The 54,939-nt window shown below is 71.8% G+C and carries 60 protein-coding genes (1 of these 60 only partly in view); 40 read left to right on the forward strand and 20 right to left on the reverse strand.

Features of this window, described 5'->3' with window-relative positions; all coding sequences use genetic code 11:
• Nucleotides 1-674, reverse strand: partial view of a transglutaminase family protein gene (locus ABD143_RS07360; protein ID WP_343973078.1) — the 5' portion only. The gene continues 103 nt to the left of window position 1, outside the view; the window shows 674 of its 777 coding nt (coding positions 1-674); the start codon lies at nt 672-674; the stop codon falls past the left edge of the window.
• A 106-nt stretch (nt 675-780) separates the two neighbouring features.
• Here ABD143_RS07360 and ABD143_RS07365 point away from each other — a divergent pair, with 106 nt between their 5' ends.
• The 6 genes from ABD143_RS07365 (at nt 781) to ABD143_RS07390 (ending at nt 5,535) form a co-directional block, all read left to right on the forward strand.
• On the forward strand, nt 781-1,233 hold the full coding sequence (locus ABD143_RS07365; protein WP_343973081.1) for a MaoC family dehydratase: 453 nt from the start codon (nt 781-783) through the stop codon (nt 1,231-1,233).
• Nucleotides 1,234-1,258: 25 nt separating this feature from the next.
• On the forward strand, nt 1,259-2,473 hold the full coding sequence (locus tag ABD143_RS07370; protein ID WP_343973084.1) for an acetyl-CoA C-acetyltransferase: 1,215 nt from the start codon (nt 1,259-1,261) through the stop codon (nt 2,471-2,473).
• 153 nt (nt 2,474-2,626) lie between these two features.
• Nucleotides 2,627-2,833, forward strand: coding sequence for a hypothetical protein (locus ABD143_RS07375; RefSeq protein ID WP_343973087.1), 207 nt, complete (start codon nt 2,627-2,629; stop codon nt 2,831-2,833).
• Between the two features lie 127 nt (nt 2,834-2,960).
• Nucleotides 2,961-3,440, forward strand: coding sequence for a MarR family winged helix-turn-helix transcriptional regulator (locus ABD143_RS07380; RefSeq protein WP_343973090.1), 480 nt, complete (start codon nt 2,961-2,963; stop codon nt 3,438-3,440).
• Nucleotides 3,441-3,452: 12 nt separating this feature from the next.
• The gene (locus ABD143_RS07385) at nt 3,453-5,198 is read left to right on the forward strand and encodes an MDR family MFS transporter (protein WP_343973093.1); all 1,746 of its coding nucleotides are present in this window, start codon (nt 3,453-3,455) and stop codon (nt 5,196-5,198) included.
• Nucleotides 5,170-5,535 (forward strand): hypothetical protein, encoded by a 366-nt coding sequence (locus ABD143_RS07390; protein WP_343973096.1) that lies wholly within the window; start codon nt 5,170-5,172, stop codon nt 5,533-5,535. Before ABD143_RS07385 ends, ABD143_RS07390 begins: the two co-directional genes overlap by 29 nt.
• A gap of 20 nt (nt 5,536-5,555) precedes the next feature.
• Here ABD143_RS07390 and ABD143_RS07395 read toward each other — a convergent pair whose 3' ends face one another.
• Complete coding sequence (locus ABD143_RS07395) at nt 5,556-6,047, reverse strand: inorganic diphosphatase (protein WP_343973098.1); 492 nt, start codon at nt 6,045-6,047, stop codon at nt 5,556-5,558.
• 255 nt (nt 6,048-6,302) lie between these two features.
• Here ABD143_RS07395 and dacB point away from each other — a divergent pair, with 255 nt between their 5' ends.
• From dacB to hpt, 4 genes are all read left to right on the forward strand, one after another.
• Entirely contained in the window at nt 6,303-7,643 is a 1,341-nt protein-coding gene (dacB, locus tag ABD143_RS07400) for a D-alanyl-D-alanine carboxypeptidase/D-alanyl-D-alanine endopeptidase (protein WP_343973100.1), read from the forward strand.
• A gap of 257 nt (nt 7,644-7,900) precedes the next feature.
• Entirely contained in the window at nt 7,901-8,980 is a 1,080-nt protein-coding gene (locus ABD143_RS07405) for a zinc-dependent metalloprotease (RefSeq protein WP_343973103.1), read from the forward strand.
• 26 nt (nt 8,981-9,006) lie between these two features.
• Entirely contained in the window at nt 9,007-10,047 is a 1,041-nt protein-coding gene (gene tilS / locus ABD143_RS07410; protein WP_379660118.1) for a tRNA lysidine(34) synthetase TilS, read from the forward strand.
• Nucleotides 10,040-10,600: a hypoxanthine phosphoribosyltransferase gene (hpt, locus tag ABD143_RS07415; RefSeq protein ID WP_343973109.1), complete on the forward strand. Its 561-nt coding sequence runs from the start codon at nt 10,040-10,042 to the stop codon at nt 10,598-10,600. Before tilS ends, hpt begins: the two co-directional genes overlap by 8 nt.
• 65 nt (nt 10,601-10,665) lie before the next feature.
• Here the strand turns inward: hpt and ABD143_RS07420 are convergent, their stop codons facing one another.
• A complete protein-coding gene (locus ABD143_RS07420) occupies nt 10,666-11,589 on the reverse strand; it encodes a serine protease (protein WP_343973112.1) in 924 nt (307 codons plus the stop codon).
• 295 nt (nt 11,590-11,884) lie between these two features.
• On the opposite strand from ABD143_RS07420, the gene ftsH reads away from it, so the two are divergent.
• The 11 genes from ftsH to ABD143_RS07475 all read left to right on the forward strand — a co-directional run bounded on the left by ftsH (nt 11,885) and on the right by ABD143_RS07475 (nt 21,860).
• The gene (gene ftsH / locus ABD143_RS07425; protein WP_343973115.1) at nt 11,885-14,299 is read left to right on the forward strand and encodes an ATP-dependent zinc metalloprotease FtsH; all 2,415 of its coding nucleotides are present in this window, start codon (nt 11,885-11,887) and stop codon (nt 14,297-14,299) included.
• Between the two features lie 59 nt (nt 14,300-14,358).
• Complete coding sequence (folE, locus tag ABD143_RS07430) at nt 14,359-14,922, forward strand: GTP cyclohydrolase I FolE (protein WP_343973118.1); 564 nt, start codon at nt 14,359-14,361, stop codon at nt 14,920-14,922.
• 44 nt (nt 14,923-14,966) lie between these two features.
• Nucleotides 14,967-15,800, forward strand: coding sequence for a dihydropteroate synthase (folP, locus tag ABD143_RS07435; RefSeq protein WP_343973121.1), 834 nt, complete (start codon nt 14,967-14,969; stop codon nt 15,798-15,800).
• The gene (gene folB / locus ABD143_RS07440) at nt 15,797-16,189 is read left to right on the forward strand and encodes a dihydroneopterin aldolase (protein WP_343973123.1); all 393 of its coding nucleotides are present in this window, start codon (nt 15,797-15,799) and stop codon (nt 16,187-16,189) included. The genes folP and folB overlap by 4 nt, the downstream gene beginning before the upstream one ends.
• Nucleotides 16,186-16,707 carry a 2-amino-4-hydroxy-6-hydroxymethyldihydropteridine diphosphokinase gene (gene folK, locus ABD143_RS07445; protein ID WP_343973126.1) on the forward strand — a complete coding sequence of 174 codons (522 nt, stop codon included), beginning with the start codon at nt 16,186-16,188 and terminating at the stop codon, nt 16,705-16,707. The genes folB and folK overlap by 4 nt, the downstream gene beginning before the upstream one ends.
• Nucleotides 16,704-17,174 (forward strand): DUF3180 domain-containing protein, encoded by a 471-nt coding sequence (locus tag ABD143_RS07450; RefSeq protein WP_343973129.1) that lies wholly within the window; start codon nt 16,704-16,706, stop codon nt 17,172-17,174. Before folK ends, ABD143_RS07450 begins: the two co-directional genes overlap by 4 nt.
• Nucleotides 17,175-17,302: 128 nt before the next feature.
• Nucleotides 17,303-18,622 (forward strand): PrsW family intramembrane metalloprotease, encoded by a 1,320-nt coding sequence (locus ABD143_RS07455; RefSeq protein ID WP_343973132.1) that lies wholly within the window; start codon nt 17,303-17,305, stop codon nt 18,620-18,622.
• Nucleotides 18,623-18,764: 142 nt separating this feature from the next.
• Nucleotides 18,765-19,655, forward strand: a complete 891-nt coding sequence (locus ABD143_RS07460) for a Rossmann-like and DUF2520 domain-containing protein (RefSeq protein WP_343973135.1) — start codon at nt 18,765-18,767, stop codon at nt 19,653-19,655.
• Complete coding sequence (gene panC / locus ABD143_RS07465; protein ID WP_343973138.1) at nt 19,652-20,557, forward strand: pantoate--beta-alanine ligase; 906 nt, start codon at nt 19,652-19,654, stop codon at nt 20,555-20,557. Before ABD143_RS07460 ends, panC begins: the two co-directional genes overlap by 4 nt.
• A 10-nt stretch (nt 20,558-20,567) precedes the next feature.
• Nucleotides 20,568-20,999 (forward strand): aspartate 1-decarboxylase, encoded by a 432-nt coding sequence (gene panD / locus ABD143_RS07470; RefSeq protein ID WP_343973141.1) that lies wholly within the window; start codon nt 20,568-20,570, stop codon nt 20,997-20,999.
• Nucleotides 21,000-21,008: 9 nt separating this feature from the next.
• Entirely contained in the window at nt 21,009-21,860 is an 852-nt protein-coding gene (locus ABD143_RS07475; protein WP_343973144.1) for a type III pantothenate kinase, read from the forward strand.
• Here ABD143_RS07475 and ABD143_RS07480 read toward each other — a convergent pair.
• Nucleotides 21,776-22,522, reverse strand: coding sequence for a class I SAM-dependent methyltransferase (locus ABD143_RS07480; RefSeq protein ID WP_343973147.1), 747 nt, complete (start codon nt 22,520-22,522; stop codon nt 21,776-21,778). The two genes, ABD143_RS07475 and ABD143_RS07480, sit on opposite strands and share 85 nt — an antisense overlap.
• A 677-nt stretch (nt 22,523-23,199) precedes the next feature.
• On the opposite strand from ABD143_RS07480, the gene ABD143_RS07485 reads away from it, so the two are divergent.
• The 3 genes from ABD143_RS07485 (at nt 23,200) to ABD143_RS07495 (ending at nt 27,149) form a co-directional block, all read left to right on the forward strand.
• The gene (locus ABD143_RS07485) at nt 23,200-23,541 is read left to right on the forward strand and encodes a histone-like nucleoid-structuring protein Lsr2 (RefSeq protein WP_343973150.1); all 342 of its coding nucleotides are present in this window, start codon (nt 23,200-23,202) and stop codon (nt 23,539-23,541) included.
• A gap of 85 nt (nt 23,542-23,626) precedes the next feature.
• Entirely contained in the window at nt 23,627-24,433 is an 807-nt protein-coding gene (locus tag ABD143_RS07490) for a siderophore-interacting protein (protein WP_343973153.1), read from the forward strand.
• Nucleotides 24,434-24,602: 169 nt separating this feature from the next.
• Nucleotides 24,603-27,149, forward strand: a complete 2,547-nt coding sequence (locus tag ABD143_RS07495; RefSeq protein ID WP_343973156.1) for an ATP-dependent Clp protease ATP-binding subunit — start codon at nt 24,603-24,605, stop codon at nt 27,147-27,149.
• A 101-nt stretch (nt 27,150-27,250) separates the two neighbouring features.
• Here ABD143_RS07495 and ABD143_RS07500 read toward each other — a convergent pair whose 3' ends face one another.
• The gene (locus tag ABD143_RS07500) at nt 27,251-27,949 is read right to left on the reverse strand and encodes a helix-turn-helix transcriptional regulator (RefSeq protein ID WP_343973159.1); all 699 of its coding nucleotides are present in this window, start codon (nt 27,947-27,949) and stop codon (nt 27,251-27,253) included.
• A 65-nt stretch (nt 27,950-28,014) separates the two neighbouring features.
• Between ABD143_RS07500 and ABD143_RS07505 the strand changes: the two genes are divergently transcribed.
• Nucleotides 28,015-28,914, forward strand: coding sequence for an alpha/beta fold hydrolase (locus ABD143_RS07505; protein ID WP_343973162.1), 900 nt, complete (start codon nt 28,015-28,017; stop codon nt 28,912-28,914).
• 71 nt (nt 28,915-28,985) lie between these two features.
• On the opposite strand, the gene ABD143_RS07510 is transcribed toward ABD143_RS07505, so the two are convergent.
• On the reverse strand, nt 28,986-29,216 hold the full coding sequence (locus tag ABD143_RS07510; protein WP_343973165.1) for a hypothetical protein: 231 nt from the start codon (nt 29,214-29,216) through the stop codon (nt 28,986-28,988).
• Nucleotides 29,217-29,441: 225 nt separating this feature from the next.
• Here ABD143_RS07510 and ABD143_RS07515 point away from each other — a divergent pair, with 225 nt between their 5' ends.
• From ABD143_RS07515 to ABD143_RS07525, 3 genes are read left to right on the forward strand one after another with little or no spacing between them, the layout of a single operon-like run.
• Entirely contained in the window at nt 29,442-30,227 is a 786-nt protein-coding gene (locus ABD143_RS07515; protein ID WP_343973168.1) for a FadR/GntR family transcriptional regulator, read from the forward strand.
• A 58-nt stretch (nt 30,228-30,285) separates the two neighbouring features.
• Nucleotides 30,286-31,389, forward strand: a complete 1,104-nt coding sequence (locus ABD143_RS07520) for a hypothetical protein (protein ID WP_343973171.1) — start codon at nt 30,286-30,288, stop codon at nt 31,387-31,389.
• Complete coding sequence (locus ABD143_RS07525) at nt 31,373-32,506, forward strand: aKG-HExxH-type peptide beta-hydroxylase (protein WP_343973173.1); 1,134 nt, start codon at nt 31,373-31,375, stop codon at nt 32,504-32,506. Before ABD143_RS07520 ends, ABD143_RS07525 begins: the two co-directional genes overlap by 17 nt.
• Nucleotides 32,507-33,125: 619 nt before the next feature.
• On the opposite strand, the gene ABD143_RS07530 is transcribed toward ABD143_RS07525, so the two are convergent.
• Both ABD143_RS07530 and ABD143_RS07535 read right to left on the reverse strand, forming a co-directional pair.
• On the reverse strand, nt 33,126-33,881 hold the full coding sequence (locus tag ABD143_RS07530) for an SIR2 family NAD-dependent protein deacylase (RefSeq protein ID WP_343973176.1): 756 nt from the start codon (nt 33,879-33,881) through the stop codon (nt 33,126-33,128).
• Nucleotides 33,882-33,958: 77 nt separating this feature from the next.
• A complete protein-coding gene (locus ABD143_RS07535; RefSeq protein WP_343973179.1) occupies nt 33,959-34,270 on the reverse strand; it encodes an antibiotic biosynthesis monooxygenase family protein in 312 nt (103 codons plus the stop codon).
• A 267-nt stretch (nt 34,271-34,537) separates the two neighbouring features.
• Here ABD143_RS07535 and ABD143_RS07540 point away from each other — a divergent pair, with 267 nt between their 5' ends.
• From ABD143_RS07540 to ABD143_RS07555, 4 genes are read left to right on the forward strand one after another with little or no spacing between them, the layout of a single operon-like run.
• Nucleotides 34,538-35,326 carry an alpha/beta fold hydrolase gene (locus tag ABD143_RS07540; protein WP_343973182.1) on the forward strand — a complete coding sequence of 263 codons (789 nt, stop codon included), beginning with the start codon at nt 34,538-34,540 and terminating at the stop codon, nt 35,324-35,326.
• 13 nt (nt 35,327-35,339) lie between these two features.
• Nucleotides 35,340-35,903, forward strand: coding sequence for a PadR family transcriptional regulator (locus ABD143_RS07545; protein ID WP_343973187.1), 564 nt, complete (start codon nt 35,340-35,342; stop codon nt 35,901-35,903).
• On the forward strand, nt 35,900-36,403 hold the full coding sequence (locus tag ABD143_RS07550) for a peptide deformylase (protein WP_343973190.1): 504 nt from the start codon (nt 35,900-35,902) through the stop codon (nt 36,401-36,403). The genes ABD143_RS07545 and ABD143_RS07550 overlap by 4 nt, the downstream gene beginning before the upstream one ends.
• 25 nt (nt 36,404-36,428) lie before the next feature.
• Nucleotides 36,429-36,566 carry a hypothetical protein gene (locus ABD143_RS07555; protein ID WP_343973193.1) on the forward strand — a complete coding sequence of 46 codons (138 nt, stop codon included), beginning with the start codon at nt 36,429-36,431 and terminating at the stop codon, nt 36,564-36,566.
• Here ABD143_RS07555 and ABD143_RS07560 read toward each other — a convergent pair.
• Both ABD143_RS07560 and ABD143_RS07565 read right to left on the reverse strand, forming a co-directional pair.
• Entirely contained in the window at nt 36,550-37,011 is a 462-nt protein-coding gene (locus ABD143_RS07560) for a 2'-5' RNA ligase family protein (RefSeq protein WP_343973196.1), read from the reverse strand. The genes ABD143_RS07555 and ABD143_RS07560 overlap by 17 nt on opposite strands.
• A 12-nt stretch (nt 37,012-37,023) precedes the next feature.
• Nucleotides 37,024-37,890, reverse strand: coding sequence for an HhH-GPD family protein (locus tag ABD143_RS07565; RefSeq protein ID WP_343973199.1), 867 nt, complete (start codon nt 37,888-37,890; stop codon nt 37,024-37,026).
• Between the two features lie 162 nt (nt 37,891-38,052).
• Between ABD143_RS07565 and ABD143_RS07570 the strand changes: the two genes are divergently transcribed.
• Nucleotides 38,053-38,913, forward strand: a complete 861-nt coding sequence (locus tag ABD143_RS07570; RefSeq protein ID WP_343973202.1) for a hypothetical protein — start codon at nt 38,053-38,055, stop codon at nt 38,911-38,913.
• Nucleotides 38,914-38,931: 18 nt separating this feature from the next.
• On the opposite strand, the gene radA is transcribed toward ABD143_RS07570, so the two are convergent.
• On the reverse strand, nt 38,932-40,299 hold the full coding sequence (gene radA / locus ABD143_RS07575) for a DNA repair protein RadA (RefSeq protein WP_343973205.1): 1,368 nt from the start codon (nt 40,297-40,299) through the stop codon (nt 38,932-38,934).
• Nucleotides 40,300-40,304: 5 nt separating this feature from the next.
• Nucleotides 40,305-41,003 carry a copper chaperone PCu(A)C domain-containing protein gene (locus tag ABD143_RS07580; RefSeq protein WP_343973208.1) on the reverse strand — a complete coding sequence of 233 codons (699 nt, stop codon included), beginning with the start codon at nt 41,001-41,003 and terminating at the stop codon, nt 40,305-40,307.
• Between the two features lie 285 nt (nt 41,004-41,288).
• Here ABD143_RS07580 and ABD143_RS07585 point away from each other — a divergent pair, with 285 nt between their 5' ends.
• Genes ABD143_RS07585 through ispF form a run of 3 tightly spaced genes read left to right on the forward strand, consistent with a single transcriptional unit; the run spans nt 41,289 to nt 42,974 of the window.
• Complete coding sequence (locus tag ABD143_RS07585) at nt 41,289-41,780, forward strand: CarD family transcriptional regulator (RefSeq protein WP_075953662.1); 492 nt, start codon at nt 41,289-41,291, stop codon at nt 41,778-41,780.
• Nucleotides 41,781-41,821: 41 nt separating this feature from the next.
• Complete coding sequence (locus ABD143_RS07590; RefSeq protein WP_343973217.1) at nt 41,822-42,499, forward strand: 2-C-methyl-D-erythritol 4-phosphate cytidylyltransferase; 678 nt, start codon at nt 41,822-41,824, stop codon at nt 42,497-42,499.
• Between the two features lie 10 nt (nt 42,500-42,509).
• Entirely contained in the window at nt 42,510-42,974 is a 465-nt protein-coding gene (gene ispF / locus ABD143_RS07595; RefSeq protein ID WP_343973220.1) for a 2-C-methyl-D-erythritol 2,4-cyclodiphosphate synthase, read from the forward strand.
• Between the two features lie 73 nt (nt 42,975-43,047).
• Here ispF and ABD143_RS07600 read toward each other — a convergent pair whose 3' ends face one another.
• Nucleotides 43,048-43,431 carry a VOC family protein gene (locus ABD143_RS07600; protein ID WP_343973223.1) on the reverse strand — a complete coding sequence of 128 codons (384 nt, stop codon included), beginning with the start codon at nt 43,429-43,431 and terminating at the stop codon, nt 43,048-43,050.
• Between the two features lie 90 nt (nt 43,432-43,521).
• Between ABD143_RS07600 and cysS the strand changes: the two genes are divergently transcribed.
• Together cysS and rlmB are read left to right on the forward strand one after the other, a co-directional pair.
• The gene (cysS, locus tag ABD143_RS07605; RefSeq protein WP_343973226.1) at nt 43,522-44,913 is read left to right on the forward strand and encodes a cysteine--tRNA ligase; all 1,392 of its coding nucleotides are present in this window, start codon (nt 43,522-43,524) and stop codon (nt 44,911-44,913) included.
• Between the two features lie 4 nt (nt 44,914-44,917).
• Nucleotides 44,918-45,901, forward strand: a complete 984-nt coding sequence (gene rlmB, locus ABD143_RS07610; protein ID WP_343973229.1) for a 23S rRNA (guanosine(2251)-2'-O)-methyltransferase RlmB — start codon at nt 44,918-44,920, stop codon at nt 45,899-45,901.
• Nucleotides 45,902-45,917: 16 nt separating this feature from the next.
• On the opposite strand, the gene ABD143_RS07615 is transcribed toward rlmB, so the two are convergent.
• Genes ABD143_RS07615 through ABD143_RS07625 form a run of 3 tightly spaced genes read right to left on the reverse strand, consistent with a single transcriptional unit; the run spans nt 45,918 to nt 48,610 of the window.
• The gene (locus ABD143_RS07615) at nt 45,918-46,772 is read right to left on the reverse strand and encodes a metal ABC transporter permease (protein WP_343973232.1); all 855 of its coding nucleotides are present in this window, start codon (nt 46,770-46,772) and stop codon (nt 45,918-45,920) included.
• Nucleotides 46,772-47,620, reverse strand: a complete 849-nt coding sequence (locus tag ABD143_RS07620) for a metal ABC transporter ATP-binding protein (protein ID WP_343973235.1) — start codon at nt 47,618-47,620, stop codon at nt 46,772-46,774. The genes ABD143_RS07615 and ABD143_RS07620 overlap by 1 nt, the downstream gene beginning before the upstream one ends.
• Before the next feature lie 6 nt (nt 47,621-47,626).
• Complete coding sequence (locus ABD143_RS07625) at nt 47,627-48,610, reverse strand: metal ABC transporter solute-binding protein, Zn/Mn family (protein WP_343973238.1); 984 nt, start codon at nt 48,608-48,610, stop codon at nt 47,627-47,629.
• Between the two features lie 122 nt (nt 48,611-48,732).
• Here ABD143_RS07625 and ABD143_RS07630 point away from each other — a divergent pair, with 122 nt between their 5' ends.
• Complete coding sequence (locus tag ABD143_RS07630) at nt 48,733-49,836, forward strand: LacI family DNA-binding transcriptional regulator (RefSeq protein WP_343973241.1); 1,104 nt, start codon at nt 48,733-48,735, stop codon at nt 49,834-49,836.
• 77 nt (nt 49,837-49,913) lie between these two features.
• Here the strand turns inward: ABD143_RS07630 and ABD143_RS07635 are convergent, their stop codons facing one another.
• Nucleotides 49,914-50,540 (reverse strand): TetR/AcrR family transcriptional regulator, encoded by a 627-nt coding sequence (locus ABD143_RS07635; protein WP_379660116.1) that lies wholly within the window; start codon nt 50,538-50,540, stop codon nt 49,914-49,916.
• A gap of 40 nt (nt 50,541-50,580) precedes the next feature.
• Here ABD143_RS07635 and ABD143_RS07640 point away from each other — a divergent pair, with 40 nt between their 5' ends.
• Nucleotides 50,581-50,970 (forward strand): DUF3291 domain-containing protein, encoded by a 390-nt coding sequence (locus ABD143_RS07640; RefSeq protein ID WP_343973247.1) that lies wholly within the window; start codon nt 50,581-50,583, stop codon nt 50,968-50,970.
• Between the two features lie 3 nt (nt 50,971-50,973).
• Here the strand turns inward: ABD143_RS07640 and otsB are convergent, their stop codons facing one another.
• From otsB to ABD143_RS07655, 3 genes are all read right to left on the reverse strand, one after another.
• Nucleotides 50,974-51,723 (reverse strand): trehalose-phosphatase, encoded by a 750-nt coding sequence (gene otsB, locus ABD143_RS07645; RefSeq protein WP_343973250.1) that lies wholly within the window; start codon nt 51,721-51,723, stop codon nt 50,974-50,976.
• The gene (locus tag ABD143_RS07650; RefSeq protein ID WP_343973253.1) at nt 51,720-53,153 is read right to left on the reverse strand and encodes an alpha,alpha-trehalose-phosphate synthase (UDP-forming); all 1,434 of its coding nucleotides are present in this window, start codon (nt 53,151-53,153) and stop codon (nt 51,720-51,722) included. The genes otsB and ABD143_RS07650 overlap by 4 nt, the downstream gene beginning before the upstream one ends.
• A gap of 93 nt (nt 53,154-53,246) precedes the next feature.
• Complete coding sequence (locus ABD143_RS07655) at nt 53,247-54,659, reverse strand: threonine/serine exporter family protein (RefSeq protein WP_343973256.1); 1,413 nt, start codon at nt 54,657-54,659, stop codon at nt 53,247-53,249.
• Nucleotides 54,660-54,939 lie beyond the last annotated feature (280 nt).

Here is a 54,939-nt window from a genome sequence, read left to right on the forward strand (position 1 = left end):
AGCCAGCGGCCCTGCTCACCCAGCGCGTCCGCCAGCTCCAGCACTTCGGCGAGACCGGTGCCGGGCAGCGCGCGCCGCATCCGCAGCACCCACTCGAGGTCACCCGGCCTGCGCCGGGTCCGGTAGACCACACGCAGGTTCTCGAGCATTCGGGCGAGGATCGAGCGGGTGGACGCCGTGGTCAGCAGGTGCGGTCCGAACGGGACGCCCGGGCGGGCCCCGGATGTGGCGCGGAAGAGCGCCTCGCAGCCGGCCATGTCGAGCTCGGCCCCGCCGCGGAAGACGTCGAGGTGCTTGCGGGAGCCGACCGGGCGCACCAGGAAATGACCCGGCATGCCGACGCCCTCCAGCGCCACACCCGCCCGCCTGCCCACTTCGATCGCCACGACGGCGAGGGTGATCGGGATGCCCAGCTTCCTGGTCAGGACGTACGGGAGCAGGGAGTTGCGCGGGTCCTGGTAGTCGGCGGCGTTGCCCGCGAAGCCCTCGGTCTCGAACAGCCGCTGTACCAGCACCGGGAGCGTTCGGACGCCGGCCGCGAGCCGGTCCAGCTCGGCCAGCCAGCGGCCCTCGTCGAGGCCCGGGTCGGTGCCGGCGGCGATCGCGAGCGCCGCCCGGTCGAGCGGGGGTTCGGGGCCCTCGACCAGTGCCGCGAATTGCTCCACCGCATTCACCCGCACATCCTCGCCTCCGTCTCGTCCGGCGTCGACCTGTGCCGCGGCGTCGACGGCGTGGCAGGGTCTGGGCCAGGAGATCACGGCCGGGAGATCAGGAGTGACGATGCGCGTCTTCAACGGAGTCGACGACCTGCGGGCGGCGGCAGGGAGCCAGCTCGGGGTGAGCGACTGGGTGACCGTGGACCAGGGCCAGATCGACACGTTCGCCGAGGCGACTGGTGACCACCAGTGGATCCACGTCGACCAAGCGCGCGCCGCGGCCGGCCCCTTCGGCACCACCATCGCCCACGGGTTCCTCACTCTGTCGCTGCTGCCGCTGTTCGTCGGGCAGACCTACCGCGTCGAGGGCACGAAGATGGGTGTCAACTACGGGCTGAACAAAGTGAGGTTCACCTCGCCGGTGCCCGTGGGCAGCAAGGTCCGGGGCAACATCGAACTGCTGGACGTCGCCGACGTGACGGGTGGGGTCCAGATGACCACGAAGGTCACGGTGGAGATCGAGGGCTCAGAACGGCCCGCGCTCGTCGCCGAGTGGCTGACCAGGCAATACGTCTGACCTGAACGACGGTCGAGGAGGACCTGTGCGCGACGCGGTCATCTGCGAGCCCCTGCGTACCCCGGTGGGCGGCTTCGGCGGGTCGCTGCGCGACGTCCCGGCCCATGAGCTGGCCGCCACGGTGATCCGCGGGCTGTTGGACCGCACCGGCCTCGCCCCGGACGCGGTGGACGACGTCGTGCTCGGGCACTGCTACCCCACGATGGACGCCCCGGCGATCGGCCGCGTGGCCGCCCTGGACGCGGGGCTGCCGGTGACCGTCACCGGGCTGCAGATCGACAGGCGCTGCGGCTCGGGCCTGCAGGCGGTGCTCTACGCGGCGATGCAGGTGCAGGCAGGTGCGTCCGACGTGGTGCTGGCAGGCGGCGCCGAGTCGATGTCGAACGCGCCCTTCTACTCGACGGCGATGCGCTGGGGGTCGAAGGCCGGGCCGGGCGTGATGCTGCACGACGCGCTCGCCCGGGGCCGCGTGACGGCGGGCGGGATCAACTTCCCGGTGCCCGGCGGGATGCTCGAGACCGCCGAGAACCTGCGTCGGGAGTACTCGATCCCGCGCGAGGAGCAGGACGAGTTCTCGGTGCGCTCGCACCAGCGCGCCGCGGCGGCACGGGACTCCGGCCGGTTCGTCGAGGAGATCGTGCCGGTCACGGTGAAGGGCCGGAAGGGCGACACGGTCGTCGACACCGACGAGCACATCCGCGCCGACTCGACCGTCGAGAAGCTCGGCGGGCTGCGCCCGGTGCTGGGCCGGGACGACCCGGAGGCCACCGTCACCGCGGGCAACTCCAGCGGTCAGAACGACGGCGCGGCGATTTGCGTTGTCACCCACCCGGACCGTGCGGCGGAGCTGGGCCTGCGTCCCCTGGTCAGGCTGGTCTCGTGGGGCGTGGGCGGCGTCCCGCCCGCCACGATGGGCATCGGTCCGGTCCCCGCCGTCGCGAGGGCCCTCGACGCCGCACGGCTCACGCTGGCCGACGTCGACCTGATCGAGCTCAATGAGGCGTTCGCCGCGCAGGTCCTCGCCTGTGCACGTGAGTGGAAGCTCGCGCCGGAGGACTTCGACCGGGTCAACGTCAACGGCTCCGGGATCTCGCTCGGTCACCCGGTCGGCGCCACCGGCGGGCGCATCCTCGCCACGCTCACCCGTGAAATGGCGCGCCGCGACGCCCGCTACGGGCTGGAGACGATGTGCATCGGTGGCGGTCAGGGTTTGGCCGCGGTCTTCGAGCGGGTGAACTGACTCGTCCTCTCGTCATCGCATCCGGTGTCGTGAAGTGAAACGCTCCAGTTGCTGGGTACGACCCCTTCGGTAGATCTGCAGGAGCGCCTGCGAGGGGAGTCGAGGCCGATGCCGGTGGCAGGGTCGTCCACGTTGAGCGGTAGGGACCGCGCGGTGTTGCGCGCTGTTGCTGCCGGGCGGTGCCAGCTCGGAGCGGGTTGGCAGCCCGTGCTGATGGTCGACGGCCTGGTCATCGCCGACATCCTGGCCGGGCAGCGGCTGGTCGTGGCCGGCCTCGTGTACCCGCCGGACACGGCCACGCCGCTCGGGCCGGCCGTGCTCACCCCGGCGGGCCGGGCGGCGCTCGCGCCCCCGGTATGACGCCGAGCCGCTCGTCGCGGCACGCACCGGGCACGTCACACTGAGCGGAGTTGCCACCGTGCGTGCGGCGGGCACAAGCTTGCACAGGTCAAGTGCTTTCTCCTCGCACGCAATCCAGGAGTCCGCCGTGCCGACCGAAGCCGAACTCGCCATCGCCGACGAGGTCGGGAGCCAGCTCATCCGGCTCGTCCGTCTGATGGAGCGCAAACAGGCCCAATATCAGGCCGAGCATCCGGATGCGGTCGAGCGGGCCACCTACCACCTGCTCGTGCACCTCGTGAAGGACGGTCCCCGTCGGGCGGGGGCGCTCGCCGAGGCGGTGCACTCCGACCCGTCCACGATCAGCCGGCAGATCGGGCACCTCGTGCGCCTCGGGCTCGTCGAGCGCACCGCGGACCCCGAGGACGGCCGCGCGACGCTCCTGGCCGCGACCGCCGAGGGGAAGCGCGTGTTCGAGGAGAACCGCCGGGTGCGCAACGAGCGCATCGCCGGAATGCTCGAGCACTGGTCGGAGGAGGACCGGCGGGCGCTCGGCGACCTGCTGGCGCGTTTCACCACCGACTTCGAGAGCTACAAGGCCCGAGCCGTGCACCCCGAAAGCACCTGAACGAGGAGTGCCATGTCCGCGCCCGCACCAGGCGGTGCCCCCGCCGACCAGCAGGCGGGACAGCTGAGCCACCGGCAGATCCTGACGATCTTCGCCGGTCTGATGATCGGGTTGTTCCTCGCGGCGCTGGACCAGACCATCGTCGCCACCTCGATCCGGACGATCGCCGACGACCTGCAGGGGCTCAGCCTCCAAGCGTGGGCCACCACGGCCTACCTGATCACGGCCACGATCTCGACCCCGCTCTACGGCAAGCTGTCGGACCTCTACGGGCGCAAGCCGCTGTTCCTCACCGCGATCTCGATCTTCGTCGTGGGCTCGGTCGCGTGCAGCTTCGCCACCTCGATGTACGAGCTCGCGGCCTTCCGCGGCCTGCAGGGGCTCGGCGCCGGTGGCCTGTTCTCCCTGGCCCTGACGATCATCGGCGACATCGTGGCCCCGCGGGAACGGGCCAGGTACCAGGGCTACTTCGTCGCCGTCTTCGGCACGTCGAGCGTGCTCGGGCCGGTGGCGGGCGGGTTCTTCGCAGGTCAGCCCCAGATCCTCTTCTTCGACGGCTGGCGCTGGGTCTTCCTGATCAACGTGCCGCTCGGGATCATCGCCCTGGTAGTGGTCACGCGGGTGCTCAACGTCCCGCACGTCAGGCGCCCCCACCGCATCGACTGGCCGGGAGCGCTGGCGCTCGCCACGGGGCTGGTGCCGCTCCTGATCGTCGCGGAGCAGGGCCGGACATGGGGCTGGGACTCCACCCGCGCGATCGCCTGTTACGTGATCGGGCTCGTCGGGGTGGTGGCGTTCCTGCTGGCGGAGCGACGCATCGGCGACGACGCGCTGCTGCCGCTGCGGTTCTTCCGCAGCGGCGTGTTCAGCTGGGGCTCGCTCGCCGCGTTCGTCGCTGGCGCCGGCATGTTCGGCGCGCTAGCGCTGCTGCCGCTGTACCTGCAGATCGTCAAGGGATCGACGCCCACCGAGGCGGGCCTGCAGACGCTGCCGTTGGTGCTCGGGATCATGTCGATGTCTGTGCTGTCCGGCCAGCTGATCTCCCGCACCGGCCGCTACAAGGTGTGGCCGGTCATCGGTCTCACACTCATGATCGTCGGGATCGGTGCGCTGTCGCGGCTGGGCGTCGACACGCCGTACTGGCAGGTCGCGCTGTTTATGGTGGTGGTCGGCTGGGGTCTCGGCGCGAACATGCAGCCGCTCACCCTCGCCGTGCAGAACGCGATGCCCCCGCGGGACATGGGGGTGGCCACCGCATCGGCCACCTTCTTCCGGCAGATGGGTGGCACGCTCGGCACCGCCGTGTTCCTGTCGCTGCTCTTCGGCGCCCTGGGGTCCCGGATCGCCGACAACCTCCGCGCCGCGGCCGCGACCCCGCAGTTCCGCGCGGCAGTCGCCGACGCCGAGGCGGCTCCGAGCCCTGCCAATGCGCCGATCCTCGGCGCGGTCCGGGGCAACGGCGCGATCCCGCTCGACGACTCGTCGTTCCTGTCGAGGGCCGACCCGGTGCTGGCGCGCCCGGTCCTCGAGGGGTTCGCCGGCGCGATGAGCGTGGTGTTCCTCGCGGCGGCCGCTGTGCTCGTGCTCGGCCTCGTCGCCGTGTTGATGATGCGGGAGCTGCCGCTGCGCACCCAGTCGGGCGTCGACGCCCGGCGGGCGGAGGAGCTGGAACGGCGGCCTGCGGAGGACCCGATCGAGACGCTGCGGGCCGTCGGCGACGCCGGTGGTCGTGCCGGCAGAGGCGGACCCCGCTCCTGATCCCGCAGCCGATCCTGCCGACCGCCCGGCGGTGGGTGGGGCCGGGCGAACGGTGCTCCCGTGGGGCTCGCCCCGGCGGCTGCTCACGCCTGGGCGGCACGCGGCCGCGGCGCGGAACGGCGCAGTGGGAGCCGGTGTGGACGTCCGCGACGGTGCGGACGCCCGGGACCGGCTGCTCGCGATGTTGCTGCCCGACCCGGAGCGGGCGCTTGCGATGGTGGCGGATGCCGAGACCGGCCCGCGACGCCGTGCAGAGGCCGCCGGCTGGACGCGGCCGTGGAGGAGCTCGTGGCGCAGGGCCTCAGCCGGGAGCAGGTGCTGGCTGGACCTGCCCTGACGCCCGTGCACTGACGAGGGTCAGTGCTGGGGGTGTTCCTTCGCCCGCTGCCAGGACACCTTGATCTCGCGCTCGGCGTCGGCTCGGCCCACCCACGTGGCGCCCTCGACGCTCTTGCCCGGCTCCAGGGTCTTGTAGATCTCGAAGAAGTGCTGGATCTCGGCCCGGTCGAACTCCGGCAAGTGGTGGATGTCGCGCAGGTGCTCCTGGCGCGGGTCGTCGCTCGGGACGCAGAGGACCTTGTCGTCGCCGCCCTTCTCGTCCTTCATGCGGAACATGCCGATCGCGCGAGCGCGGATCAGGCAGCCCGGGAACGTCGGCTCCTGCACGAGCACCAGGGCGTCGAGCGGGTCGCCGTCCTCCCCGAGGGTGTCCTCGATGAACCCATAGTCGGCCGGGTACTGGGTGGCCGTGAAGAGGGTCCGGTCGAGCCGGATGCGCCCCGTCTTGTGGTCCACCTCATACTTGTTTCGGCCCCCCTTGGGGATCTCGATGGTTACGTCGAAGTCCACTGGCGCTCTCCTGCGATGCTCTCGATCGGGCATGTGGGTGCCGGTACCGGTCGGGCGACCGGCTCCGGCGCCAGCCACGACACTAGTGTGAGGACCGTTTCAGCCGACGCGGCCGTGACGGCCAGCCGATGCGCGCCCTGGCGCTGGATGAGTGGAGGGAGGCGCGGCGTGGGCTTCGGGCGACGGATCGGTGACAGCCTGCGTCTGTCCGGTCGCGGTACGCGACGGGGCCTGACGGTCCTGGTGGTTCTCGCAGTGGCCGGCGCGTCTGGCGGGGCCGTGGCGCTCACCGGTCCGACGCTCGTGCAGCAGCTCGGCCTGGCCCGGGCCGACGCCGCTGCAGTCGTCCCGCCGATCCCGCGCGCGGTGCTCGGGCCGCTCCCGGTCGACGCCCCGCTGCCCACCGCCACCGGGCTCAGCGACACCCTCGACGAGGCGGCGCTGGCGATGCCGGGCCGGTTCGCCGGGGTCGTCGTCGACCCGGCCACCGGCAAGGAGCTCTGGGGCCACACACCGGAACGGGCGCTCACCCCGGCGTCCACGGGAAAGCTGCTCACCGCGTCCGCCGCGCTGCTCACGTTCAACCCGACGGACACGTTCGTCACGCGGGTGGTTGCCGGGCCGGAGCCGGGCACGGTTGTCCTCGTGGGCGGTGGTGATCCGACCCTCACGGCCTTGCCGAACGGCGAGGAGGGTGTCTACCCCGATCCCGCGCGGATCTCCGACCTCGCAGGCGAAGTGCGGAAGGCGGTGCAGGAGCCGGTCCGGCGGGTGCTCGTCGACACCAGCAGGTACAAGGGCCCCTCGTTCGCCGACACGTGGAATCGGTTGGACATCGCAGCCGGCTTCATCGCACCGATCGAACCCCTGATGCTCGACGGCGGCCGGATCGACCCAAGCCTGCAGGACGGGCCGCGCGTCGAGGACCCTGCGCTCGCCGCGGGGCGGGCCCTGGCGAGGGCCTTGAACGCCGACCCCGGCCTCGTCGCGGAGGGCACGGCCGCCGCTGGGGCCAAGACCCTCGGTGCCGTCAGCTCGGCGCCGGTCGCTGAGCTCGTCGAGCACGTGATGCGCACCTCCGACAACGTCCTCGCTGAGACCCTCTCCCGCGAGGTCGCTCTCGCCCGCAACGGCGAGCCGTCGTTCGCGGGGGCCGCGCAGGAGACCGTTGCCGCGCTCGCCCAGGCCGGGTTCGACCCGACCGGCGCCGCGATGGTGGACGGCAGCGGCCTCTCCACGGCGAACAAGGTGCCTGCCCGGCTCCTCGGGTCGTTGCTCGCCGCGATCGCCGCGCCCGCCCAGAGCCCGCTCGACCAGCAGTTCCTGCGTCCCATCCTCAGCGGGATGCCCGTGGCAGGCGGCGACGGCACGCTGGACGAGCGGTTCGCTCGCGACGGGGACGCCGCCGCGGGCCGCGGTGTCGCCCGCGCCAAGACGGGCACGTTGACCGGCATCTCCAGCCTCGCCGGTGTGGTGACCGACGCCGACGGCAGGCTGCTGGCCTTCGCGCTGATGTCGAACGGCGCGGCCACGGCGAGCGTGCGGCCGCGCCAGGACGCGATCGTGGCGCGGCTGAGCCAGTGCGGCTGCCGCTGAGACGCGGCCACCGCATTAGGAGCGCGCTGAAAAGCTCGGGCCTACTGCGCGACGCCCAGGCAGCCACCTCGCCGCGTTGTCGTCGGGCCCGATACAACAGCGGTATCGGGCCTCTCCCATCAGGTGACCCGATGCGATGCGGCCACCTGGACGCCGCTCGCTACGGCCGGAGCTTTTCAGCACCCTCCTAGCGACCAAGGATCCCTAGCCCGCATCGACAGGGGCGTTCCCGCCGCCGGATGCGTAGCGTGGGCTGGGTGCCGAACGCCACCGACCACGTTCCGCCAGCAGACGCGCCCGCTACCGAGCGTGGCCTCCCTGTCGACTGGGAGCTGGCCCGCCGCACCGCTGCCCGGCTGATGCAGCCAGGGCCGGACGCGACGCCTCAGCAGGCCGCCGAGCTGGTGGCCCGCCTGCGAACCGACGCGGCCGTCGCCGAGGGGCATGTGCGGAACGTCACGGGGCTCGGTCACGGGCTCCCGCTGCTGCCCGCCGACGTCGTCGACCGGCCGGGCTGGGCGGCCGCGGCTGTCACGAGCATGGCCGCGCTCACGGCGGCGGCCCAGCTCCCCGCGGTGTCCCGGGTGGCGCGGGCGGTCACCGCGCGCACGGCCGGGCTGCAGGTCGGCGGGGTGGTCGCCTACCTCGGCGGGCGGGTGCTCGGCCAGTACGACCCGTTCGGCGGCCCCACCGGCGACGGGCGGCTGCTGCTCGTGGCGCCCAACGTGCATGCCGCGCAGCAGGCGCTCAACGTGCCCGCAGGTGACTTCGGGCTGTGGGTGTGCCTGCACGAAGCCACCCACCGACTCCAGTTCACGGCGGTGCCGTGGCTGCGTGGCTACTTCTCCGACGAGGTCGGCCGGTTCCTCTCCATCACCCAGGGCGCCGAACGAGGTGCTGTGCTGGACCGGCTCCCCGATGTGCTCCGCTCGGCGCGCTCGAGCGGTGGTGACTCCCTCGCGATCGTCGAGCTGCTGCAGGGGCCGGAACAGCGTGCCGTTCTCGACCGGCTGCTCGCCCTGACGACGCTGCTGGAGGGCCACGCCGACCACGTCATGGACGCTGCGGGCCCCGAGGTCGTACCGAGCGTCGCCACGATCCGCACTCGCTTCACCGCGCGGCGCCGTGGGGGCGGGCTCGTCGACCGGCTGCTGCGTGCGCTGCTGGGGGTGGAGGCGAAGGTGCGCCAGTACGCCGTCGGTTCCGCGTTCACCAAACACGTGGTGCTGGCCGCCGGGATGGACGGATTCAACCGCGTGTGGGACGGCCCCGAGACCTTGCCCACCCGCGCCGAGCTCGCCGACCCCGGAGCCTGGCTCCGGCGCGTCCAACCCTGACGATCGTGTCCGAGTCCGCAGCGGCCATCGGTCGTGCCACCCCCGAGGTCGCGCAGGTCCGGAGGGCGGTACGCACGGCCGTGGCGGCCTTGCCCGGGCCGTACCGCTCGGCCCCGCTGCTCGTCGCGTGCTCGGGCGGCGCCGACTCAGTGGCCCTGGCCGCCGCCGCGATGGCTCTGCGCGGCTCTGGTGAGGTGCACGCCGCCGTCGTCGACCACGGCCTGCAGAACGGCTCGGCCGAGCAGGCGGCGGCCGTCGTGGAGCTGCTCACCGACCTGGGCGCGGTGGCATCGGTGCACCGCGTCGAGGTGTCCGTCGGCAACGGCGGTGTGGAGGCCGCGGCCAGGCGGGCGCGGTACGGCGCTCTGCGGGCGGCCAGGCCGCACGAGCGGAGCCCCGTGCTGCTCGGGCACACCCTCGACGACCAGGCCGAGACGGTGCTGCTCGGCCTCGGCCGCGGCTCGGGTGGCCGCTCGATCGCCGGCATGCGCGCATGGGACGCCCCGTGGCTGCGCCCGCTGCTCGCGGTGCGCCGTTCCGCCACCCGCGCGGCGTGCGCCGCATCGGGCCTGCCCGTGTGGGACGACCCGCACAACACCGACCCGCGGTTCACCCGCGTCCGGCTGCGGCAGGAAGTGCTCCCGCTGCTGGAGGACGTCCTCTCCGGGGGTGTGGCCGAGGCGCTGGCGCGCACCGCGGCACAGCTCCGCGAGGACGTCGACGCGCTCGACGAGATGGCGGCTGGGCTGCTCGCGGCCGCCGTCGACCCGGCCGCGGACCCCGTCGGTCGTGCCCGCCCGCTCCGCCTGGACGCGCTCGCGCAGGTCACCCCGGCCCTGCGCAGGCGCGTGCTGCGAGCCTGGTTGGCGACCGCAGGCGTGACCGCTCTCACCGACACCCACCTCCGCGCGGCGGACGTCCTCGCAGCTCAGGGCGGAGATCGCGGAGGAGTAGCGGTGCCGGGCGGGTTGGAGCTGGTCCGCGAGCGTGGCACCCTCTTCGTGCGCCCGGTCCGCTGGCCGGCAGGCTCCCCCGAACCCCAGCAGGAGGATCTCCGCCGTGTATGACGGTGACATCGCATCGACGCTGGTCACCGAGCAGGCGATCCGCGAGAAGACCGCAGAGCTGGCCGAGCAGATCGGCGCCGACTACGCCGCGGACTGCAGCGGTTCGGGCAGGTCCGACCTGCTGCTCGTCGGCGTCCTCAAGGGGGCGGTCATGTTCATGACCGACCTCGCGCGGGCGCTGCCCCTCCCCGTGCAGCTCGAGTTCATGGCGGTGAGCTCGTACGGCTCCAGCACGTCGTCATCCGGTGTGGTGCGGATCCTCAAGGATCTCGACCGCGACATCGCGGGTCGCCACGTGCTGATCGTCGAGGACATCATCGACTCGGGCCTCACACTCTCCTGGCTGCTCAAGAACCTGGAGTCGCGCCAGCCGGCGTCGCTGCAGGTCTGCACCCTGCTGCGCAAGCCCGACGCGGTGAAGGTGGACGTGCCGGTGAAGTACGTCGGGTTCGACATCCCCAACGAGTTCGTCGTGGGTTACGGCCTGGACTACGCCGAGCGCTACCGCGACCTCCCGTTCATCGGCACGCTCGCCCCGTCCGTCTACGCCTGAACGGAAAGAACGGCCCTTCCGCCCGACAAGGGCGGAGGGCCGTTCTTTCGTGTGTCCGGGCGGGCTCAGCCCGCCGCCGGCGGGCCTGCCGGCACCGCGAGAGAGCTGGCCGGGACGCCGACGGGCGTGGGGTTGAACGGCTCCGTGCCGAGCACCAGCTCGATCTTGCCGAGGTCGCCGTTGGCGTTCGCGTAGTTCAGCGCCTTGGCGAGGTCGGCCACGCCGTTGCTGACGGGCAGCGGGGCGAGATTCAGCGTGGAGAGCACCCCGAACGCCTGCCCCCGGCCGTCGAGGAACGCGCTGCCGGAGTCACCGGGGACGCCCGGGGTGAGCGTGTAGGCCTCGTGGCTGCGCCCGCCGCCGACCTCGGCCGCGCTGATGCCCACCTTCGGGCTGAGGGCAGAGATGCCCAGGCGCAGCGGCGAGTTGCCGTAGCTGTAGACGAGCTCGCCGAGGTTGAGGCCGTTGGTGTCGATGCCCGTCGGCCCACCGAAAATCGGGACACTCGGGTTGACGTCGCCGACGTCGGCCGGGTCGATCTCCACCAGCGCGAAGTCGTTGTAGGCGCAGGTGTCGGGGTCGGACTCGCCGTTCTTCTGCATCGTCACCCATGAGCTGTAGGCGAGCTTGCCCTCGCGTGCGGTGCCGTCGGCCGCCCGGATCGTCACCGGGGTGCCGATGCCGCCGGTGCCCGAGTTGCAGCCGTTGGTCTCGGTGGCCTGACCGGTGCCTGCGCAGTGCGCTGCCTGGCCGATGAAGACGCTGTCGCCGCTGGAGAAGACGAAGTTGCTGGTGCAGGCCCCGCCGCCCTCGGTCTCGGTGATCACGCCCGGGCGGATCGGCGCGGAGGCCGCAGGCGCCCAGTCGGCAGCGTCGGACGTGGTCTGCGCCCCTTCGGGCGCGGCGATCGCCACAGGCGCGACGAAGGCGCCGATCGCGATCAGCCCGAGGGCACCCGCGATCGCCAGACCACGAACCCTGACCGTCATTTAGTACCCCCCACCGCCGACCCTGAGGTCGGCGTTGCCGCCGCTGATTCAGACGTCTAACGATCATGGGGAGTGTGAGATACCCCCACTTGCGGTGAGCTCGCGAGCGGGAACACGCGTTCCGGTTCGCCCGTTGTAGCCACGTGCACCGTCAAGGGGTGCGCACGTAGGCTCGACGACGCAGCACCGTCCCGGGACCGCTATCCTGGCAGACTCAGGGCCGGTCAGTCCGCTGTGCCGGGTCTCCGCAGGAGAATCTCGCCAGGGAGGGTGAAGGCCGCACGGCCGAAGCTGCATGGACCGCAAGCGCCTGCTCCGCAACCCGCTGATCTGGATCCTCGCCGCGATCCTGGTCTATTTCACGTTCAGCGTGCTCTTCGACGACACCCGCGGATACACCCAGGTGCCCACGTCCGTCGCGCTCGCCCAGATCAACAACGGCAACGTCAACGACGCGCTCATCGAGGACAGCGCGCAGCGCCTGCGGCTCACACTCGCGCAGCCCGTCGACGGCAGCACCCAGGTCATCACCCAGTACCCGGCTCAGACGGCGGGCACCATCGTCCAGTCGCTCCAGGCCGCGAGCAACCACCCCACGTTCAACACCGCGGTGCGCCAGGACTCGTTCCTGGTCACAATGCTGATCTACCTCATCCCACTAGGCCTGGTGCTGCTCATCCTGTTCTGGATGATGAACAACGCCCAGGGCGGTGGCAACCGCGTGATGTCCTTCGGCAAGTCGAAGGCCAAGCAGCTCAACAAGGACATGCCGAAGACCACCTTCGGCGACGTCGCGGGCGCCGACGAGGCGGTCGAGGAGCTGTACGAGATCAAGGACTTCCTGCAGAACCCGGCGCGCTACCAGGCGCTCGGGGCGAAGATCCCGAAGGGCGTGCTGCTCTACGGGCCGCCTGGCACCGGCAAGACGCTCCTCGCGCGCGCCGTCGCGGGCGAGGCGGGCGTGCCGTTCTACACGATCTCCGGTTCCGACTTCGTCGAGATGTTCGTCGGTGTCGGTGCCTCCCGCGTGCGCGACCTGTTCGAGCAGGCCAAGCAGAACTCGCCGTGCATCATCTTCGTCGACGAGATCGACGCGGTCGGCCGGCAGCGCGGTGCGGGCCTGGGCGGTGGCCACGACGAGCGGGAGCAGACGCTCAACCAGCTCCTCGTCGAGATGGACGGGTTCGACGCCCGCGGCGGCATCATCCTGATCGCCGCCACCAACCGGCCCGACATCCTCGACCCGGCGCTGCTGCGTCCCGGCCGATTCGACCGCCAGATCCCGGTCGGCGCCCCCGATATGGCCGGGCGCAAGGCGATCCTCGCTGTGCACTCGAAGGGCAAGCCGTTCGCGCACGACGTCGACTTCGACTCTCTGGCCAAGCGCACGGTAGGGATGTCCGGCGCTGACCTCGCCAACGTCATCAACGAGGCGGCGCTGCTCACCGCCCGCGAGAACGGCACGCTGATCAACTCGGCCGCGCTCGAGGAGTCGGTCGACCGCGTCGTCGGCGGCCCCCGCCGCAAGGGCAAGATCATCTCCGAGCACGAGCGGAAGATCACCGCCTACCACGAGGGCGGGCACGCGCTGGCGGCGTGGGCGATGCCCGACCTGGAGCCGGTCTACAAGCTCACGATCCTGCCGCGCGGTCGCACCGGCGGCCACGCGCTCGTCGTCCCCGAGGACGACAAGGGCCTCATGACGCGCTCGGAGATGATCGCGCGGCTGGTCTTCGCGATGGGCGGGCGCAGCGCCGAGGAGCTCGTGTTCCACGAGCCGACCACGGGGGCGTCCAGTGATATCGACCAGGCCACCAAGATCGCCAAGGCGATGGTCACCGAGTACGGCATGAGCGCTCGGCTCGGTGCCGTCCGCTACGGGCACGACCAGGGCGACCCCTTCCTCGGCCGGTCGATGGGCGCGCAGGCCGACTACTCGCTCGAGGTCGCCCACGAGATCGACGAGGAGGTGCGCGCGCTGATCGAGGCGGCGCACACCGAAGCGTGGGAGATCCTCAACACCTACCGCGACGTCCTCGACGACCTGGTGTTCGAGCTCCTGCAGAAGGAGACGCTCACCCGCAAGGACCTCGAGCGCATCTTCGACCGGGTGGAGAAGCGGCCGCGCATCACCGCGTTCAACGACTTCGGTGACCGCACGCCGTCCGACAAGCCACCGATCAAGACGCCTGCTGAGCGCGCCCGCGAGCGCGGCGAGCCGTGGCCGCCCCACACCGAGCCGGCACGCGAGCCTGCTCCCGTCGGGTCGTACCCCGGCGGCGGCAACGGCCTGCCGCAGCCCGGCCCCGGCCCCAACGGCGGCCCCGTGCCCTCCCCCGGCCCGCGCGGCGGTTACCCGGGTGCTCCGGGCCAGCCGGGTTACCCGGCGGCCGCCTACCCGCCAGGGCCCGGGCAGCAGGCGCCCGTCCCGCAGCAACAGCAGGGCTGGGGCCCTCCTGGGCAGCAGAGCGGCTCTGCGCCGCAGAACAACTACGGCGCCCCGCCGGACTGGCGCCCCGCCACCACGCCGAACGGGCAGACGTGGCCGCCCGCAGGCCACCGCCCCCAGCCCACGCCGCAGTGGATGCAGCCGCAGCCCGCCACGGGCAACGACAACGGCCACGGTGACGGCCCGCCGGCCACCCCGGACCCCGCGGACGGCGGGCCGAAGGAGAACGGGACGGCGTCGGACGAGGGCGGCTCCCGCTGAGCGCTGCAGCGCCCGGTCCCACCACGTCGTCGCCGGTGGCCGTGCCGGGGCCTCCGGCCATGGACCGCGCCCGCGCGGAGGCGGCTGTGCGGGAGCTGCTGATCGCGATAGGGGAGGACCCGGACCGGGAGGGTTTGCGTGATACGCCGGCCCGGGTCGCCCGCGCCTACGAGGAGATCTTCGCCGGGCTGTACACCGAGCCGGACGAGGTGCTCGAGAGGACGTTCGACGAGCACCACCAGGAGCTGATCCTGGTCAAGGACATCCCGATGTTCTCGACCTGCGAGCACCACTTGGTGCCCTTCCACGGGATGGCGCACGTCGGCTACATCCCCAACACCGACGGGCGTGTCACCGGCCTGTCCAAGATCGCGCGGCTGGTCGACCTGTACGCCCGCCGCCCCCAGGTGCAGGAGCGGCTCACGGCTCAGGTGGCCGACGCGGTGGTGCGCAAGCTCGATCCCCGCGGCGTCATCGTCGTGATCGACGCCGAGCACCTCTGCATGGGGATGCGTGGGGTCCGCAAGCCCGGCACACGTACCACCACCTCCGCGGTGCGGGGGATGTTCCAGACCTCATCGACCTCCCGCGCGGAGGCGTTGTCGCTGATCAGGAGCGGGTGAGGGACGTGGCTCCCGGGCTTCCGTGCCCTGGGCGGGCTGTTGTGATGGGGGTCCTCAACGTCACACCGGACTCGTTCTCCGACGGCGGCCGCTGGCTCGACCGCGACCACGCCGTCGCCCATGGCATCGGCATGCGCGACGCGGGCGCCGACCTCGTCGACGTCGGGGGCGAGTCCACCCGGCCGGGAGCGGGCCGCGTCGAGGCCGACGTGGAGAAGGCGCGGGTGCTGCCCGTCATCCGCGAGCTCGTGGCCGAGGGGGTACCGGTCAGCATCGACACCACCCGCGCGGCGGTGGCGGCGGCCGCAGTGGAGGCAGGTGCGGTGGTCGTCAACGACGTGTCCGGAGGGCTCGCCGACCCGGCCATGGCCAGCACCGTGGCATCGGCGAAGGTGCCGTGGGTCCTCATGCACTGGCGCGGCCACAGCGATCGGATGACCGCGCTGGCCGAGTACGACGACGTCGTCGCCGAGGTGCGTGCCGAACTCGTCGCCCGAGTCGACGCCGCGGTTCTCGCGGGTGTGGAACCGGCTGCGCTCGTGCTCGACCCCGGGCTCGGGTTCGCCAAGACGGGAGCGCACAACTGGGCCCTGCTGCGCAGGCTCGACGCCTTGATCGATCTGGGGTTCCCGGTGCTGGTCGGCGCGTCCCGCAAGCGCTTCCTGGGTGACCTGCTCGCCGACGCCGACGGCGTGCCGCGCTCGATGCCCGGCCGGGATGTCGCCACCGCGGCCGTGAGCGCGCTGGCCGCGTACGCCGGGGCATGGGGGGTGCGGGTGCACGACGTCCCCACCACGGTCGACGCGGTGCGCGTGGCTGCCGCGTGGCAGCAGAACGGCTCCCTCGCTCATACGCAAGGCCGGGGGCAACGACGATGACGGATCGCATCGAGCTGCGCGGGCTGAAGGTCCGCGGCAACCACGGTGTCTACGAGCACGAGCGTCGGGACGGGCAGGACTTCGTCGTCGACGTGACGGTATGGCTGGACCTGGCCCCGGCCGCCGCGTCCGACGACCTCGCCGACACCATCGACTACGGGGCGCTCGCCCAGCGGGTGGCAGGCATCGTCGGCGGTGAGCCGTACGACCTCATCGAAGCCGTCGCAGGCCGGGTCGCGGACGACGTGATGGGCGACGCGCGCGTGCAGGCCGTCGAGGTGGTGCTGCACAAGCCGCAGGCGCCGATCCCGCTCGAGTTCGCCGACGTCGCGGTCGTCGCCACGCGGTCCCGCAACACTCCGGGCCGGGGCCGGGTGATCCCGGCTTGAGTCGCGCGGTCCTCTCCCTCGGCTCGAACCTGGGCGACCGGTTCGCACACCTGCGCTCCGCCGTGGACGGGTTCGCCGGTGCGGTGGTGGCTGTGTCGCCGGTGTACGAGACGGCCCCGTGGGGCGGTGTGGAGCAGGACGACTTCCTCAACGCCGTGCTGGTCGTCGACGACCCCGCGGCGGGTCCGTGGGACTGGCTGCGCCGCGGTCAGGCGCTCGAGAACGCGTCGGGACGGGTCCGCGAGGTGCGCTGGGGCCCACGCACGCTGGACGTCGACGTGGTCACCGTCGACGGGCCGGACGGCCCGGTGACGAGCGCGGATCCCGAGTTGCTGCTCCCGCATCCCGGCACGCCCGAACGGGCCACGGTCCTGCGACCGTGGCTCGACGTCGACCCCGACGCCGTGCTGCCCGGCCGAGGCCCGGTGGCCGAGGTGCTTGCGGCGCTCGGCCCGGACGCGGAGGCCGGCATGCGGCGCCGCCGCGATCTCGTGCTGGTCAGGACACGGCAACCATGAAGCCAACCCGGCCCCGCGACCTGTTCGCCGTCGCGCTCGTGACGGCCGTGCTCGTCGCGCTGTTGATGCGGCTGGTCTACAGCTCGATGCCCGCGTTCCCGTTGCTCTCCGGGGCCACCCTGGGTGTGCTCGGAGCGGCGGAGGCCATCGCGGGCACCATGCTGCGCGCCCGCATCCGGCACCGCCCCGGCACCCGTCCGGTGCAACCACTCGTGGCCGCGCGGGCTGTGCTGGTGGCGAAGGCGTCCGCGCTTGCCGGCGCGATCATGGCCGGGGTGTGGGGCGGGCTGCTCGCGCACGTGCTGCCGCGGGCGAGCCAGGTGACGGCGGCCGCGAGCGACTCGCTCTCCGCCGGTGTCGGCCTGCTGTGCGCGCTCGCGCTTGTCGCCGGTGCGCTGTGGCTGGAGCACTGCTGCCGCGCTCCCGACGAACCCGGTGACGAACCGGACCGGCAGACCGGCGAATAACAGCCGCGCCAGGGGGCACCCGTCGGATGAGGTGTCCGGCGGACCTCGTCCGGCAGCGCGCCCAAGATCTACCTGCATCAGCGTCCGTTCGACCAAGATCCGCCCGGCACGCCTTAGGCTTCCGACCCATGAGCGGCCCCATGACGCAGGCGACCCGCATCGTGCCGCTGCCCACGCAGGGCAGACAGCGCCGCGGTGTGCTCGCCCCCGTCGTCGGGCTGATCGCGCTCGGTGTCTGCGGGCTCCTGGTGATCGGGATCGTCGGCAGCAGCGTCGGTGTCGGCGGCGCGCTCATCGGGGCGCTTTGCGCGCTCCTGCCGGTCGGTCCGGTCGTTGCGACGTTCCTGTGGATCGACCGCTGGGAGCCGGAGCCGCCACGCACGCTCCTCGTGGCGTTCCTGTGGGGTGCGTGCTTCGCGGCGCTCTCGGCACTGCTCATCAACTCCAGCGCGGCTCTGATGGCCGACCAGGTGCTGGGCCGCGGCAGCGGCGACGTCGTGGGCGCCATCGCGGTCGCGCCGGTGGTCGAGGAGGCCGTCAAGGGGCTGTTCCTGGTCGGCATGCTGGTGTTCCGGCGCCGCGAGTTCGACGGGGTGGTCGACGGGGTCGTCTATGCCGGGCTCGTCGCAGCGGGCTTCGCGTTCACGGAGAACATCCTGTACTTCGGGCGTGCGTTCGTGGAGGACGCCGTGGTCGGCCAGGCGGGCGGGGTGTTCGCGATCCTGGTGCTGCGTGGAGTGCTCTCCCCGTTCGCGCACCCGCTCTTCACCGCGATGATCGGGATCGGAGCCGGCATCGCGACCCGCAGCCGGTCGGTGGCGGGCCGGGTCGTGGCGGTGGCACTCGGCTACGCGCTCGCTGTCGTGCTCCACGCCCTGTGGAACACCTCGGCCACGGTGCTCGGCGGCGGCGGGTTCCTGCTGGTCTACGGCTTCGTCATGGTCCCGCTGTTCGTGGCGTTGATCGTGATTGTGGTGTGGCAGCGCCGGCGCGAGCAGCGCACGGTCATCGCGCAGCTCCCCGGGTTCGCGAGGGCGGGCTGGATCGCGCCGAGCGAGGTGCCGTTGCTCTCCAGCCTCGCGGGGCGGCGCGGATGGCGCGCGGCCGTGCGGCGACGCTCGGGCAAGCAGGTCGCCAAGGCAGTGGCCGACTACCAGTCCGCGATCACCGACCTCGCGTTCCTGCGCTCCCGGATGGCGCGCGGCGCCGTCGGGGACTCGGGCAAGCTCTGGCACGACCAGGCGCTCGACGCGGTCATCAAGGCGAGGGCCAGGGCGGTAGGCCACCCGGAGGCGCTCACTGTGGCCATCCGGCGGCACGGTCCACAGGGCTGGACGCCGCCCCCGCCCGGACCGCCGCCCGGTGGCCCCTACCCGGCCCGTGGCCACTACCCCGGCTACGAGCCGGGCGCCCCGCCCCAGAGCTGGCCTCCACGCCGCGTCCCGTAGGTGAAGCGCGCCCCGGTGAAGCGCGTCACGGGGCCTCGTTGCTCCCCCAGGCCGGATCTACCCTGTGCAGACGCCGCCAGTGCCGGCGGCTCATCGTCCGGTACCCGCACGCCAGGACTGGAACGAGCTAGGAGTAAAGGTCATGGGTGACAGACCGGCTCGGCTCGAGGTCGGGGTCGTCTCCGCCGGACGGGTCGGTGCCGTGGTCGGCGCGGCCTGGGCCGCGGCGGGCCACCATGTTGTGGCCATCTCCGGGGTGTCCCGGGACTCGGTGCGGCGCGCGGCCGCATTGCTGCCGGGCGTCCCCCTCGAACCCCCCGACGACGTCGTGGCGAAGGCCGACCTCGCACTCCTCGCGGTTCCCGACGACGTGCTGCCCGGCCTGGTGCGTGGGCTAGCCGCAGCGGGCAGTTTCCGGCCCGGCCAGATCGTGGTGCACACGTCCGGCGCGCACGGCGTCTCCGTGCTCGACCCTGCGAGCGCACACGGCGTGCTGCCGCTGGCCCTGCACCCGGTCATGACGTTCACCGGCCGCACCGAGGACGTGGCCCGGCTGGCGGGGTGCAGCGTCGGGGTGACGGCGGCAGCGGGCGACGAGGCCGCCTGGAGCGTCGGCGAGGCGCTCGTCGTCGAGATGACCGCCGAGCCGGTACGAGTGCCGGAAGAGGTGCGCCCGCTCTACCACGCGGCGCTCGCCCATGGGGCCAACCACCTCGTCACGCTGGTGCGCGACTGCGTCGAGACGCTGGAGGGGGCGGGGGTCGCGTCGGCCGAGCGGCTCGTCGCGCCGCTGCTGTCGGCGGCGCTGGACAACGCGCTGCGCCACGGCGACCGGGCGCTCACCGGACCCGTCGCGCGCGGCGACGTCGAGACCCTCCGCACGCACCTGCGCGAGCTGAGCGCCGTCGATCCCGATCTAGCCGACACCTACCGGGCGCTCGCCACCCGCACCGCGCACCGCGCGTCCGCCGCGGGCCTGCTCCCCGGGCACGCGGCCGACGAGGTGCTCACGACCCTGCAGGAGAAGCCATGACCCGCTCGACAGCCACGTCCCTCCGCGGAGGTGCGCGGACCGACGGCGGGTACGCCGCCGGGTCCCTCACGGTGCACCGCTCCCCGGCCGAGATCGCACCGGTGACGCGGGCGCTGCGCAGCGCCGGGCGCAAGATCGCGCTCGTCCCGACGATGGGCGCGCTGCACGAGGGCCATCGCGAGCTGATCCGGCACGCCCGGCGTGCGCCCGGCGCGGTCGTCCCGGTGGTGTCGATCTTCGTTAACCCGCTCCAGTTCGGTGCCGGTGAGGACCTCGCCCGCTACCCCCGCCCGCTGGAGGCCGACCTCGAGGCGTGTCGTGAGGAGCGCGTGGAGCTGGTGTTCCTGCCCGGGGTGGGCGACATGTACCCCGACGGGGCCGATACCACCGTCACACCCGGGGCGCTCGGCGACCGGCTGGAGGGTGCGGTCCGGCCCGGGCACTTCGCGGGCGTGCTCACCGTCGTCACGAAGCTCTTCCACATCGTCGCGCCGGACTTCGCGTTCTTCGGCGAGAAGGACTACCAGCAGCTGATCCTCGTCAAGAAGATGGTCAGGGACCTGGACTTCCCCGTCTCGGTCGTCGGCGTGCCGACCGTGCGGGAGCCCGACGGGCTGGCGCTCTCCAGCCGCAACGTCTACCTGTCCCCGGAGGACCGCCCGCGTGCGGCCACCCTGCAGCGCGCGCTGGCCGCAGGAGCGGCGGTGTCCGCGCGGGGCCCCCAGGCGGTGCTCGACGCGGCGCGGGAGGCGCTCGCCACGGAGCCGGCGCTGCAGGTCGAGTACCTGGAGCTCACCGACCCGGATCTCGGGCCCGAGCCGCAGCAAGGGCGTGCCCGGCTGCTCGTCGCGGCCCGCCTCGGAGGCACCCGGCTCATCGACAACGTCCCGGTCCAGCTGTGAGGGGGTCCCTGTGCTGCGCACGATGATGAAGTCGAAGATCCACCGGGCGACGGTGACGCAGGCAGACCTGCACTACGTCGGCTCTGTCACGGTCGACCGCGACCTCATGGAGGCCGCCGATCTGCTCGAGGGCGAGCAGGTGACGATCGTCGACGTCACCAACGGGGCGCGCCTGGAGACCTATGTGATCGCCGGCGAGCGGGGCAGCGGAGTGCTTGGCATCAACGGCGCCGCCGCGCACCTCGTGCACCCGGGCGACCTGGTCATCCTCATCTCCTACGCGCAGCTCGACGAGGCCGAGCTGGCGTCCTACGCCCCGCGTGTCGTTTTCGTCGACGCCGCGAACCGGATCGCGGAGCTGGGTGCAGATCCCACTCACGCCCCAGCGGGGTCCGGTCTGGTCTCGGGCACCGTCTCCGGCCCCGTCCACGGCGTGGCGTAGGGCCGTCCCGTGCTGCTCTGCGTCGACGTCGGGAACACCCAGATCGCGCTGGGGCTCTACGCCGACGCGCCCGACGACACCGAGGCCGACCCGCCGCTGGTGCGGGACTGGCGGATGCGCACCGACCCGCGCATGACGGCCGACGAGCTGGAGGTGGCCTTCGCAGCGATGCTGGGCCCCTACGCCCCCCGGATCACCGGTGTCGCGGCGCTCTCGACCGTGCCGACGCTGTTGCGGGAGCTGCGGCTGCTCATCGACCGCAGGGGCGACCCTGCAGTCGTCGTCGGCCCGGGGGTGCGCACGGGTGTGCCGTTGCTGGTGGACAACCCACGTGAAGTCGGCGCCGACCGGGTCATGAACACCCTCGCCGCTCACCGGCTGTTCGGCACGACGTGTGTGGTGGTGGACTTCGGCACGTCCACGAACATCGACGTGGTATCCGCGAAGGGTGAGTTCCTCGGTGGCGCGCTCGCGCCCGGCATCGAGATCTCGCTGGAGGCGCTCGCCACACGGGCCGCCGCATTGCGCACCGTCGAGCTGGTGGCCCCACGGTCGGTGATCGGCAAGAACACCGTGGAATGCCTGCAGTCCGGTGTGCTCTACGGCTTCGCTGGCCAGGTGGACGGCTTGGTGCGGCGGATCGTCGCCGAGTTGGGCCCGAAGGCGGGCCCCGTGACAGTGCTCGGCACCGGCGGGCTGGCGCCGCTGATGATGGGCGAGTCGGAGACGATCGCCGAGTTCGTGCCGGACCTGACGCTGCTCGGGCTGCGGCTGACCTACTTGCGCAACGCGCGGACGACGTCGGTGACGAGCGGCAGCTCGAACGTCCCCGCCGAGGTCTCCGGGCGTTCGGCCAGGTAGGCACGCAGCCGGTCGATCGCGGCTTCCCGATCGGCAGGGTCGGCCGTGAGCGCCCACGAGTGCGTGCGCAGGGTGGCAGCGAGGCCGTCGACAGTGGTGCGCACCGGGTTGCCGAACTCTGCGTACACGCTCGGGGTGGTGAACAGCGGGTGGGCCGGCAGCTCGGGGATCTCGTCCGGCGCTCGCACCACGGTCGCGTCCCACCGCCCGGCTTCGTGGTAGCCGCGCACCCAGTCGACCCGGGCGTCGTCGCCGTTCCACAGCGCCGCCAGCACCCCGCCCGGGCGCAGCACCCTGGCGATCTCGGGAAGTGCCCGGTCCGGGTCGAACCAGTGCCACGCCTGTCCGACCAGCACCGCGTCGACCGAGTTGTCGGGCAGCGGGATCTCCTCCGCGGTGCCCTCCGCTGCGGTGATGGCGGGGAAGTGCCTGCGCAACTCCGCCAGCATCGCCGGATCTGGTTCGACTGCGGTGACGGAACCGTGCGGCAGGAGAGAGCCGGTGAGCTTTCCGGTGCCGGCTGCGAGATCCAGCAGTTGCGGGTAAGGACGGTCGGACACCGGTTCGAGCGCCCACAGGACCGCCGCGTCGGGGTATCCGGGGCGGTGCCGGGCGTATGCGGCGGCCGCGGCGCCGAAGGAACGTGCTCTGGACTCGGTCATGATCCGATCACGCTCACGACAACCCACCGTACGGCACCCCGCCAACGGTTTGCGCCGTTCGGTCGTGTGGCCTCCTCCGCATCCGGCTTCGGCGACGCAGTGGTATCGGAAGCGCGACCCGGATCAAACGGAAGAAGCGGAACGCGACCGGCCCTCGGCCGGCTCTCAACAGTTCTCGATCGTTGCCCGGCGACGGTCCTCGGGGCCGTCGGTCGGGGCCGTGGAAGTGTCGTACGGGAGGCGATGCCCACACTCGGAACGCCGAACTGCCCACGCTTCCCCGCAGATCCGGACGATCGCTTGAGATGGTCCTGAGTTGGTGCTGTGTGCGTCGGTCTGCCGCCTGCCGTCCGATGCACAGAGGCCTGACGATCTGGCCTGGTTCGCTACTCGCGACCGCGGGCCGCCATCGTTGTTGCCTGTTCGGGCCCTGACCAGGCGCACGTCGGACCGCCCGCCGCCCCCGGGTCGGCGCTGACCGATCGGGCGTCGCGAATACAGGTGGCCGTGCGTCCGGTGCCCTGATTCGGCCGAGCCTTGGGTATGCGTCCGCCCGTTCTGGGTAACGGGAGTGGTAACCGGCGGGGTGACTCGACGACCGCCGGTAATAGCTCTATTGTTCCGCATGCGCGGCGCGGCCGCGGAAGAACTGGAACGAAGCGTGGAGGGTTGCGGCGGTGGCGCAGATCCGTGAGATCCGGCTGATCGACGACCTGGACGGAGACACCGCCGACGAGACGGTCGAGTTCGGTATCGACGGCAAGAACTATGAGATCGACCTCTCGAAGGGCAATGCGGGGAAGCTGCGCGACGTGCTTGCGTCCTATGTGGCTGCGGCCCGGCGTTCGGGTGGCAGGCGCCGTGGCGGTTCGGCCGGCAATGCCCCAGCTCGGCGCCCGTCGATCGACCGGGAGCAGAACCAGGCGATTCGCGACTGGGCCCGCAAGCGCGGCATGAAGGTCTCCGACCGCGGGCGGATTCCGGCCGAGGTCCTCGACGCGTACCACCAGGAGAACTGAGCGGCGGCCCGCTTCCTCGACCCCGATGGGGTGCGCGGGCCCCGTTCGCGCGGTTAGGGTGACCTCACCAACTCCAGGAGGTCGCGTGGCACGCAGAACGACCAGCCTCGAGGTCCGCCGCACCGAGCGGCTCACCCCGCACATGATCCGAGTCGTGGCGGGCGGCCCCGACATCGCGGCATTCCCCGACACTCCCCACTCGGACAGGTACGTCAAGATCGTCTTCCCGCGGCCAGGTGTCGTCTACCCCGAGCCATTCGACATGGACGCCATCCGAGCGCAGCTCCCGCGCGAGCAGTGGCCGTCGACGCGGACGTACACGGTGCGGGCGTACGACTCGGCGGCGGGCGAGCTGACGATCGACTTCGTGCACCACGGCGACGAGGGCATCGCAGGCCCGTGGGCCGCGGCGGCCCGCCCGGGTGACGTGCTGCGACTCCTCGGCCCAGGCGGGGCGTACGCGCCCGACCCTGAAGCCGACTGGCACCTGATGGTCGGCGACGAGAGCGCGCTGCCCGCGATCGGTGCCGCCTGCGAGCGCGTCCCGGCCGGTGTGCCCGTGGTCGCTGTGCTCGAGGTGGCGGGCGCGGCCGAGCAGCAGCACCTGACGACCCCCGGTGACCTGCACGTAACGTGGCTACACCGCGACCCTGCGGTACCTGACCAGCTCGTCGCCGCCGTGCGGGCGCTGGAGTTCCCGCCCGGGCGGGTCGGCGCGTTCGTCCACGGTGAGGCCGGCTTCGTGCGTGACGTGCGCAGACACCTCGTCAACGAGCGTGGGGTGGCCCGGGAGGATCTCTCGGTGTCGGGTTACTGGCGTCGCGGACGGGACGAGGACGGCTGGCGCGCGGACAAGGCAGCGGAGCGCACGGCGGCCGCGGCGGGGGACTGACCTGCGGATCCATCCTTTTGTCCGGCTCGCCGGGAATCCGGTCCAGGGTTGCCGCGTTGTTTCAACTACATGTAACCCCGGCGGCTGGTGTGTCCCAGCCGATACAGTGGTGAGGGGTGTACCCGGCGCGGCGCGTGCCGGTGCATGGCGCAGCAGGCTAGGAGAACGAATGTTCGAGAGGTTCACCGACCGAGCGAGAAGGGTTGTCGTTCTGGCGCAGGAAGAAGCCAGGATGCTCAACCACAACTACATCGGCACCGAGCACATCCTCCTTGGCCTCATCCACGAGGGCGAGGGAGTGGCCGCCAAGGCCCTGGAGTCCCTCGGAATCGCGCTGGAGGGCGTCCGCCAGCAGGTCGAGGAGATCATCGGCCAGGGCCAGCAGGCACCGAGCGGGCACATCCCGTTCACGCCGCGGGCCAAGAAGGTCCTGGAGCTGTCCCTTCGTGAGGCGCTCCAGCTCGGCCACAACTACATCGGCACCGAGCACATCCTGCTCGGCCTGATCCGTGAGGGCGAGGGCGTTGCCGCCCAGGTCCTGGTGAAGCTGGGTGCGGACCTCAACCGCGTCCGCCAGCAGGTCCTTCAGCTGCTCTCCGGCTACCAGGGCAAGGAGCCCGCAGAGGGCGCATCGGGCGGCCGTGGCGAGGGCACTCCGTCGTCGTCGCTCGTTCTCGACCAGTTCGGTCGCAACCTCACCCAGTCGGCCCGCGAGGGCAAGCTGGACCCGGTCATCGGCCGGGGCAAGGAGATCGAGCGGGTCATGCAGGTCCTCTCCCGGAGGACCAAGAACAACCCGGTCCTGATCGGCGAGCCCGGCGTCGGCAAGACCGCCGTCGTCGAGGGGCTGGCCCAGGGCATCGTCAAGGGCGAGGTGCCCGAGACGCTCAAGGACAAGCAGCTCTACACGCTCGACCTGGGCTCGCTGGTCGCCGGCTCCCGCTACCGCGGTGACTTCGAGGAGCGCCTCAAGAAGGTGCTCAAGGAGATCCGCACGCGCGGCGACATCATCCTGTTCATCGACGAGCTCCACACCCTCGTGGGTGCCGGTGCCGCCGAGGGCGCGATCGACGCCGCGAGCATCCTCAAGCCGATGCTGGCCCGCGGCGAGCTGCAGACGATCGGTGCCACCACGCTCGACGAGTACCGCAAGTACGTCGAGAAGGACCCCGCGCTGGAGCGCCGCTTCCAGCCGATCCAGGTGGGCGAACCGAGCGTCGGCCACACGATCGAGATCCTCAAGGGGCTGCGCGACCGGTACGAGGCGCACCACCGGGTCACGATCACCGACCCGGCGCTGGTCGCCGCGGCCACCCTGGCCGACCGGTACATCTCGGACCGTTTCCTTCCGGACAAGGCGATCGACCTGATCGACGAGGCCGGTGCCCGGATGCGTATCCGCCGGATGACCGCGCCGCCGGATCTGCGCGAGTTCGACGAGAAGATCGCGGCCGTCCGCCGCGACAAGGAGTCGGCGATCGACGCGCAGGACTTCGAGCGGGCCGCGCACCTGCGTGACTCCGAGAAGCAGCTGCTCGCGCAGAAGGGCGAGCGGGAGAAGCAGTGGAAGTCCGGTGACCTGGACGTCGTCGCAGAGGTCGACGACGAGCAGATCGCCGAGGTGCTCGCCAACTGGACCGGTATCCCGGTGTTCAAGCTCACCGAGGAGGAGACCACGCGTCTGCTCCGCATGGAGGAGGAGCTGCACAAGCGGATCATCGGCCAGGAAGAGGCCGTCAAGTCGGTGTCGCAGGCGATTCGCCGCACGCGGGCCGGCCTGAAGGACCCGAAGCGCCCGTCCGGCTCGTTCATCTTCGCCGGCCCCTCCGGTGTCGGTAAGACCGAGCTCTCCAAGGCGCTGGCGAACTTCCTGTTCGGCGAGGACGACGCCCTCATCCAGATCGACATGGGCGAGTTCCACGACCGCTACACCGCATCGCGGCTCTTCGGTGCCCCTCCGGGGTACGTGGGCTACGAGGAGGGCGGCCAGCTCACCGAGAAGGTGCGCCGCAAGCCGTTCTCGGTGGTTCTGTTCGACGAGATCGAGAAGGCGCACCAGGAGGTCTACAACACCCTCCTGCAGGTGCTGGAGGACGGCCGACTGACCGACGGTCAGGGCCGGACGGTGGACTTCAAGAACACCGTCATCATCTTCACCTCGAACCTCGGCACGCAGGACATCTCGAAGGCGGTCGGCCTCGGGTTCGCCCAGGGCAACGACGAGACGTCGAACTACGAGCGGATGAAGAACAAGGTCAACGACGAGCTGAAGAAGCACTTCAGGCCGGAGTTCCTCAACCGCATCGACGACATCATCGTCTTCCACCAGCTCACCGAGGAACAGATCATCACGATGGTCGACCTCATGATCACGCGGGTGGAGGCGCAGCTGGCCAACAAGGACATGGCCATCGAGCTCACGCCGGCCGCGAAGGGCCTGCTGGCCCGCCGCGGGTTCGACCCGGTGCTGGGGGCGCGGCCGCTGCGTCGCACCATCCAGCGCGAGATCGAGGACCAGCTGTCGGAGAAGATCCTCTTCGGCGAGGTGGAGGCCGGGCAGATCGTCGTCGTCGACGTCGAGGGTGTCGACCCGGACGCTCCCGAGGGCTCCCGGGCGGCCGACGACAAGGCCAAGTTCACCTTCCGCGGTGAGCCGAAGCCGGTCACGGTCCCTGACGCCCCGCCGGTCGACATGGCCAACTCCGGCGAGGAGTGAGCTAGACCCAACGGCCCGAATCGCCCGAACGGCCCGAACGGCCCGCTCGATCCACTGGATCGGGCGGGCCGTTCGTCGTTCGCCGGTCCTGCGAGCGCGGGTCAGCGCAGCCGGAGTGGCCGGGCGTCCGGCGGCGGCACCCCGAACATGGTGGCCGCGTCGTGCTCGGGTGCAGCCTCTGCGGTGAGGTGTGCGGCCGTGATCCGATCGGTCCGGAACCAGCGCGGCCCGTCCCGGAGCCGGCACCAGGCCATCAGGTACCAATGCCCGTTCGTGGCGGCCAGCCCCACCGGCTCGACGGCCCGCTCGGTACCGGCACCGTTCGCGTCCTCGTGGCTGATCACGATCACCTGGCGGCGCCGGACGGCCTCGTCGAGCACACGGGCGACGGCAGGCCGTGGGGGCTGCTCCGGTGCGCGGAGCCAGAGCCGCCCCGCGATGTCATCGGCACGCTGGCGTTCGGCGTCGGGCATGGCGGCGAGCACCTTGGACAACGCGCTGCGCCCGTCGACGGCGAACGGGAGCTCGGGCAGCGCGGCCAGCGCCACCGCGATGGCCGTCGCCTCGGCCCCGGTCACGTTGAGCGGCGGGAGCGTCCCTGAGGCGTCGAGCACATATCCGCCCCCCGGCCCCGCCTGGGCCCACAGCGGGAGACCAGCCTGCAGCAGCGCTTCGATGTCGCGCTTGATGGTGCGGGTGGACACCTCGAGGCGCCGCGCGAGCCACGTCCCGGTGCGTCCCGAGGCCCCGGCGGCGCGCAGTTCCTCCGCGATCGCGTACAGCCGCTCGGTGCGGTTCATGTCTGTAGAGAATGCCGGAAAACGGTGACATCCCGGTGTCACCGATGCCCGGAGAAACTCGTGACATGACGATGACGACGAGCGTCTCCCAGTTCCTCAGCCGGCCCGGCGGGCGCCAGGTGGAGGTGCACGACCTCACGCCGGACGCCCCGGCAGACGCGCCCGTCGTGCTCCTCTGCCACGTGGCGCCCGGGTCGGGCGCCTTCGACCCAGATCCTGCTGTGACAGCGGCCAGGGGCATCCGGTTGATCGCGGTGGACCGGGCCGGTTACGGCGGCTCGGACGCGGCGGACGACAACGAGTTCGCCACGGTCGTGCTGGCGGCCGACGACGCTGCGGCCGCTCTGGAGACGGTGCTGATGCCCGGCACGAAGGCGGGTGTCGTCGGCTGGTCCGCAGGTGGGCGGGTGGCTCTCGCGCTCGCGCAGCGGCGGCCGGACCTCGTCGGCCGCGTCGCCGTCGTCGCCACACCTGCGCCCGACGAGGAGGTGCCCTGGATCCCGGAGGACAACAAGGCCGGAATCGAGGCGCTCCGCGGGGCAGCCGCGTCCGTCGCGCACGCGGCCCTCACCCAGGCCTTCGGCCCGCTGCTCGACACACTGACGGGGGAGGCGAGGTTCGGACTCATGGGGGTCGGCGAGGCCGACGCCGGGCTGCTCGGCGAGCCGGGTGTGGCCGACCGTCTCCGCGTGATGCTCGACGAGGCCTTTGCGAAGGGTGCGGCGGGCATCGCGGCCGACATCGCCGGTTACACGCTGCGGCCGTGGGGCTTCGAGCCGGGCGAGGTCGGGACGGAGGTACTCCTCGGCTACGGGGCGGCCGACGAGATCGGACCTGCGCACGGGGAGTGGTGGCAGCGCGCGCTGCCGCACGCGCGGCTCGAGGTCGTGCCGGAGGTCGGACACCTCGTCGTCGTCCCGCTCTGGGACCGGGTGCTGTCGCACGTGAGTTCGACGGACGTCTGACCACCTCGGTCCGACCGCAGGCGGAAGGGCCGGACGCTGACCTGCGTCCGGCCCTTCCGCCTTCTTCGTGATCACCTCTGCCCTGGTGTGGCTTCGTCGATGGGTGCCGGACCCGGCTCGGCCGGAGCCGTGGCCGGGGTCTGTGGCGTCCCACTCGCCGCCGCTGCGCCGCCTCCGACGCCCAGTCCCATCAGGATCATTGCGACGAGGCAGGCGGAGAGAACCAGCAGCACCAGGCGCCAGTTGACGAGCAGGACGGCGGCGAGGAAGGCGATCGCTATGAACGTTGGCGACGGCGACATGGTGGGCCCCTTCCGGTCGTGGCCGAGCGGTAACACCATGGTGGGCAGACGCCAGACGTCTGTCAACTGGTATCAGTAGTCCGACAACGGACGTCGTAACGGAGGTGGACAGACGTCTAGGTTGGGGGTAGCTTTGACGAAGCCTCCCTGCCCGGCCCGCTGACATGGAGGGGTCGGGACGCTGGTACTGCGCGGTCGCCAGAGGCTGCCGGACGAGAGGGAGACATGGACACCGAGAGGACACGTCATTTCGAGCTGAAGCTCGATGCCGGTCGTCCGTTGCCCGAAGTCATCGCCGACAAGATCCGGGAGCTGATCGACGCCGGCGTGTACAAGCCGGGTGGCAGGCTCGCCAACGAGTCGGAGCTCGCCCGGAACATGCGGGTCGCACGGAGCTCGGTCCGCACGGCGCTGCAGCGCCTGGAGGCCCAGCGGGTGCTGGAGGTCAAGCGTGGCCTCGGCTGGTACGTCCGGCGGGTTCCCCCACCGGACGCGCAGCACCCGCCCTCACTGCTCGACGGCCGGACCTACCGCATCAGCGACCTGTTCGAGCTGCGCATCGGCTTGGAAGGCCTCGCTGCCAGCCTGGCTGCCGTGCGGGCCGACGAGGGCGAGATCGAGGACATCTGGAAGCTCAACCAGCAGCACCAGGAGGCAGGCGACGACCCCGACGAGCTCCTGCGCACGGACGAGGCCTTCCACGGCGCGATCGTCCGGGCGAGCCGCAACGATCTTTTGATCGAGACCTACACGCGGATCGTCGGTGAGCTGAGCGAGTGGCGCCACCAGAGCTTCGCCGTGCCCGGGGTGGCGCTGCGGTCCGCCCGTGAGCACGGCAAGGTCGTCCGCTACCTGCGCAATGGCGACCCTGGCGGCGCGCGTGCGGCGATGAACAGCCACCTGCAGCGGCTGTACGACGGGCTGCCCGACATCGTCGACGAGCCCCTCGACACCACCCAGAGCGCCCCTGACGCCGAACCTGAATGGCAACTGCGCGACTCCGCTGGGTAGCGCATCACCCGTTCGGGCCGGATGATATTGCCGGGGGAACTCGGCGATGGGTGGGTGCATGGCGGTCGTCCTGGGGGTGGCTGCTGCCGTCCTGCTCGTGATCTCTGCCGTGCTGGGGCCTGACCAGGCTTCGCCGTGGCTGCGTGCGGTGTACGTGCTCGCCCAGTGGACCGGGCCGCTGCTGCTGATCGCGCTCGGCTGCCTGGTCCTCTGGCAGCGGGTGCGGCCGTGGGCGACCCGCCGACTCGTCGAACTGGCCGGGCCGGCGTTGATCCGGGCGATGCCCCCACGTTCGGTGCTCGAAGCGCTATTGCCCTGGGTGTACGGAGACGCGGTGGGGCACCAGGAGGTGGTCACAGGTGTGCTCGGTGGGGCGGGCCGCGATCCCGCCGGCCGGGACACAGCTATTAGCCGCGGAACAGCCGCCTACTTCCGACTCTGGGCCGTGGACGAGCGGATGTACGGCATGGAGCAGACGTGGATGCACGATTTCTCGGGCATACGCGACAACCACAAGCTCGTGCTCTTTGCGACTTCGGAGCCGAGGATCGCCAATCTTGTGGCGAGCGAGCGCACATATCCGCTGTTCGAACTGTGGCTGCTTGACGACGATGATCTCGAGGATTTCGTTCCCAATCTGCGGGCAACGCTCGAGGTGGGAATCAGCTACACGGACGAGCTGGGGGATCTACACCGGATACCACCTCGTCCGTTGCTGGGCGAAGAGGTGGCTCTACGGCAATACGACCGCTACATCCGCCTACCGGAGGACGTCGATCGGCAGAATCTGCGAATCGTGGAGTTTGATTTGTACGATCTGGCGGATCCCGATCACGTCGTGGGTTCGGTCGAAAGTCTCGCAGTGCGCACTATCAATAACAATCGCAATCACGGATACCTCAACTGGACGCCCCCGCACCCCTGCTACGTCCGCAACGTGACCTTCGACGTGCGGGAACTCGCGCTCGACGGGCAAAAACTCGTGTACACCATGCTGGGATCGACGATCCACAAGCTCCGGGTGCCGATCCGAATGCAATGGGTGGAGGTCTCGGACCAGATAGAGATCAGTGTGGACGCGTGGATGCTTCCCGGTCACGCGGTGACGCTACTCTGGCGGCCCGTTGACGGATTGGGGCCGGATCATGCGAGTCACCCCTGAAGAACTCAGTAAGGCTCACGCCCAACTCGGCGACCCGGAAGAGATCCTGCACCAGCGGCGCACCTTGTATGCGGCCGCGGTGAGCCTGTGCACGGGGACCGAAGTCCAGGTAGACGTCGAGCAAGACACTCTGGACAACCCGGCTGTCCGCGGGCACCTCGGCGCTGTGCTGAGCGGCCGCTCGCGCTATACGGCGAGCGCACGGCAGCAGCTGACCGACCTTGTGGCTCCGGGCTTTGGCACTGAGGTGGGCGGATGGCCGGTCCGACTCGCCTCCGCTCCTGTCGCACCATCGGCGCTTGCCGGCGCCCTGCAGAGGATCGCCGGCGAGCTAACGCGTCATGGTGACGAGAGCGGAGGGCTTGCGCTTCTAACGGTGGAGCAGGGTGGAGCCATCGACGAGGCGTGGGATCGTCTGGTGGACGGCGTGCTGCTGGCGGTACGGGTTGCGCCCGAGCTCGCCATGGACCTCCTGCCGCACGTAAGCCTGTTCGCTGTGGTCGTCACAGAGGAGTCTGCTCGCCTCGGATCTGCTTCGGCCCGCGAGTACCCCGGGCTGATTCTGATCCCGAAGCCAAGGAGCGCCCTCGAGGTTGCTGAAGCGTTGTTTCACGAAGGTGCCCACCAGAAGTTCTTCGATTTTGGCATGACCCGCGCAATGCTCGGCCCCCTGTCGCCACAGGCGCCGCGGTTCGCTCCGCCATGGGCGCCGCCCGGCGCTCCCGAATGGCCTCTCGAACAATCTGTCGCTGCATGGCACGCCTATCATTGCCTTGCGGCATTCTACGGGTGTCTCCACGGTGTGCCGGATGAACTCCCATTGGACGACGGTTCGCTGTTGCCGAAGGCCGCCAGTCGGGCAGCGGAAATCGGCCGGTACCTTCGGCGCCAGGGATCCTTCTTGGGACAGGATGCGCACGCGCTCATCGCCGCGCTTGAAGGCGCTCCTCCTGATGACCCATCCCCGGTTGACGAGGCTGCAGCCGAGGTGTCCGGCGCTGTGGACGACGGGAGCATCCTCGTCTACCCGGCGGGTCGTCGAACCCTCGTCGTCAAACGGGGCGCGCCTCCGGTGCTCTACTGGGTGGACCCGCGACTAGGGTCTCGGCCGCGATGAACGGTAGCCTCAGCGGGCCATGCGGTCAGGGGTGCGGTGTTGCCCCATTCAGCATCCCTCGATCGGGTGTAACCCTGCTCCGTTGGGCGACCGGATCGGCTGAGCCCGTATCTGCGGGGGTACGGGCACAATAGCCAGTTCGAGCGGCGACCCGTCGCTCGCGATCTATCGAGAGGGCATCTCGCTATGGCGTCGGACGCCGATCAAGACAAGGCGCCGCTGGCGCCAGCGCATCGGAACAACTGGTTTGTTGTGGAGCGTCCTACTGACACCGGCACGGTCTTCGTGAAGCCCCCAGCACCCGGGGGCGACAGCGAGTCGGCTGCAACGGACGAGCACACCAGCTGACCGTCGCAGTGTCGAGGCCCGGGCGGTCATCGCTGCCCGGGCCTTCTACCATGCGTGGCCGCGGACCTGTCGCTAGTGTTCGGCCTATGCCGTCACGCGGAGGTGCGCGCAGCGCGATGTCCCCAGACCGAGCAGAGCAGAACGCCGGGGTGACCTTTTCGGCCGTTAGGTGGTTCGTAGCCGAGCGCCCGACCGATGGGGGCACTACATTCGTCAAGCCAGCTGGTGGGGAGAGCCCCGACCAGCAAGCTGAGCAAGTTTCTGAGGCACGCTAAGCCGTCAGGAGTCCGCCTAGCGTCGTGAGAACCGACGCCGCCGGAGCCGCAATCCCCACTCCACGCCCGTGCCGCACCTCCGGCTCCCGGACGTTGATCCGGACGAGTGCCCCCGACGCGGCCGATGCCAACTCCGCCTCACGCCGCACCGTTGGAAGCGCGGTGCCTGCGCCCAGCTCCACCACCGCGAGCGCCGCCCCTGAGGCCCGCAGTTCTCGAATCCAGGTCTTGTGGGTGCGGAGCTGGTCAGCCGTGCGGTCAGGGATCCACTCGGCGTCGCCGAACATCAGGATGTTGGGCCGGGCGAGCGCTCCGCACTCCGGGCAAGTGGGGAGTGGCGACCTGGCCCGCATCGACGCCTCGTCGACCTCCACCGTCACGCCGTTCGCCGGCCACACGGGCTGGCCGCAGTCGACGATGCATTGCAAGAAGTGAATCGAGCCGTGGCACTCCGCGACCTGATCGTCGGTGAACCCTGCCCTCTGGAACTGGCCGTCCACGTTCGACGTGAAGACCCGCATTGGCACGCGCTCACTCCATGCCCGCAGTACCTCGAAGCCCTTGTGCGGAACGGTGCGGCGGTATAGGTCCAGCCGGTGGCCGTAGAAGCCCCAGGCCAGGGCCGGGTCGGCGGCGAAGTGCACCGGGTCGGCGATCTCCTCGAACCGCAGCCCGAGTGCCCGGTACGGCGGGTAGGCGCGCCAGAAGCCCTCCGGCCCGCGGAAGTCGGGCAGCCCCGAGTCGACGCCCATCCCCGCCCCTGCACACACCAGCAAGGCGTCGGCGCAGCGCAGCAGTTCCGCTGCGCGGTCCAGCTCTGTCGCGGTGCTCAGGAGTTGGATGCGGTGGAGCGCTGCACGACCTCGAACTCCAGCAGCGACGAGCCCGACGCCACCGGACGGGCGCGCTCGCCGGAGTGGGCCTCCATCGCCGGCCCGTTGCGCCACGCCTGGAACGACGCCTCGTCCTCCCAGTGCGTCACCACGAAGTATCGGTCGTCTCCGGAGACGGGGCGCAGCAGCTCGAACGACAGGAACCCCGGCTGGCCGTCCACGGCGTGCAGACGGTTGGCGAACCGCGTCTCCAGCTCGGGGCCTGCGCCCTTGGGAACCTCGATGGCATTGATCTTCACGACGGCCATGACTCCAGGTTAACCCTGCCCGGAGGCCTAGAGGAGCGCCCTGAACAACTCGGGCCTACTGCGCGGGCGTCCAGCCGGCGCCATCGCTGCGTTGTCGTCGGGCCCGATACATTGTCGTCGGGCCCGATACAACAGCGGTATCGGGCCTCTCCTGCGCCTTGCGCTGCCACCACCTGGACGCCGCTCGCCACGGCCGGAGTTGTTCAGGACCCTCCTGGGCCCATCGCCGGCGAGCCGCCCGTCGGGTTCCGCCAGTAGCCTTTCGCCGTGCGGCGCCTGGTGCGGACGTCCGACGGGGTCGACCTCGCGATCGTGGAGTTCGGCGGGGCCGGCGACCCGATCCTGTTGTTGCACGGGCTCATGGGGCGCGCGACGACGTGGTGGGCCGTGGCGGAGAAGCTGACGGCATTCGGCCGCGTCCTCGGTCTCGACGCCCGCGGCCACGGTCGGTCGGCGGCCAGGGGCCCCTGGGGTACCGACCGGATGGCGGCGGATGTCACAGAATTGCTTGCCGAGGTGGGCCCTGCCGTGGTGGTCGGGCACTCGATGGGCGGGCTGCACGGGCTCGTCGCCGCGGCGCGGCGTCCCGATCTGGTCCGTGCGCTCGTCGTGGAGGACATGGGCGTGGACTTCCGTGGCCGCGACGCCGAGGCGGTGCGGGCCTGGTTCGGTGCGATGCCGCAGCCGTTCCCCTCGCTTGCGGCGGTCCGACAGGCGTTCGGGTGGCCGCGCGCGGAGTTCGGCGAGTACATGGCCGAGTGCGTCGAGGAGCGTGCCGACGGCTACCACCTGCTGGCGGCGGTAGAGCACACGACCGAGATCGCGGCGGAGTGGGCCGCCCGCGACCAGTGGGACGCGGTGGCGGCCATCCAGTGTCCGACGCTGTTGGTGGAGGCGGAGGAGAGCGTCGCGCCTGCCGGGCAGATGGATCTGATGGCAGCACGGATGCCCGCCGCCACGCACGTGCTCGTCCGGGGGACGGGCCACCTCGTGCACGCCGGAGCTCCGGAGGCCTACCGGGCCGCCATCGAAGCGTTCTTGAGTACTCACATGTGAGTACTCTGCCGGTGTGAATCCCACTCGCCTGTTCGTCCTGAGCGCCCTCGCGAAGCGCGGGGCGATGTACGGGCACCAGATCCGCCGCGACGCCCGGGTGGATCGGGCCGAGCTGTGGTCGGACGTCCGCCCTGGCTCCCTGTACGGGGCGTTGCACCGGCTGGAGGGTGAGGGCCTGGTGCGGGCGCTGCGCACCGAGCAGGAGGGCAACCTCCCGGCCCGGACGGTCTACGAGATCACCGAGGAGGGCCGTCGCGAGCTGCACGTGCTGCAGGCCGAGGCGCTCGAGGAGGTCCGCTTCCCGCCGGATCCGGTCGACCTCGTGCTCGCGACCGCCACGGACGTCGACGAGGACACGTTGCGCGGCCACCTCGACGACCGCGTGCAGGCGCTGACCGCGCGCCTCTCCCGCCTCGAGCATCTGCGTGAGCGTGCCTGGCCGGACCAGACCGTCGCCGACGATCTCGTCCTGGAGCACGCCCGGCTGCGGCTGCGCGCCGAGCTGGAGTGGCACGCGCTGGTGCTCGATCAGCTCGGCAAGCTCACCGCCGTCACGGCCGAGAGGCCACGGGCATGACCGTCCGGCCGCTGCGGTTCATCGGCGACCCCGTGCTGCGCACGCCGTGTGTGCCCGTCACGAGCTTCGACGCCGCGCTGTCCGCCCTGGTCACTGACCTGCTCGACACCGTCGAGCTGCCGGGGAGGGCGGGCCTGGCGGCGAACCAGATCGGGGTCTCGCTCGCGGCGTTCTCCTATGCGGTCGACGGCCAGGTCGGGTACGTGGTCAACCCGCGGCTCGTCGCGACCGACGGCCAGTACGACGGGGAGGAGGCGTGCCTGTCCGTGCCGGGTGTGCACGCGCCGCGGCTGCGGGCGCGCTTCGCGCGCGTCGAGGGCGTGGACGTCGACGGCAGGCCGGTCGCCGTGGAGGGGACGGGTGAGCTGGCCCGCTGCCTGCAGCACGAGACCGACCACCTGCGCGGCGAGCTGTACATCGACGCCCTCACCGGGGAGCGGCGCCGCGCGGCCCTTCGCATGTTGCGCAACGCACCCAGCGGGATACGCGATCGGGTTTGAGCATCGTCTCGGCTTCCTGACGGTCGTGGCGAACTACCTTGTGCCCGAGGCGGTCTTCACCACCCTGCGCTTCGACCTGGCCATGGCGGCCGCCATCGCCACGGTGGTCGTGGCCGTCGGGGTGCTGACGTCGCGGCGCGCGTGTCCTAGCCGTCCACCGTGACCTCGACTACGCGAGCGCGCACCGGCGTGACCGGGTGCAGTAGCGCGAACGCATCCGCGGGCCGCTCGGTGGCGAGCACGCAGTGCGGGAGCCACGTGCCCGGTAGGTAGGCGGCCATCGGGGAGCGCACCCGCCCGGCTAGCGCGTCGTGCACCGCGGCGTGCACGGCCAGCAGTTCGGCGTCGACGACGGCGGCCAGCACGAGCTCGTCCGGCCGGCCCGCGACCGTGCCGAGGGTGGCGAGCCAGACCGACGGCAGCGCGAGCAGCCGCAGCTCCGCGTACATCGCCTCGCGGGCGGCATGCGGGATCGCGGCCGCCCCGGCCACGGTCACTGACGGCGGCCCGGACGGCACCGGGATCCCACGGTCGGCCAGGCGCACGCGGAGAGCTGCCAGCTCGGTGCAGGCGGTCTCGTCGAGCCGGAACCGGACGGTCTGCGGCACGGTCGTCCCCGTTCAGGCGGGCAGCGCGAAGCGGCCGTCGTCGAGCTGCTCGGCGAGCCCGTCGACAAGGAGGGAGTCGAGGCAGCGGTCGCGCTGGGCGCCGTCGGACCACACGGCGTCAAGGGCCGCGCGCTCGACGGGGCCGTCCGCGCCGCGAAGCACGTCGAGGAGCCGTCCTCGGACCTGCCGGTCGGTGCCCGCGAAGCCCTGCACCGGTTTGCGCGGGCCCGTGTAGTCCGGCCGTCCGGCCGCCTGCCACGCGCACTCCGCGTGCACGGGGCAGATCCCGCAGCGCGGCGCCCTCGCCGTGCAGATCACGGCGCCCAGCTCCATCAGCCCCGCCGACACCACGGCGGCCGGGCGGTCGCCGGGAGGCAGGAGCGCGTCGACGTCGGCCAGGTCCGCGGCGGTGCGCGCGGGACCGGCGTCGCCGTGGCCGTGCACGGCCCTCGCCACCACCCGCCGGACGTTCGTGTCGACCACCGGGCAGCGCCGCCCGTAGCCGAACGCGGCCACCGCACGTGCGGTGTACGAACCGACGCCGGGCAGGGCTTCGAGCGCGTCCAGGTCTGCGGGGACAACGTCACCGTGCTTGACCGCGATCACCCCCGCGGCTTCGTGTAGCCGCAGAGCCCGGCGCGGGTAGCCGAGCTTGCCCCACGCCCTGAGCACGTCGGCCCGCGGAGCCGCCGCGAGTGCGGACGGGGTGGGCCACTGCGCCATCCACGCCGTCCAGACCGGCTCGACGCGCGCCACGGGCGTCTGCTGGAGCATGAACTCGCTGACGAGCACGCCCCACGGCGTGGTCTCCGAGCGGCGCCAAGGGAGGTCGCGGGCGTTGGCGGGGAACCAATCGAGCACCAGTGCGGCCAGGGACACGAACGCCGATGGTGCCAGTGTCCGCGCTGGCAGGCCCGGCCGGGCCGGTCCTGGTGACGATCTTCCGGGGGACCTCCGGCAGGGTGCATCCCGCGTGCCGCGACGCGCCGATGCGCAACCCCTTACGCAACTTGTGGTAGTCGCTCGGATACCGTGCGTTGCGTGTGGGAGCCGGTGGGTCCGCTGCCCGCGTCGGTCTACTGGAGACGGCGCTGGGTCGCCATCGCGTCCACCGCCACGGTCCTCGTGATGCTCGTGTGGTCCGTCGCTGGGGCGTTCGCACGCTCCGGGGACGAGAGCTCGAGCGTCCGCCCGGCCAGCCACGCCGCCCTGTCCGCTCCCCAGCAGGCTTCGTCGCCCCCGGCCGCAGCATCGCCCACGCCCTCGCAGCCGGGGGTGACGGAGCCTGGCCCGCCGCCTCTCCAACCGGTCTTCGAACTGCTCGCCCCTCCTGGCGTACCGATCCCTCCTCAGGTCGCGCCCTCCACCGCGCTCGCAGCCTCTCCCGAGGTCCCGCCTATCTCGGAAGCGCCGGACGCCACCGCGGAGCAACTGCTCCCCGACGAGAGCCCGCGCCCGTCTGCTCCGGCCCCGACGCCGGCACAGGTGCCCTCCACCGGACCGGTGCCGTGCACGAACCCGATGCTGGGGGTAGCTGCCGAGGTCGAGCGCCCCGAGCACCGCGTCGGCGAGCGTGCGCTGCTGCGGCTCGTCGTGACGAATATCAGCGACCAGCCGTGTGTGCGGGACCTCGACGCCGCCCGGCAGGAGGTCGTCGTGTGGAGCGCCGACCTCGTGCAACGGCTGTGGTCCAGCAACGACTGCTCGACGGCCGCGGGCCCGGCGCTCCGGACGCTGGTGCCGGGCCAGCCCGTCGTCTACTCGGTGCGCTGGGCCGGCCGCACATCGGCGCCCGGCTGCCCGGTCGACCGTACGGTTGTTCCGGCCGGCTCCTACCAGGTGATGACGCGGGTGGACGACGTGGTCAGCGCACCGACGCCGTTCCAGCGCCTTCCGTCCTAGCGTCGTCGCCGAAACGCGTTAGCGGATCCGGTCGAGCACCACGCCGATGTCGCGGACCTCCGTGGTCCGCATCCCGGCGGGCGGGGTGCCGCTGTCCGGCGGCACGAGCGCGTGCGCGAACCCCAGCCGTGCCGCCTCCGCCAGCCTCCGCTCGACCCCAGCGACGCGGCGCACCTCGCCGGCGAGCCCGATCTCGCCGAGCACCACCACGTCGGCCGGGAGGGCGATGTCGCGGCGGGCCGAAGTGATCGCCAGCGCCAGCGCGAGGTCGGCGGCCGGCTCGACCACCCGCATGCCGCCGACCGTCGCCGCGTAGACCTCGGCGTCGTGCAGCCGCACGCCTGCGCGTTTCTCCAGCACGGCCAGCAGCATCGCCACGCGCGCGTTGTCGAGCCCGCTCACAGCCCGGCGGGGGCTGGGGATGTCCTTGCCGGTGACGAGCGCCTGCAGCTCGGCGGGGAGCGGGCGGCGCCCGTCCATCACGACGGTGACGGCCGTGCCGGGGACCGGGGGCCCGCCGAAGCGGGCGAGGAAGAGCCCCGAGGGGTCGGGCATCCCGACGATCCCCGAGTCGCGCAGCTCGAAGCAGCCCACCTCGTCGGCGGGGCCGAAGCGGTTCTTCACGCCGCGCACCATGCGCAGCGTCGAGTGTTTGTCACCCTCGAACGCGAGCACGACGTCGACGAGGTGCTCCAGCACCCGCGGCCCGGCGATCCCGCCGTCCTTCGTGACATGTCCCACGAGGAGCGTGGGCAGGCCGCGTTCCTTCGCGAGCCCGGTGAGCGCGACGGTGACGGCGCGGGTCTGCGTCACGCCGCCCGGTGCCCCGTCGGCGTCCGCTGTGGACATGGTCTGGATCGAGTCGACGATCAGCAGGTCGGGACGCAGCTCGTCGATGTGCGCGACGATCGCGCCTAGGTCGGACTCGGCCGCGAGGTACAGCTCGTCGTTCAACGCCCCGGTGCGCTCGGCGCGCAGCCGCACCTGACCGGCCGACTCCTCGCCCGTCACGTACAGGACGCGGCCGCTGCCGGCCACCTGCGCGGCCACCTCGAGCAGGAGCGTCGACTTCCCCACACCCGGCTCGCCTGCCAGGAGCACTACGGCACCGGGGACGAGGCCGCCCCCGAGCACCCTGTCGAGCTCGGAGACGCCGGTCGGCCGGGCCATGGCCGAGTCCAGTGCGACGTCGGCGATGCGGCGGGCAGGCGCTGTGGGAGCGCCCGCGGCGACCTTCGTGCGGACGGGTGGGGCGGCGACCGGCGCCGCTGCTTCGAGCGTGCCCCACGCCTGGCAGGAGGGGCAGCGCCCGACCCATTGCGCGGTCTGGTGCCCGCACTCGGCGCAGCGATAGCTCCCGCGCGCCGCCCGCGAGCGTGGCGGCATCCGGGCTAGTGCGCGTCCACGCGCGGGATGTCGGGGCTCGCGACGGGGACGTCGACCTGCACGCTGCCGGCGCGCTGGAACGTCAGGGTGACGCGGTACGTCGGGCCGACTTCGAGATTCTGACGCAGCCCCGTGAGGACGATGCTGGCCGTGCCCGGCTCGGCGAGGGGGGGCTGGATGGTCGATGTGGCCGCGCTGGTGGGCGCCGCGGTGGTCGGCGCGGTGGTCGGCGCGGTGGTGGTCGGCGCCGGAGCAGGTGCGGCGGTGTCCGTGGCAGTGGGGGCGGCGGTGGCTGCCGGCGTGGCCGCCGCCTCGGCGGGCGCGCCTGCGACGACGAGAGTCCGGCCGCCGGGAATCGTGGTGGTGCCGCTGATCTGGACGGCCGAGGCGACCGGGCTGCTGGCGGACACGAGCGTGTCGGCCTCGTTGCCGGTGCCGACGATGCTCATTTCCAGCGGTGCGCTGGAGCCGGCGAGGTAGATGGCGGCGCCGTGCGCTGCGGTGTTGAACTCGATGCGCGCGTTGCGGACGGCGATGGGACCCACGGTGGCGTTCGCTCCCGCGACCGCGGCGACCTGGTCGCTGGTCTGCGTGATCTGGCCCGCTCCGCATCCGGCGAGCGCGACCGCCCCGATCATGGCCCCGACCAGGGCGGCGACGCGGCCGGAGCGGTTTCGCGCAGTGCGGCTCTCAGGGCGGATCACGATCGTGACGTCCTTCCTCGCTGTGCACCTCGCCGGGCCGCAGGCGCGGCCTCGGGCGGATGGGGGCGCCGAAGCGCCTCCGTGGCCGGAGGGTTCGGCCAGGCGGCAAGCCTAACGCGACCGGTGGGAGACCCTGTCGCGGTCCCCCGGAAGGTTCTGCTGCACGAACTCCTGCACGTTTCGTGTTGGTTGTCAATCCCCTGACCTGCGACGACAGCCCGGACCGGGCAGCGCAGCCCGGTTCGGGCGTGTTAACCTGGGTACAGCGAAAGGGGCAGAGGACACATGGTTTTCAAGGTCGGAGAGACCGTCGTCTACCCGCACCACGGTGCCGCTCTCATCGAGGCCATCGAGACTCGGACGATCAAGGGCGAGGAGCGCAAGTACCTCGTCCTCAAGGTCGCGCAGGGTGATCTCACGGTGCGTGTTCCCGCCGAGAACGCCGAGGTCGTAGGCGTTCGCGACGTGGTGGGCCAGGAAGGGTTGGACCGCGTGTTCGAGGTGCTACGCGCCCCGCACACAGAGGAGCCCACCAACTGGTCGCGCAGGTACAAGGCGAATCTGGAGAAGCTGGCGTCGGGCGACGTGAACAAGGTCGCCGAGGTCGTTCGCGACCTGTGGCGCCGCGAGAAGGACCGCGGCCTGTCCGCGGGCGAGAAGCGGATGCTGGCCAAGGCCAGGCAGATCCTCGTGAGTGAGCTAGCGCTCGCCGAGGGCACCGACGAGGAGCGGGCCGAGGTACTGCTTGACGAGGTGCTGGCCACGGCCACCGCCTGAACCCTGCCGCACCGCCTCCCACCGCCGGGTCGGGTCTCCGCATGGACGTCACAGCGGTGGTCGTGGTTCGCGGTCGCGCCGAGCCGGTGGACGCACTCACCGAGGTGGGCGGCGTTCCCATGGTGGCGCTTGCAGTGCGAGCGTTGCTCGCCACCGGTCTCGTCACACACGTGCGCCTGCACGACCTCGGCGCACGTGCGGGTGCGCTTGTAAGGGCGTGTTCGGGGCTGTCCGTCAGCGTTGATGAAGGCCCCCTCTTGACTGGCGTACACAGCGGTCAACGAGCGCATACTACCAGTCGTGACCGGTTGGTCACGCTCCGCGAAGAGCCCGCTGGGGTGACCCTGCTTCACGACGCCGCCCGTCCGCTCGCGCCCCCCGCATTGGCTGCGGCGGTTGTGGAAGCGGCGCGGGCCGGCCGGGGCGTGTCAGTGCCGGTGCTGCCACTCTCCGACACCGTCAAGCGCGTGGACGCCGACGGCGTCGTGCTGGCCACCCCGGACCGCGCGGGGCTGCGCGTGCTGCAGACCCCCGTCGCTTTCCATGCCGACCTCCTCGGCGCCGAGCTCGCCGCCGACCCGCTGGAGCACGTCCGCCGGTGCCTGGCGGGCGGTGGCTCCGTGCACACCGTGCCCGGGGACCCCACCGCGTTCGCGGTGCACAGCACGTGGGACCTGGAGCTCGCGCGGCTGCTGGCGGAGAGGACGATGGCCCGGTGAGGATCGGCAGGTGAGGGTCGGCGTCGGCACCGATGTGCACCCCGTCGAGGCGGGCCGCCCGTGCTGGGTGGCGGGCCTGCTCTGGGAGGGCGTCGACGGCTGTGCGGGGCACTCCGACGGCGACGTCGCCGCTCACGCGTTGTGTGACGCGCTCCTGTCTGCCGCCGGGCTCGGCGACGTCGGCGCGGTGTTCGGCACCGGACGGCCGGAGTGGGCGGGCGCGAGCGGCGTGGCGCTGCTCGGTGAGGTGCGCAGGCTCGTCGCCGCCGAGGGCTGGGCGGTCGGCAACGGCGCGGTGCAGGTGATCGGCAACCGGCCGAAGATCGGCACCCGGCGGGCGGAGGCCCAGCAGGTGCTCTCCGGAGTCGTCGGCGGACCGGTGTCGGTCTCCGGCACTACGACCGACGGCCTGGGCCTGACCGGCCGCGGCGAGGGTATCGCCGCGATCGCGACCGCCCTGCTCGTGCCGAGGTAGTCCACCCTCGATCGCAGCAAAGCAACTTTGCGGCGACGTGCTTGCGGGAAAATGGCTTTGCTGCACGTTCGGGTTACGCGGGAGCCTCCTGCGAGATCATCCACTGATGGCCGAAGGGGTCGCGGAGGCGGCCGCCGTAGCCGTACCCGCGGTCGGCGATCTCGTAGATAACAGTCGCGCCCGCAGCCAGCATCCGCGCCGCCACCGCGTCTGCGTCGTCGACCTCGAGCGACATGATCACGGGAACGCCGTCGCCGCTCGGGGCCGGGTCGCCGTCGCCGGCGTCCTTGACGGCGAACCGGGCGGGCCCGGCCGTCACCAGCGAGTGCACCACCCGGCCGTCGGCGCCGGTATGGCGCTCGCTGACGGTGCCGCCGAGCGCGCGGGCGTAGAAGTCCAGGGCCGCGTCCGCACCATCGACCACAAGGCGGGGCCGGAGGCCCGTGATGTTCTGCATGGTGCCAGCGTGCCGCCTCCCCGATACACCGTCGTGGACGAAACGGAACACCGCGCGATGAACGCCACAGCAACTCCGTACCCTGGGCAGGTGAGCTTGCGCCTCTTCGACACTGCCACCAGGGAGCAGCGGGACTTCGTCCCCCTGCGGGCCGAGGCTGCGTCGATGTACGTCTGTGGCGCCACCGTGCAGGGCTCGCCGCACATCGGGCACGTCCGCTCCGGGCTCAACTACGACGTCCTGCGCCGCTGGCTCACTCACGGCGGCTACGACGTCACGCTCGTACGCAACGTCACCGACATCGACGACAAGATCCTGCGCAAGGCCGCCGACGCCGGGCGTCCGTGGTGGGAGTGGGCGGCAACGCACGAGCGGGCCTTCGTCGCCGCGTACGACGCCCTCGGCTGCCTGCCCGCCTCGATCGAGCCCCGGGCCACCGGCCACGTGCCGCAGATGATCGATCTGATGGAGCGGCTCGTCGACAGTGACCACGCCTACGCCGCGGGCGGCGACGTGTACTTCTCCGTGCGGTCGTTCCCGGACTACGGGGCGCTGTCGCACCAGAAGGTCGACGACGTCGCGCAGGGCGAGGGCGAAAGCGGGGCCAAGCGCGACCCGCTGGACTTCACGCTGTGGAAGGCCGCCAAGCCGGGCGAGCCCTCGTGGGCCACGCCGTGGGGCCGGGGGCGGCCCGGCTGGCACCTGGAGTGCTCGGCGATGTCCACCTTCTACCTCGGCCCGGAGTTCGACATCCACGGCGGCGGGCTGGACCTGGTGTTCCCGCACCACGAGAACGAGCGTGCGCAGTCCAACGCCGCAGGCGACGGGTTCGCCCACTACTGGCTCCACAACGCGTGGGTCACCACGGGCGGCGAGAAGATGTCGAAGTCTCTCGGCAACACGCTCGCGATCGACGTGCTGCTGCGCCGGGTGCGCGGGGTGGAGCTGCGCTACTACCTGGTGGGCCCGCACTACCGTTCGTCCATCGAGTACTCCGACGCGGCACTGCATGAGTCGGTGGCCGCCTACCGGCGCATCGAATCGTTCGTGCACCGCGTGCGTGAGCGGGTCGGCACGCCCCAGCCGGGCACGGTGTCGCCCGCGTTCGTCGCGGCGATGGACGACGACCTGGGCACGCCGGGCGCCCTCGCCGCCATCCACGGTGCCGTCCGAGAGGGCAACACCGCGCTCGACAACGGCGACCGCACAGCGGCCGCCTCGGCGGCGGGCTCGGTGCGCGCGATGACGGGCGTGCTGGGTCTCGACCCCCTCGACCCGCGCTGGGTCGAGGGCGAGGGCGCGTCCGACGCCGCCACCGGGGCGCTCACCGCGCTCGTCGAGGACCTCCTCGCCCAGCGCCAGGAGGCGCGCTCCCGGCGTGACTTCGCCACCGCTGACGAGGTGCGCGACCGTCTCACCGCCGCCGGGGTGTCCGTTGAGGACTCACCCGACGGCCCCACCTGGTCCCTGAAGGACGTGTAGTCGAATGGCCGGCAACTCCAAGCGCCGCGGAGCGATGCGCAAGGAAGGCACCAAGAAGGGCATGGTCGTCGGCTCCGGCGGCCAGCGCCGCCGGGCGCTGAAGGGCAAGGGACCCACACCGCCCGCTGAGATGCGCCCCGGCCACCCGGCTGCGCGCCGGGCGACGGCCGCCGGGAGGGCGGGGGCCAACTTCGGCGGGAAGCCCGGGGCGGCCGCCAACCGGCGCAGGCCCGGCGACGGCGACGCACCCGAGACCGTGCTCGGGCGCAACCCGGTCGTCGAGTGCCTGCGCGCGGGGGTGCCGGCCACGGCCCTGCACGTCGCCGTGGGCACCACCGGCGACGAGCGGGTGGCCGAGGCCGTTCAGCTCGCCGCCGACGCCGGGATCTCGATCCTCGAGGTGCCTCGCGGCGATCTGGACCGCATCTCCGGGGGCGCTCTGCACCAGGGCGTCGCGCTGCAGGTGCCGCCGTACTCCTACGCCCACCCGGACGAGTTGCTGGAGGCGGCGGCCGAGTCCGGCGAGCCTGGCCTCATCGTCGCGCTCGACGGCGTGACGGACCCACGCAACCTCGGTGCCGTCGTCAGGTCGGTCGGGGCCTTCGGCGGCCACGGCGTGGTCGTCCCGCAGCGCCGCGCCGCCGGTATGACGGCGGTTGCCTGGCGCACGTCGGCAGGCACGGCCGCGCGTTTGCCGGTGGCCAGGGCCACCAACCTGACCCGCACGCTGCGCGAGTACGCCACCGCCGGGTACATGGTGGCCGGCCTCGACACGGAGGGCTCGGTCACGCTCGACGACTTCGAGCTCGCGACCGGCCCGCTGGTGCTCGTGATCGGCTCCGAGGGCAAGGGCATCTCGCGGCTGGTGAAGCAGACCTGCGACGTCACGGTGTCGATCCCCATGGCGGGGCCTGTCGAGTCGCTGAACGCCTCGGTGGCCGCGGGCGTCGTGCTGGCCGACGTGGCCCGGCAGCGCCGCCTGGGCTGAGCGTCAGGGGTGCCGGTCAGGCGGCCGCCACCGGGCGGCCGCGCAGGCGCGCCACCACCCGGCAGCCGACGTAGATCAGGAATGCCAGCGCGGCCACGTAGCCGGACACGGGCAGTCCGGGGGCGAGCGACAGCACGAGGCCGCCCAGCAGCGAGACCTCGGCGAAGGCGATGGCGAGCAGGGTGGCGCGCACCGGGCTCGCGGTCACCCGCGCGGCAGCGGCGCCGGGCGCGATCATCACCGACAGCACGAGGATCGCCCCGACGATGGGCACGGCAATGGCCGTGGTCAGCCCGATGAGGACGGCGAACACGAGGGAGAGGAACCGGACCGGAACGCCGCGGGCCAGCGCGACGTCGGGGTCCGTGCTCGCGAATAGCAGCGGTCGGTAGAGCACCGCGAGCGCGCCGATCACGAGCAGGGCCACGGCGCCGAGCACAGCGAGGTTCGTGGAGTCGATGGAGACGACCGAGCCGGTGAGCAGCCCGAACTTGTTGGACGCCCGCCCGCTGTACAGCGACAGCATCACCACGCCGAGCCCGAGGCCGAACGCGAGCACGACGCCGATCACCGAGTCGCGCTCGCGCTGGCGCAGCCCGAGCACGCCGAACACCGCGCCGGCCACGAGCGCCCCGGCGACCGCGCCGAACTCGACGCCGACGCCGATGAGCAGCGCGGCCGCACCCCCGGTGAAGGCCAGCTCCGCCGTGCCGTGCACGGCGAACGCCATCCCGCGCGAGACGATCAGCGGTGCGAGCGCTCCAGCCGCGAACCCGAGGACGGCACACGCGATGAGCGCGGTCTGCACGAACGGCAGGGCCAGCAGCTCGCCGATCCCCTCGAACGTGAACAGCCTTGCGAACAGATCCATCAGGCCGGCTCCTCGTGGCAGTGCTCGCCGTGCTCCTCGGCTCCGACGACGACCAGCCGCCCGCGCACGCGCAGGACGTCGACGCGGGTGCGGTACAGCTCCGAGAGCACCTCCGACGTCATGACCTCTTCTGGCGGCCCGACCCGGAACCGGCCGTCGACGAGATAGAGCACGCGGTTGATCAGCGGGAGCACCGGGTTGATCTCGTGCGTGACGAACAGCACGGCGGTGCCGGCCGCGCGGCGCCGCTCGTCGATGAGACGGGTGACCGTGCGCTGGTGAGAGAGGTCGAGCGAGAGCAGCGGCTCGTCGCACAACAGCACGTTCGGGTCGCCGACCAGGGCTTGCGCGACGCGCAGCCGCTGCTGCTCCCCGCCGGACAGCCGCCCCACCGGCGAGTCCGCGTACGCGGTGCCGCCGACGGCGGCGAGCGCCGCGTCGACTCGCTCGCGGCGGACCCGCCTGCCCCGAAGCCCGACGCCGGGCCGGTGACCGTCGAGCCCGAGCCCGACGAGGTCGCGGCCGCGCAGCGGCAGGTCGGCGTCCATCGCCTTCTGCTGGGGGATGTAGCCGATGCTGGGGCTGCCCCGCCGCGGCGGGCGCCCCCCGATCCGCACCTCCCCCTCCGAGAGCGGCAGCAGCCCGAGCAGCACCCGTACGAGCGTGGTCTTGCCCGAGCCATTGGGGCCGAGCACCGCCATGAACTCACCCGGCGCCACGTCCAGGTCGAGCCCCTCCCATAGCGTCCGGTCCCCGAAGCTCACCCGCGCCCCGCGTAGCGAGAGCGCCGGTGCGACGACGGGGAGCCGGGACACGTCCGGCGATGTGGTGGTGGGCGGTGCGGCCACCGGCGATCAGCTCCCGTTCAGTGCGCCGGCCAGGGCGTCGATCTGACCGCCCATCCAGCTCACGTAGTCGGTTGTGCCCTGGGGGAGTGTCTCAGTGACGCCCACCACAGGCACCCCTGCAGTCTGCGCCGCCTGTTGTACCTGGTCGGTGGTGGGGGTCTGGGTCTGCTGGTTGAGCACGAGCGCGCGCACCGGGGTGCCCTGGAACAGTGCGAGCGTCTCCTGCAGGACGGCCGCGGGCGGGTCCCTGTCCTCCTCGACCGCCGCCGTGAACTCCGGCGGGGTGGCGTCGGTGAGGCCGGCCGCCTGGATGAGGTAGCCCGGCACCGGCTCGGTGACGGCCACCCGCGCGCCGGGGTTGCTGGCGCCGATCGCCTGCGTGCGGGTCTGCAGGTCCGCGACGTGGGAGTTGAAGGCCTCGGCGTTGGAGGTGTACTCGGCTGCGCCTGCCGGGTCGGCGGCACCGAGGTCCGCGGCGAGGCGGGACGCGACCGCCTGCATCGTCGGGAGGCTGTACCAGAAGTGCTCGTTGAACGAGCCGTGCCCGTGCGCATTGCCCTCAGCAGGCGCCGCCTCTCCGGGCGGGTGCTCCTCCGCTGCCCCGGCCGAGGGAACGAGACCCGAGACTTCCGCCACATCGATCACGGTCGGGCTGGCTCCGCCCGACTGCACCAGCCGGGGCATGAAGTCGTCGTAGCCGCCGCCGTTGAAGACCACGACTCGCGCGCCGGCGACCTTCGCAGCATCCGCCGGGGTGCTCTCGTAGGAGTGCGGGTCCGCCGCCGGGTCGTCGATGAGCGACGCGACTTTCACCCGCTCGCCGCCGACGGCCTGGGCGATGCTGCCGTAGACGTTCGTGGAGGTGACCACCTCGACCGGGGCGTCGCCGGCCGGGGCCGCTGCCTGCGTCCCCCCGCCCCCTGAACTGCATCCGGCGAGCGTGATGAGGGCGATCGTCACGAGGGCGGCGCCGGAGCTGCGGTAGGCCATGGGTCGATCTCCCGAGTGCATCTGATAACCGTTGTCGATTCACTCTAGCGTGTGAGCATCGGCTCCCTCACCAGGGCGGTTCTCCACTTTCCGCTACCTCTCTGAACCGTTACGGTTCAGCGATGGCCGGGGCTTCCAACGTCCGACGACCAGCGACGCTGGCCTCGCTAGCCGCCGAGCTGGGCGTATCACGCACCACTGTGTCCAATGCATACAACCGACCCGATCAACTGTCGGCACCGCTGCGTGCCCGCGTGCTGGAGGCGGCGAGGCGCCTCGGCTATCCCGGCCCCGACCCGGTGGCCCGTTCGCTGCGCACCCGCAAGGCCGGGGCGGTCGGGCTGCTGCTCACCGAGGCCCTTTCCTACGCCTTCCGCGACCCGGCGGCCACCGGCTTCCTCGAGGGCCTCGCCCTCGCCTGCGAGCAGGCTGGGCAGGGACTGCTGCTCGTCCCGGTCAGTCCCGAGCAGGTCGACGTCACTGCGGTGCACCAGGCCGGCGTCGACGGGTTCGTCGTCTACTCCGTGCGCGAGGACGACCCGCACTTCCTTGCAGTGCTCGAACGCCCCGTGCCGACGGTGGTCTGCGACCAGCCGATGAGCGTCGAAGGCGTCGACCGGGTCGGCGTCGACGACCGGGCCGGGATGCTCGCCCTGACTCGGCACCTCACCGCGCTCAGCCACCGCCGCGTCGGCGTGCTCTGCATGCGACTCGCCGCCGGCCGCAACGACGGCCCGGCCTCGCCCGAGCGCCAGGCCGCCGCCACCTACCCGGTGCAGCGCGAGCGGCTCGCCGGCATCCGCGACGGGCTCGCCGCGGTGGGTGTGGACTGGGTGGAGGTGCCCGTGCACGAGCGCTTCGAGCACAGCGTCGACGCCGGGCAGGACGCGGCAGCCGCGCTGCTCGCGGCCCACCCGGAGATCACGGCCATCGTTTGCACCTCCGACATCCTCGCGCTGGGGGCGCTCCGCCACGCGGCCGTGCGCGAGCTCGCAGTGCCCGACCAGCTCACGATCACCGGCTTCGACGGGGTGCCGGAGGCCGAACGCGCCGGGCTCACCACGGTGCGGCAGCCCGTTCTCGAGAAGGGTCGCGTGGCGGGGGAGCTGCTGTTGGAGCGTGGCGACCGCAACCGGCCGCGCCGCGTCACGCTGCCCACGGAGCTCGTGGTGGGCGTGACGAGTGCCAAACCCCGCGTGGACCAGCGGTTCTTCTCCGGCTGGTGACGCCCGGCCCGTGCGGCTTCCGGCGCGGAGGACAGCCGGGGGGACTGCACGGGTGATTCGGCTGCGTTCACGTGAGGTCAGCCCGGTCCCAGCCGCCTGGTGACCGAGCGGGCGAGCGTCGCCACGTCGGTGCCGGGCTCGGGCTTCACGGCGCCTTCGACCAGCAGCGCCGAGAGGCCGTGGACGAGTGACCACGCGGCCAGCGATGTGGTTGCGTGGTCGCCCGGCGCGCCGCCGGCCCCGGCCCGCGCGTCGTGCTGCGCGGCGCCCGCCTGCAGGAGCGCGCCCGCCCGCTGTTGCGCGGCCCTGAGATCCGGATCGTCCCTCCGGACGAGCCCGGGCGCGCGCATCACGGCGAAGTGGCCTGGGTGCGAGGTGGCGAAAAGAACGTAGGTCACGCCTAGCTCGGCGAAGCCCTCTCCTCTGGCGGCTGCGGCGCTGAGCGCGTCGGCGAGCAGCGTCCAGCCCTCCGCGGCGAGCGCGGTGAGCAGCCCGGCCTTGTCCCGGAAGTGGTGCGTCGGCGCGGCGTGTGAGACGCCTGCACGCCGGGCGACGTCGCGCAGGCTCACCGCGGCAGGGCCCTGTTCGGTGATCGCCTCGAGTGCGGTGTCGAGCAGGGCCCGCCTCAGGTGGCCGTGGTGGTAGGGCACGCGGTCGATCCTACTCCAGGTCTTTACATTGACAAGATATGTGGTGAGGGGCATCTTGTCACTGACAAGAACATTTTCGCCCGAGGAGGCCGGCATGCCCACGTTGCCCTGGATCGCCATCGACCCGACTCCCGAAGCAGGCGAGGTGGTGGTGATGGCGTCCCGGTTCCGCGTGCGTGGGTACCGGCACGTCCTGCCGTTCTTCCTCGACGCGATGCGCATCCACGCCCAGGTCCGCAAGGCCGACGGCGCGCTCGGCGTCTCGCTCGTGGCGCACCCGCTGCGCCGGGAGTTCGCCACGCTCAGCGTGTGGCGGGACCAGGACGCGCTCAACGCCATGGTCCGCGCGGAACCACACCGGACGATCATGGGCCGGCACCGGTCCGCGATGGCCGACTCCCGGTTCACCTTCTGGAACGTGCCCTCGTCGGCGCTGCCCCTGGACTGGGACGACGCCGAGCGCCGACTGGCCGCCGCTGCCTGAGCCCTACCGCCCGGTGCGCGCGGCGAGAAGCCCCTTCAGCAGCTTCGCGACGTCGAGGGGCCCGTCCACGCGGTGCTCGGCCGCGGTGTCGCCCGGGCCGACCTTCACGCCGACGTCGCCGGGCCGCAGCCGGGCGAAGGCCGTCTCGTCGGTGACGTCGTCGCCCGCGAACAGCACGGCGTCGGCCTCGATGCGCTCGCGCAGTACGTCGAGGGCAGCGCCCTTGTTGATCTGCACCACGGACAGGTCGACGACCGCCTTGCCGGGTGTGGCCTCGACGCCGTCGCGGGCGGCCGGCCCGGTGCCCACGGCGTCGATCACCCGGCTGGCGACCTCGGGCGGCGCGTTCCGCACGTGCACGGCGACGCCGGCGGGCTTGTGCTCCAGCACGACGCCGGGTTCCCCACCCACGAGCTCCTCGAGCTCAGCCACGACCGCGTCGAGTCGCTCGCGCTGGGCATCGTCGAGCACGGCAGCGCCGTCGTCGAACTCACCGCCGTGGCTGCCGATCATCCGGATGGGGCTGCCGAAACCCGAGACCGCGGCCAGGTCCGCCAGCCCGCGGCCCGACACCAGCGCGACGACCGTGTCGGAGAGCGTGGCGAGTGCCCCGAGCGCGGCCGCGGACTCGGGAAGCGGCCGGGCCTCGGACGGCACGTTCACGATCGGGGCGAGCACCCCGTCGAAGTCGAGGGCCACGAGCAACCGCGGAACGGACGCCACGGCCCGCACAGCGTCGTCGAGATCGGTCACGACGTGCTCCCGGCCGGCGGGAGGCCGAGTGCGTCGAGGAACGAGCGCGCCCAGCGGTCGACGTCGTGGCCGAGCACCTGGCGGCGCAGCGCCCGCATCCGCCTGCGGCCCTCCTCCGGGGCGAGCTTCAGCGCAGCGTAGAGCGCGTTCTTCACACCGTCGGTGTCATGGGGGTTCACGAGCAGAGCGTCCTTCAGCTCGTAAGCGGCACCGGCGAACTCCGAGAGCACGAGCGCGCCGCCCTCGTCGTGCCGGCAGGCCACGTACTCCTTCGCGACCAGGTTCATGCCATCGCGCAGTGGCGTGACGAGCATTACGTCGGCGGCCACGAAGAACGCGGCGAGCTCGTCGCGCGGCAGCGACTGGTGCAGGTAGTGCACTGCCGGGTGGCCGACCCGCGCGTACTCACCGTTGATGCGCCCGACCGACTGCTCGATGTCGTTGCGCATCTTCTGGTAGTGCTCGACGCGCTCCCGGCTCGGCGTCGCGAGCTGGACCATGACCGTGTCGTCGGCCGAGACCCGGCCCTCGACCAGCAGCTCCTCGAACGCGCGCAGCCGGACGTCGATGCCCTTCGTGTAGTCGAGCCGGTCGACGCCGAGGATCACGCGCTCGGGGTCGCCGAGGTCGGACCGGATCTCTTTCGCGCGCTCGAGCACCTCTGGAGTGCGCGAGAGCTTGTCGAGAGCGGCCGAGTCGATCGAGATGGGGAACGCGCCGAGCTTGACCGTGCGGCCGCCCACTACGACCTCGTTGCGTCCGTGACCCGCTGTCGCTCCCGCGATGCGGGTGGCGAGCCAGCGGAAGTTCCGGGCGCCGCCGGGAGTGTGGAAGCCGACGAGATCGGCGCCGAGCAGCCCTTCGACGATCCGCGTGCGCCACGGCAGCTGCATGAACAGCTCCGTCGGCGGAAACGGGATGTGCAGGAAGAAGCCGATCCGCAGGTCGGGGCGCAGCTTGCGGAGCGCCGCGGGCATGAGCTGCAGCTGGTAGTCCTGCACCCAGACCGTGGCGCCCTCCGCCGCCACGTCGGCGACGACCTGCGCGAAGCGCTGGTTCACCCGCACGTACGCCTGCCACCAGTGCCGGTGGAAGGCGGGCGGGGCCACCACGTCGTGGTAGAGCGGCCACAGGGTGCCGTTGGAGAAGCCCTCGTAGTAGTTCTCGACCTCCTCGGCCGACAACCGCACCGGGTACAGGTGCAGCCCGTCCTCGACGAGCGGGGCGACGTCGGCGTCGGCGAGGCCGGGCCAGCCGACCCATGCCCCTTCCCGGCTGCGGAGCATCGGCTCGAGCGCGGTGACGAGCCCGCCGGGGCTGCGCTTCCAGCGTTCCGTGCCGTCCGGGAGCTTCTCCAGATCGACCGGCAGCCGGTTCGCAACAACCACGAACTCGGCTTCGGAATCGGGCGTGGTGCTGCCGGACGGCATGATCCTCCTCGGGCAAATGCGCCCGGGCCCGTCACTCGACGCCGGAGGGCGCGCGTCATGCGAGCGTCGAGCACGCATGGGCTGATCTAGAGCCTACTGCCGGTCGGCGTCCTGCGGGGCTTCTGCGACGGATGTGACAGGTGTCCGACGCGGCCGCGCGAGGAAGTCCCCGAACGCCACTCCCGCGGCGAGCGCGAGCCCGATGCCGAGTGCGACCGTCGCGGTGACCAGTCCGTCGGCGAGCCCTTCGACGGCGAGTTGATAGAAGCCGCGATAGGCAGTGAATCCTGGCAGCAGCGGTGTGATGCCGGCGAGCGTGACCACCAGCGGCGCGACCCCGCTGCCGCTTCGCCGCAGCAGCCCGGTCGCGATCCCGACGACCACCGCCGCGGCTCCGGTCGCCGCGACCGGCCCGGTCGCGAACAGTTGGGTCAACACGCCGTACGTGCCCCAGCCGGCGGCCCCGGCCAGCCCGGCGGCGAGCAGCGGCCGCGGTCTGGCGTAGCCGGCGAGCGAGAACGACGCCGCCGCGGCAGCCGAGGCCAGCAGAGAGATACTGAACTGCCCGGCCCCACTCGGGAGCTCGCCCGCCACCTCGAGCGCGAGCCCGAACTCGAACCCGATCTTCAGACCCAGCACGACACCGGTCAGCAGGCCGGCAGACAGCAGCAGGATCTCCATACCCCGACCGGCCGCCGTCACGTAGTAACCGGAGATCGCGTCCTGCACGGTGCCGACGACAGACAGACCGGACAACAGCACCGTGATCGACGCGGCGATGACCAGGGACGGTTTCGTGCCCGGCGGGAACACACCCCCGGCGAACAGCGCGAGCGTCGCCCCCGTCGCGAGCATCCCGCCCACGACCTGCTGGAAGAACGCCGGAAGACCCCACCGGTTGAGCAGCCGCCCCGTCCGGTCGATGAGCGCGGTGACGACGAACGCCACGAGCGCGGTGACCGGAGCGGCCCCCAGCAGCAGCGCGATCGACGCCGCCAACCCCGCCCAACCGGTCGTCGCGACCCAGCGGGGGTAGGGGTGCGGGGCGCTGACCGCCTCCGCGAGCACCGCGGCCGCCCCTTCGGCGTCGAGCTCGGCGTGCTCGACCCGGTCGACGACCGAGGAGACCTCCGCGAGCCGGGTGAGGTCGAGCGACCGGTACCGCACCAGCCGCATCGACGTCACCGGCGCCGCCGCCATCCCGCGGTGGCAGCACATGGTGATGGAGGTGAACGTGATGTCCACGTCGACGGCCGAGAGCCCGCACGCCGACGCGAGCCGCAGCATCGTCCGCGTCGTCTCGTCGGCGTTCTCGCCGCTGGACAGCAGCACCTCCCCGACCTGCATGCACAGGTCGAGCACCTGCTGCACTCGCGCGTCGCTCGGCACCTGCGGCCCCAGCGGCCGCATCAGCTGCACGGTCCGTGGGCCCGCTTGCAGGAGACCTTGCGCCTCCCGGCGCAACGCAGTGCGCAGCCGCCGGGAGAAGCGCCCTGCGGTCGTCATGCGTCCGGTTGGTGGAGGGGGGAGATCACGACCACAAAGCCTAAGCGGTGTCCGGACGATCTTGCCGGGTGGAACCGAACCCAGAAGCACCCCGTGGCTCGAATTCACGTTCCTGTGGCTGCGGCCGCAAGGGCGAGGACCAGGACCAGCGCGAGGATGATCAACGCGGCATCGGGAACTCCGGCTGTGGCTGCGTGCTGGTTTCGGTGCGGCCCGGTGCAGGGGGGCCCCGCTTGCGTTCAGCTGCACTCTGCGAAGTCAGGCTCCGCGCTGGCTGCAT

Origin of the sequence: Pseudonocardia aurantiaca (genome assembly GCF_039526725.1) — a bacterium.
Classification (GTDB): Bacteria; Actinomycetota; Actinomycetes; order Mycobacteriales; family Pseudonocardiaceae; genus Pseudonocardia; species Pseudonocardia aurantiaca.

Excerpts from the sequence above, each read along its gene's own strand:
- ftsH (WP_343973115.1), top strand. The coding sequence starts at position 11,885 with ATGGACCGCAAGCGCCTGCTCCGCAACCCGCTGATCTGGATCCTCGCC.
- ABD143_RS07635 (WP_379660116.1), bottom strand. The coding sequence starts at position 50,540 with ATGCCCCTCACCACATATCTTGTCAATGTAAAGACCTGGAGTAGGATC.
- ABD143_RS07515 (WP_343973168.1), top strand. The coding sequence starts at position 29,442 with ATGGACACCGAGAGGACACGTCATTTCGAGCTGAAGCTCGATGCCGGT.
- ABD143_RS07625 (WP_343973238.1), bottom strand. The coding sequence starts at position 48,610 with ATGGCCTACCGCAGCTCCGGCGCCGCCCTCGTGACGATCGCCCTCATC.
- ABD143_RS07630 (WP_343973241.1), top strand. The coding sequence starts at position 48,733 with ATGGCCGGGGCTTCCAACGTCCGACGACCAGCGACGCTGGCCTCGCTA.
- ABD143_RS07585 (WP_075953662.1), top strand. The coding sequence starts at position 41,289 with ATGGTTTTCAAGGTCGGAGAGACCGTCGTCTACCCGCACCACGGTGCC.
- ABD143_RS07550 (WP_343973190.1), top strand. The coding sequence starts at position 35,900 with ATGACCGTCCGGCCGCTGCGGTTCATCGGCGACCCCGTGCTGCGCACG.
- ABD143_RS07650 (WP_343973253.1), bottom strand. The coding sequence starts at position 53,153 with ATGCCGTCCGGCAGCACCACGCCCGATTCCGAAGCCGAGTTCGTGGTT.
- ABD143_RS07640 (WP_343973247.1), top strand. The coding sequence starts at position 50,581 with ATGCCCACGTTGCCCTGGATCGCCATCGACCCGACTCCCGAAGCAGGC.
- ABD143_RS07385 (WP_343973093.1), top strand. The coding sequence starts at position 3,453 with ATGTCCGCGCCCGCACCAGGCGGTGCCCCCGCCGACCAGCAGGCGGGA.
- ABD143_RS07505 (WP_343973162.1), top strand. The coding sequence starts at position 28,015 with ATGACGATGACGACGAGCGTCTCCCAGTTCCTCAGCCGGCCCGGCGGG.
- ABD143_RS07500 (WP_343973159.1), bottom strand. The coding sequence starts at position 27,949 with ATGAACCGCACCGAGCGGCTGTACGCGATCGCGGAGGAACTGCGCGCC.
- ABD143_RS07365 (WP_343973081.1), top strand. The coding sequence starts at position 781 with ATGCGCGTCTTCAACGGAGTCGACGACCTGCGGGCGGCGGCAGGGAGC.
- ABD143_RS07615 (WP_343973232.1), bottom strand. The coding sequence starts at position 46,772 with ATGGATCTGTTCGCAAGGCTGTTCACGTTCGAGGGGATCGGCGAGCTG.
- folB (WP_343973123.1), top strand. The coding sequence starts at position 15,797 with ATGACGGATCGCATCGAGCTGCGCGGGCTGAAGGTCCGCGGCAACCAC.
- radA (WP_343973205.1), bottom strand. The coding sequence starts at position 40,299 with ATGCCGCCACGCTCGCGGGCGGCGCGCGGGAGCTATCGCTGCGCCGAG.
- ABD143_RS07655 (WP_343973256.1), bottom strand. The coding sequence starts at position 54,659 with ATGACGACCGCAGGGCGCTTCTCCCGGCGGCTGCGCACTGCGTTGCGC.
- ABD143_RS07455 (WP_343973132.1), top strand. The coding sequence starts at position 17,303 with ATGAGCGGCCCCATGACGCAGGCGACCCGCATCGTGCCGCTGCCCACG.
- rlmB (WP_343973229.1), top strand. The coding sequence starts at position 44,918 with ATGGCCGGCAACTCCAAGCGCCGCGGAGCGATGCGCAAGGAAGGCACC.
- ABD143_RS07520 (WP_343973171.1), top strand. The coding sequence starts at position 30,286 with ATGGCGGTCGTCCTGGGGGTGGCTGCTGCCGTCCTGCTCGTGATCTCT.
- ABD143_RS07535 (WP_343973179.1), bottom strand. The coding sequence starts at position 34,270 with ATGGCCGTCGTGAAGATCAATGCCATCGAGGTTCCCAAGGGCGCAGGC.
- ABD143_RS07530 (WP_343973176.1), bottom strand. The coding sequence starts at position 33,881 with ATGGGCGTCGACTCGGGGCTGCCCGACTTCCGCGGGCCGGAGGGCTTC.
- ABD143_RS07525 (WP_343973173.1), top strand. The coding sequence starts at position 31,373 with ATGCGAGTCACCCCTGAAGAACTCAGTAAGGCTCACGCCCAACTCGGC.
- ABD143_RS07450 (WP_343973129.1), top strand. The coding sequence starts at position 16,704 with ATGAAGCCAACCCGGCCCCGCGACCTGTTCGCCGTCGCGCTCGTGACG.
- ABD143_RS07480 (WP_343973147.1), bottom strand. The coding sequence starts at position 22,522 with ATGACCGAGTCCAGAGCACGTTCCTTCGGCGCCGCGGCCGCCGCATAC.
- folE (WP_343973118.1), top strand. The coding sequence starts at position 14,359 with ATGGACCGCGCCCGCGCGGAGGCGGCTGTGCGGGAGCTGCTGATCGCG.
- folP (WP_343973121.1), top strand. The coding sequence starts at position 14,967 with ATGGGGGTCCTCAACGTCACACCGGACTCGTTCTCCGACGGCGGCCGC.
- ABD143_RS07495 (WP_343973156.1), top strand. The coding sequence starts at position 24,603 with ATGTTCGAGAGGTTCACCGACCGAGCGAGAAGGGTTGTCGTTCTGGCG.
- ABD143_RS07590 (WP_343973217.1), top strand. The coding sequence starts at position 41,822 with ATGGACGTCACAGCGGTGGTCGTGGTTCGCGGTCGCGCCGAGCCGGTG.
- ABD143_RS07600 (WP_343973223.1), bottom strand. The coding sequence starts at position 43,431 with ATGCAGAACATCACGGGCCTCCGGCCCCGCCTTGTGGTCGATGGTGCG.
- ABD143_RS07420 (WP_343973112.1), bottom strand. The coding sequence starts at position 11,589 with ATGACGGTCAGGGTTCGTGGTCTGGCGATCGCGGGTGCCCTCGGGCTG.
- ABD143_RS07510 (WP_343973165.1), bottom strand. The coding sequence starts at position 29,216 with ATGTCGCCGTCGCCAACGTTCATAGCGATCGCCTTCCTCGCCGCCGTC.
- ABD143_RS07460 (WP_343973135.1), top strand. The coding sequence starts at position 18,765 with ATGGGTGACAGACCGGCTCGGCTCGAGGTCGGGGTCGTCTCCGCCGGA.
- panC (WP_343973138.1), top strand. The coding sequence starts at position 19,652 with ATGACCCGCTCGACAGCCACGTCCCTCCGCGGAGGTGCGCGGACCGAC.